Source organism: Eisenbergiella porci (assembly GCF_009696275.1).
GTDB classification, from domain to species: domain Bacteria; phylum Bacillota; class Clostridia; order Lachnospirales; family Lachnospiraceae; genus Eisenbergiella; species Eisenbergiella porci.
In genome coordinates this window covers 1-55,880 of record NZ_VUMI01000031.1, presented here as the reverse complement: position 1 = coordinate 55,880, position 55,880 = coordinate 1, and the positions used below count along the sequence as shown (strand labels likewise).

The window sequence follows — 55,880 nt, the reverse complement described above, 5'->3', positions numbered from 1 at the left end:
GGTATCTGCAATCGCAGGTGCCTCTTTCTGTCTTTAATGACCGGCGCAATTTGGAGGATTCTCAGGCCGCAGGGTGGTTCCGCCATATTCGTATTTCACGGGAAGAAGTGTTAAGCTGGGAATCGTGGAATGATCTTGCATCAGAACAATTTCCACACATTTTTCCGCCAGCTGCTGAATGGGCTGGCAGATAGAGGAAACGAACAGTTCGCCATCCTCAGAGGATACAAGATGAAAAGGAATCTCAAGAAACTGATTGCACTGGGACTGACCGCAGCGGTAGTCCTGTCCACCGCGGCCTGCGGGGGAAAAGAAAGCAGCGGGAGCGTACAGGCGGATACCTCGCAGACAAACTTCAAGATTTTTGCAGGCATCAGCCCGCTGTCGCCGGATAACAGTGAAAAGCCCCTGGTGAAGCAGATGAATGAAGCGGTAGGTGTGGAAATTGAGTGGAACTGCGTTTCCGGCGACACGCTGACAGAGAAGAAAAACCTGCTCCTGAATGCGGGAAATGATCTCCCGGATGCGCTGATGTCTGCCAACCTTTCCGACAGTGAGCTTATCACCTATGGCGGTAACGGGATGCTGATTCCCCTGGAAAGCTATATCAATGAGGAAACCATGCCGAACCTGATGAAAATCGTGGAAAAGCGTCCGGAGCTGCTTGCAGTGTGCACCATGCCGGACGGCCATATTTATGGACTTCCCACAATTTCCGAGATGGGATTTGAGCATACGGACGGCGAAACCTACTATATCGGCGCCATCCCCCAGTTTACGGCGATTAACAAGGACTGGCTGGAGGCTGTGAATATGGAAATGCCCACTACGGTGGATGAACTCCATGACGTGCTCAAGGCATTTAAGGACAATGACGTAAACGGCAACGGGGACCCTTCGGATGAAATCCCGCTGTCCTTCATCTTCCCTGAGAAAAACGGTTCCTGGTGCGCCGGAATCGGAACCCTGCTGGCGCCCTTTGGCTGTACGGACTATCAGCTGGATCACAGGGCAATCAAGGATGGAAAGGTATATTACCAGGCGGCTTCCGAAGAATATAGGAACGCCATTGCCTATTATCATTCCTGGTTTGAAGAAGGGCTGATTGACATCGAAGTATTTTCCCAGGATTCCAGTCAGTATATCGCCAAAGGAAACGGCGAGGATCCCAGGCTCGGCGTGTTCGTATGGTGGGAAATCCCTGAGGTTGTGGGCGCGGAGCGTGCGCAGAGCTATGAATATCTGCCGATTCTCAACGGACCTGACGGCACCCATGGAGTGAATCTGAATGAAATGGGAACCACGGGACGCGATAAGTTCTCCATAACCAGAGCCTGCAAAAATCCGGAGCTGCTGCTGAAATGGGTGGATCAGATGTATGACCCCATCATCAGCATGCAGGCAATTTACGGACCGATTGGCACCTACTGGACGGAAGAACCCGATGAAAACGGCTGCTACTCTATGAGAGAATTAAAAGATGGCGAGACTGCCGGCGAACTGAAATCCAAATCTGAGCTGCAGGGACCTACGGAGCAGCTGGCTGAGGATTACGGTACCTATTACTATCTGGAAGACCGCGCTCAGGAAAGACTGGATGATCTGAAGAATTTCTGGTTTAACTATGTGGACAGCACGGAATATTATCCTACGGTAACCTATACGGCGGAAGAGATTGAAACTATCAACGACAAACTCAGCGATATCAAATCCCTGACGGAGGAAAAGACGGCGCATTGGCTCAGAGACGGCGGTATAGAGACAGAATGGGATCAGTATCTGTCCGATCTGGAAAATATGGGACTCAACGATGTTATTGCCTGCTGGCAGGCGGCCTATGACCGTTATCAGGAAGCCCTGGCAAAATAAACTGGGCAGCAAGCCGTTAGTACAAACAGACAGAAATTAAATGCAGGGCAGGCAGGTCAGCTGCCTGCCCTGTTGTTTTAACCGGAAAAAGTTGCTTTAAGGTTAAAGATAAGATTTAGACTGCTCTGTAAAGATTAAAAAGGAGAAGCCATGATTCAATTGACATTTAAGAAAGACAGGAACGGCCAATTCCTCTGCTGTGAGGAAGAAAATGTCATCCGATTTCTGTTAAATGACGGCAGAAAATATGAGAACCGGGCATGCATTCTTCAGGAGGATGGCTTTGTCTTCGACGGCTATTCCACCTGGTTTGAAGGAACGCAGGAAAAATGGGATTTTACCGGGGATTTCACCAGCAGCTTCTTTTTTGCCCCACAGGAATATTCTGACGAGGGCGATGGAATTTGTTCTTATTTTAATGCAACGGAGAAAAAAGGGTTTTACATCCGGCTGCTTAAGCATGGGAAAATAGAAGTGGGCTTTGGAGACGGCAGGAACCTGTATTCCTTTACTTCCCTTGGAGAAAGGGCACAGAAGAACCGGTGGAGCATATTGACGGTGGTGTTTCGTCAGGAGGCGGGATGGTGCGATTTATATCTGAACGGACGGTTGTCCAACCGGAAACAGTTTCGCAGGCATACGCCGTTAGGCTGGCCGGAAGCACCGGCATTTCTTGGGAGGTATGAGGACGGAGCAGGGGATCCGGAAAAGGTGCGGACGGGGATTTTCTGCGGACTTATGAAATGTGTACTGCTGCAGGAGGGCTGTCTTTCCGATACGCAGGTAAAGGCGCTGCATGCACAATATCCCTGCGGTGAAGAACTTGCCCCGCTGATTCCGGACAGGAGCTGCTACCTGGATGACAGGCAGCGTCCGCAGTACCATCTGATTGCGCCGGGGAAATGGATGAACGAGCCTCATGCGCCGTTCTGGTTTCAGGGGAAATATCATATTTTCTACCAGGCCAACCCACACGCCCCTCTTTGGAACCACCTGCAGTGGGGACATCTGATCAGCGATGACATGGTTCACTGGAAGGATTTGCCCCTGGCGCTGGAAACGGAAGAGAATGCGCCGGACCCGGACGGCTGTTGGTCAGGCAGTGCGCTGACGGATAAAGACGGACAGCCGCGTATTTATTACACAGCAGGAAATAATGAAAAATTTCCCAACCAGTCAGTAGCCATGGCCATGGCAGCGGCCGGGGACGGACGGCTGAAAAAATGGAACAAATATGGAGTGGTAAGGGAGCAGGCAGAAGGCTGGCGGGGGGAATTCAGAGATCCCTTTGTCTGGCTGGAGAAGGATACCTATTTTATGTTGGTAGGGACAGGAGATGAGAATAATGGCGGCGGTAATGCGGTGCTGTATTCCTCGCCGGACGGACTAGAATGGGAATCCCACGGATTCCTGCTGGACTATGATTATGAAAAAAATATGGAAACCGGCCATGTGTGGGAACTGCCGGTGTTGCTGCCGTTGCGGGATGAAACTGGGGAAATCAGCTGCCATATTTTGCTGCTCTGTGCCTGCCAGATAGAAAATGAGGCGGTGGAAACCTATTTTTTCCTGGGCCATTGGGACTGTGAAGGAAAAACCTTCCGGAAATTCCATGACAGGGCCATGCTTCTTGACCTGGGGAACGGAACCTTTACAGGTCCCAGCGGTTTCGTTACGCCGGATCAAAGAAGCGTGGTGTTTACCATTGCCCAGGGCAAGCGCGGGCCGGAGGAAGAATTTAATTCCGGCTGGGCGCATAATGGCGGTCTGCCGGTGGAACTGTCCGTGGCGGAAGGAGAACTGCGGCTGCAGCCTGTCAGGGAAATCTACGGGCTGAAAAAGAAAAGACTGCTCAGGCTGGAAGCTGTCTCCGCCCGGGAAGCGAACAGACAGCTTGAAAAAATCATGGGCAACCGGCTCTGGCTGCGGCTTTGTGTGGAGGGAGACTATGTTGCGGCGGAAATCTGCGGCATAACAGAGGGCTGCGTTGAAGAAGAAAGCAGTAGCTTAACAGAAAACTGCACCGCGGCCGCTTCCTGCCGGAAATACGAAGCGGAGAAAAAGGGGAAGATTTTCTATAACAGGGATACGGGACTTTTTGCTGCACAGGAAGAAAACGGCAGGCCGCTTGGCAAGTGCAGGGGGCGGGAGGATCTGGTGGATATAAAAGGAGAAAGCATCTGCATGGAATTTTTCCTGGATCATTCCATGCTGGAGGTATATTTGAATCAGCGGAAATCTATGACACTGCGCAATTATATTCAGGGAAATACACGCGCATTCCGGATAGATGAGAACATGGGAAGAATTACAGAATTTGAACTGTGGGAAATGGATGCGGTTTATGAAGGATAAAAAGGAGAAGAGGATGGAAGAAAAGCTTTTTTACAGCGCGCCGGGAGCGCGTACCGGGGATGTTATCCCCAAATACATTGATGGGATTTATGAAGGGGTGGAAAAACCCGGAGGGGCTTGATGTGGTACATGGATGGCACCGGATGGAAAGCAGGGATCTCATCCATATGAGCGAAGAGACACCTCTTTACATTCAGGAAGGTACGGGGGACTGATTTTCAAAGATGGACAGTGGCATCTTTTTGCCTGTATTTTCCCGAAAGGAAAACAGTTCGTAACCCATTATATCAGCAGGGACGGCAGTCTGGATCACTGGGATTATGTAAAAGAGGATACCTTTGGCCCTGACGGTGTGATTTATCAGGGACCGGACTGGAGGGATCCCCGTATTGTGTACCGGGAGGAACTGGGGGAATACTGGATGTTCCTGGCGGCCAGGGCCAATGAAGGGCACAGCCAGACCGGCTGCGTGGGACTGTGTGTTTCCAGGGATCTGAAGCATTGGGAATACCGTAAGCCGGTGTATTATCCAAGGCGGCACAGGCAAAAAAGGAGCTTTTCACGCACCGGATTCCCAACTGTTTCCTTCCCATAACCGAGGGCTGGAAGGAAGAAAGCGGCCGTTTGACCGCGTTGCAGGAGGTCTCCCAGCAGATGCTGCTGATGCAGCAACTGCCGGAACGATGCCTGATAAATGTACAGATGAAAGTACAGGGAGCACAGCAGGCTGGGGTTATCCTGCATGCAGATGAGGATATGAAGGAAGGGTATTATCTTTATGTGGAGCCGGAAAGGAAACGTCTTGTATACCGTTCCTGGCTGAGAATGTCGGAGGGCGGCGGAAAAACCTTCCCTTATGATGTGGAAATGGAGACACCTATAAGGGATACCGGAGACGGTAGTTATCATATGGAAATTGTAACGGAGGGCAGCATCGGCGTTGTCTATGTAAATGATGAAGCGGCCCTGAGCTTTCGCATGTATGATTTTAAAGACAGAAGACTGTCATTGTTTTCTTTTGGAAAAACAGTATTTGAATCGGTTTCCATGTCTGTCATGGAAAGATACCCGGAAAATAAGGAGGAGATAAGGTGTGAGTGAAACCAGGCAGAAGGCAGAAAATGACAAACTGATGCAGGCCCGTATATATGAACAGGAAAAATGGAAACAGTCAAATCCGGAAATGAGGCCGGTATTTCATGTGACGCCTCCTGTGGGCTGGATGAATGATCCCAACGGCTTTTCACTTTATCAGGGAGAATATCATCTTTTTTTCCAGTACCATCCCTACAGTACGGTCTGGGGTCCCATGCATTGGGGGCACTGCAAAACAACGGATTTTATCAGATGGGAACAGCTTCCATGCGCGCTGGCGCCGGACAGGGACTATGACGGGCAGGGCTGTTTTTCCGGCTCTGCGGTGGAGCAGGACGGGAAACATATCCTGATGTATACCAGTGTGCAGGAAAGGGAACTGGAAGACGGTACGCGGCAGATCAGGCAGACTCAGAGTATTGCGGCGGGGGACGGCGTCAATTATGTCAAGGCGGCGCAAAATCCGGTGATAGGGGCCGGGGCGCTCCCGGAGGGAAGCTCTTTGGAGGATTTCAGGGATCCGCGGATCTGGAAGGAAAAGGATACCTTTTATGCGGTAATCGGCAGCAGGAGTGCCGACGGAAGCGGCCAGATCGCCCTCTTTTCCTCTGTGGACGCATTGCAGTGGCAGTTTGAGAGAATACTGGACCGCAGCGATAACCGTTACGGAAGTATGTGGGAATGTCCTGATTTTTTCCGGCTGGATCAGAAACAGGTCCTGATCGTATCCCCGCAGCTGATGCAGGCGGAGGGACTGGAATTCCATAATGGAAACAATTCCATTTACTTTGTGGGGGAATATGGGGAGGAAAGCAGGGAATTCCTTCGGGGGAAAGGCCATGCAATTGATTACGGCCTGGATTTTTATGCGCCGCAGACCGTGGAAACCAAGGATGGACGCAGAGTGATGATTGGCTGGCTGCAAAGCTGGGACAATTACCTGACGCCGGAGACTGCGGACTGGTCCGGGGTGATGACGGTTCCAAGAGAGCTTTCCCTGAAAGGGGAAGACTGGTGCAGACCCCGGTGAGGGAGCTGGACCAGTATCATACACAGGAAATTGTACATCAGAATATCAGGCTGGAAGAGAAAGATGGTACGGTGACACCGGAAGGAGTGAAGGGACGCGTTTTCGATATGACGGTAGAACTGGAAGACCATGGCTTTGGACGCTTTGAAATTGCCCTGGCTGCGGATGAGAAAAACAGAACCTCCCTGATTTATGACCGGGAAATGAAAACGCTGACCACAGACAGAACCTATTCCGGCCTGGTACACGATTGTCTGTGTACCAGGAGCATGTATGTACAGCCGCATGGGGGAAAGCTGTCCCTACGCATTCTTATGGATAAATTTACGCTGGAGATATTTGTAAACGGCGGTGAGCAGGCGATGAGCACCCTGATTTATACGCGGCTGCAGGCTGACGGTATTTGTTTCTCCTGTGACGGTTCGGCAGTTTTTTCCGTAAAAAAGTTCGGCCTGGATCCGGGTTGCTGATAGCGGCGGACAACGGGAAGATTCCCCGCATATACCGCGCATACAGGCTATTTGGCTGTGATGCATGAGTGACAAAAAAGAATGAGGATATTCGGAGAATGGCAGACACGGTCAAAGGAGTCTGCCATTCTGGCCAAATTAACACAGTTTCTTGTACTTAAAGGCAGGAAATAATTGTGCCCCTTGTGATTTGAAAAGGTCTATGTTATATTTACTGGAAGATAAGTCTAAATATAGCACAACATGAACAAGGACCGGAGCCTGGATTAGACTGCAATGCTGTACCGGAGCAGACAGAAGGAACGGATCTTAACTGAGGGTATCCTACGAAGGAGTATTGCACCATGAACGTTTCCAGGAGAAAAAATTCCAAATTAATGCTGGCTGGGATTACGGGGATCTGCGCATTGGAGGTCCTGCTTACCGTAGCCGGCATTTTGTCTGTACGGCGGATGCAGAATACGGCAACCATGATTTATGAGCATCCCTACACGGTGTCCAATGAAGCTCGGGCCATGCGGTCAAGGCTTTTGGACATGAAGGGCTTCATTACCACCCTGCTGTTCCTGATGGAACCGTCAAAATATGACGCCATCCTTATGAATGTGCAGATACCGCTGATGAATGGCTATCAGGCCACGGAGCTAATCCGCCGGGCGGAATGTCCCAGGAGCGCTACGATCCCCATCATTGCAATGACGGCGGATGCGTTACATGAGGATATGGTCAAGGCTGCCGCATCGGGAATGAATGCCCATATGGCCAAGCCGATAGACCCGGAGCAGCTTTACCATCTGCTTAAGAAAAAGATTTTGAAAGAGTAGGAACGGCCGTATATTTGATAAAAATAAGCCCTCCGGAGAGTTTCCGGAGGGCCTTTTTATGAGTAGGGCAATGCCGTTCCCTATTCCTGTGGGCCGGCAGTATGATGCATGGAAAGGGGTTTTACATTGAAGTTGGAGCGATACTCCGTCTCCTGCCAGAAGATATCCTCCGCTACCAGACATTCCGGGTTTAATGTAACGCCGTTAAGCATCAGCTCCTTGAACTTTTTGTAGCCGGCGCGGTCAATGAGGTGGCCGCCGTGGAGATATTCGGGCTTGTAGTTCATTACCCAGGCGGAGAACTTCTGTCAGTTTCCAAGAACGCCTAATACCACATCCTCAGTGGCCCAGTTGAGGAACATTTTTCCTGTACGGGGTGTCTGACGGCCGGTGCGTCCTCCCAGGATCACGCGGTAGAACTTGGTTTCCTGACGTGTCCAGGCGCTTGCAGGACAGGCGCGGACGCATTCGCCGCAGCCCAAAAATATAACTTTTGAAATAAAGTCAGGTGTTAAGGTTATTTTGTGCTATAATCATTTCATATAAAATGCACCGCTGCATAGGACGGAAAAATACAGGACAGAGGAGGAAAGGCAGTATGGCAGAGAACGTTTTTCTGGAGAACAAAAGAAAGCTCAGCCTGACTGAATACATGAATTATAATACCAACGACAGGGGAAATCTGGGGGATCAGCTTCCGGTGGCCGTATACAGGCTTATGGAATATTCCATACGCGAACAGCTGGGGGAACAGCTGGGGGAAGAGGAGCAGGTGCGTATTTTCCGAAAGGCCGGCTTTAAGGCCGGCGCCTATTTCGCGGAGAACATACTGGATATATCCCTGCCGCTCAACGCATTCATAGCGTCGCTGCAGTCCAAGATGGAAGAGATGAAAATCGGCGTCCTGCGGATAGAAAAATTCGATGAAGAAACAGGAAGGATCATGCTTACCGTATCGGAGGACGCGGACTGCTCCGGCCTTCCGCTGCTGGGGAAAACGGTATGTAATTATGATGAAGGCTTTATCGCCGGTATTTTATCCTCTTATACGGGAAAAGAGTATTCTGCCGTGGAGGTTGATTGTTGGGCGACAGGGGATCGTGTATGCCGGTTCCGTGTGGAACCGGAAGAGAAGAGGTAGGAGATGGAAAAGGATAATTGTGAGCTGCTGTTTGAATACCTGAGAAGTATTCTGTATGATCAGCAGATCCGTCCGCTTGATGTCAAGGAGCTGGACGAGCCTTATCAAAAGCTTGGGAAGGGGCTTGCATTCCTGCAGCAGGCGGTGGAGGAAATGCTCGCGTATACGGAAGACCTTTCCCGGGGCAATCTGTCCGGGGCTTATCCGTCCAGGGACAATTTCCTGTGCGTTAATCTGAAAAATCTCCATGCCAACCTGAATCATCTGACCTGGCAGGCAAAGCAGGTGGCGAGCGGGGATTACTCTCAGCATGTTTCCTATCTGGGAGAATTTTCGGAGGCCTTCAATACCATGACGGCCCAGCTGAAGGAGCGGGAGACACAGCTGAAGGAGGAAGCGCAGAAGGTCCAGAAGCGGGCGCAGGTTATTGAGGAATATAATGATCTGCTTGTGGAGATGACGCGCAGAAGGAAAGAATGGATTGTGGTGGTGGATGCACAAAACAGGGATATTGTTTACTGCAACAAGAGAAAGGATGAAAAGCAGATCGATCCTGAGTTCTGTGAAAAATGCCGGCACAGGCTTTCCTTCAGAAATGATATTTTGAACTGGCAGGACAGCGAACAGTATAAGGTATGGGAAGCGGGAGATGAGGAGCAGGGATATTACCGCATCACCACCTTCCATATAGAATGGCGGGGGCAGAATGCCTATGCCCATATTGTGGCGGATATTACCGATGAAAAGCAGGCGGCCAACCGCCTGAACAGCAAAGCGTATTTGGACCCGGGCACCGGCATCCATAACAGGCTGTTTTTTGATGAATATATGGAAAGCGTGCTGGAGGAGGGCAGGGAAGTGACTCTCTGCTATCTGGATCTGGACGGTCTGAAATACGTAAATGACCATTACGGACATAACCAGGGGGATAATTATATCCGCAGCTTTGTTTCCCTTATGAAAAGTTCGGTCCGTTCCACGGATATTTTCGCCAGGATCGGCGGGGATGAATTCTGTGTGGTGATACCGGAGGTGGAGAAGGAAACGGCGGAGAAGAAGTTTGCGGAGCTTCTGGAGCTTTTTGTGGCGGAAAACAAAGAGGAGTATCCGGTGAGCTTCAGCTACGGCGTAGTGGAAATCAGGAGAACTGGTAAACGGCTGACGCTGGAGGAGATTATCAAAACGGCGGATGCGCAGATGTATGAATGCAAAAGGCGGAACAAGAAGCGGTATCCCAGAGGCTGAGAAGCCGCCCTTCCGCCAGTGGATATATTTTTCTATTCCCAAGATCTTTTTAATACGTAAGAATAATAAAAAAAGAAAGTAAAAACAGAAAAAACTTATGAAACGGAAAGTAGACACTTCATTTTACAGAAAATTTTTAACTATCTATGTAGCTCTTGTACTGCAGAATGTGGTAACTCTGAGCGTTAACCTGGCCGACAATATGATGCTTGGCTCCTACAGCGAAACGGCGTTGTCCGGCGTGGCGGCGGTGAACCAGATCCAGTTTATTTATCAGCAGCTGCTTATGGCCCTGGGAGACGGGCTTGTTATTTTCTGCAGCCAGTACTGGGGAAAGCGGCAGACGGAACCAATGAAAAAGATCTCGGCAACGGCCATGCATGCGGGCCTGCTGATCGCGATACTGCTGTTTGCACTTGTCAGTATTTTCCCGCGCCAGGCGGTGGGGATTTTTACGACAGAGGAGAGCATCATCCGTGAGGGCGTAAGCTATCTTTCCATTATCCGCTTTACCTATCTCTTTTTTGCTGTCACCCAGATTCTGCTGGCCACGCTGCGCAGTGTGGAGGTGGTGAAAATCGCCTTCTACCTTTCGGTGATGACGTTTTTTGTCAACTGCGGAATCAATTACGTGCTGATATACGGCCATTTCGGTGCGCCGGAAATGGGGGCCGCGGGTGCGGCGATAGGGACGCTGGCGGCGCGTATGACGGAGCTTGTGGTACTGATTATCTACATTATCAAAAAGGAAAAGCAACTGCATCTGAGCATTCGCAGCTATCTGCAGCATGACCGTGTCCTTTCCGGGGATTACTTCAGAGAGACGGCGCCCATGCTGGTGGTGCAGGGGCTGTGGGGCGTGAATACCGCGCTGCAGACCGTCATCCTGGGCCATATGACTGCGGCGGCCATTGCGGCAAACAGCGTTGCCTCCACTATTTTTATGATGGTCAAGTCCATGGCTGTGGGTGCGGCCTCCACCGCTTCCATCATCATCGGGAATACGATAGGTACGGGGGATATCGCTCTGGTAAAAAAATATTCCGGAAGGCTGCAGCGTATTTTTGTGGTTATCGGCCTGGTGTCAGGGCTTCTTCTGTTCCTTATCCGGGTGCCCATTCTGCAGCTGTATGATCTGTCCGCTTCCACCAAGGAGATGGCCAATACCTTCCTTATAATACTGAGCGTTGTGGTCATAGGCATGTCCTACCAGATGCCGACCAACAATGGCATTATCCGCGGAGGAGGGAATGCTATGTTTGTTGTGAAGATGGATCTTATCAGCATATGGGGAATCGTGATACCGCTGTCATTTGTCATGGCCTTTGTGGTGAAGGCTTCGCCGGCGACAGTGGTCTGCTGCCTGAATGCGGATCAGATCTTCAAATGCATTCCGGCGTTTCTGGAATCCCATTATGGGAACTGGATTCGGAAGCTGACAAGGGAATAGCGGGGATCCAGCAGGGCCGGAAACCATTATAAACATTATTAATAAGGAAAAGAGAGGGATTATTTCATGAAAGAAACAGAATATGCAAGGGCAATGAAGGATCAGGCCTGGGTGAAAAACAGCGATATAGCCGCGCAGGCCTGTGCGCCGGGTGTGGAGCGTAAGGTGCTTGCGTTCACGGACGGGCTGATGTGCGTGGAGAATCATTTTATGGAAGGGGCCAGGGGCGCTGTGCATCACCATCCCCATACCCAGATAACCTATGTGGTATCCGGGCAGTTTGAGTTTCAGATAGCAGGTGAGAAAAAAATTGTGAATCCGGGTGACAGCATGCTGAAAAAGGATGGTGTGGAGCATGGGTGCGTCTGTCTGAAGGAGGGAATTCTGTTGGATATTTTCACTCCGATGCGGGAGGAGTTTTTGTAATAAAGTGTCGTTGACAACGGCTGAGCGGTGTGATATGCTGGTTGACAATATATAAGAACCGGTTAACTGTCAGGAAGGGAGAGTTGATATGGCATTTTATTACGAGGAACCATCCAGAACGTTCAGTGAATACCTTTTAGTTCCGGGGTATTCATCCACCAGGTGCATTCCGTCTGAGGTCAGTCTGAAGACCCCGCTGGTCAGATTCGCCAGGGGCGAGGAACCTGCGTTGTCCATCCAGATACCCATGGTGTCCGCGATCATGCAGTCTGTTTCGGATGACAGGCTGGCGGTTGCGCTGGCGCAGGAGGGCGGCCTGTCCTTTATTTATGGTTCACAGTCCATTGAGGATCAGTCGGAGATGATCCGGAGGGTGAAGCGCTATCGTGCCGGCTTTGTGGTGAGCGACTCCAACGTATCACCGGATATGACGCTTCAGGATGTGCTTCGGATCACTGAACAGACCGGCCATTCCACCATTGCCGTTACGGAAGACGGCAAAGCGGGCGGCAGGCTGCTGGGCATTGTGACGAATAAGGATTATCGTGTCAGCCGCATGGAGCCGGATATGAAGGTAAGCGAATTTATGACGAAGTTCGAAGACCTGATTTATGCGGACGAGGATACAACGCTCAAGGAAGCCAACGATATCATCTGGGATCATAAGATCAACTGTCTCCCTCTGGTGAATAAGAAGCAGGAACTGGTTTATCTGGTATTCCGCAAGGACTATGACAGGCATAAGAAGAACGAGCATGAATCCATCGATGCCTCCAAGCGTTATCTGGTGGGCGCGGGCATCAATACCAGGGACTATGCGGAAAGGGTTCCGGCGCTTCTGGAAGCCGGCGCGGATGTGCTCTGTATCGACAGCTCGGAAGGCTTTACGGAATGGCAGAAGATCACCCTGGATTATATTAAGAAGAATTACGGGGACAAGGTGAAGGTGGGTGCAGGCAATGTGGTGGACGCCGAAGGCTTCCGTTTCCTGGCTGACGCCGGAGCCGACTTTGTAAAAATCGGAATCGGCGGCGGGGCCATCTGCATTACCCGTGAACAGAAGGGTATCGGCAGAGGCCAGGCGACAGCCGTAATTGAAGTGGCGAAGGCGAGGGACGAGTATTATAAGGAAACCGGTATTTACGTTCCCATCTGCTCCGACGGCGGCATTGTACATGATTATCACGTTACGCTGGCGCTGGCGATGGGCGCGGATTTCGTCATGCTGGGCAGATATTTTGCAAGATTTGATGAAAGCCCCACCAAGAAGGTAAATATCAACGGCAGCTACATGAAGGAATACTGGGGGGAAGGAAGCGCCCGGGCCAGGAACTGGCAGCGCTATGATATGGGCGGAGACAAGAAGCTAACCTTTGAAGAAGGCGTGGATTCCTTCGTGCCCTATGCCGGAAGCCTGAAGGATAATGTAAATCTTACGCTGAGCAAGGTGCGTTCCACCATGTGCAACTGCGGCGCTCTGACCATCCCCGAGCTTCAGGCAAAGGCCAAAATCACCCTTGTTTCCTCCACAAGCATTGTGGAAGGCGGAGCCCATGATGTTATGCTGAGGGATAAACGTTAATATTGGGTAACTGTGGGTGTAACGAATAGTTACCGTGTTTGATAAAAAAGAAGAGGAGCCGCCGGCGCCTCTTCTTTTTTATCGATTGCGGTATTTTGGACAGAGCCGGCGGAAGGGAAAGGTTTTTTAATCGTTGTCATTCTTTCATGCTATGATATAATTAACTGAGCATAAGAGTTGGGAAAAACATGGCATAATTATTAAAGCGGCCAGAAAAGCAGCAGGGCCGGGAGCTTTCGGCACAGGCGCAGCTGCCCATGGGACTGATTAAAAGATTTCGGATCAACGGGGAAGGATGAAAGCAGGAGAGCAGATATGAGCGGACAGAAGATAAGGATAGTGAAAAAGAATGATGAATTTTCCATGGAATATCAGGTGGGCGATATTTTTGAAATAGACAGTACCTGGTATGGCGGAGTGAATGTGACCAGCAGGACGGGCATTCCCCTTTCCCTGGATAAGGAAGAGTATGAGCCATGGGAGGAGGAAGCCGCCGGGGAACGTGAGGTTGACCGGTATTCCTATGAGCTGGGCGTAATGGATGTTTTCTGTGAGATGACGGCGGCGGGAGCGAAGAAGCTGGCCATGAGCCATCCCTGTGACACCAGGCAGGAACGCAACAGCTATCTGCCGGAAGTAAAGAAGCTTTGTGAAAAATACGGGGTAAAATATTACCCGGAAGACGAGGCCTTTATCACGGAGTTATTCCCTGCGCAGGCCAACCGGGGCAAATATAATTTCCTTTTTTACTATACTGACGATGTGCTGGAGGAATATCTGCGGCTGAAGGAGGAACAGCGGAGGCTGCAGGAAACCGGCGGGTATACAAAGCAGAAAAGCTATGAGACAGCCTGTGCATTCGGGCGGCTGCTTTCCTATTCTCTGGAGGGGATAGAGCGGCTGATTCAAAAGGCGGCGGAAGCGGACAGGAAGGAATAGGAGAGGCGGGTGAAAAGACTTGCTGTATGAAAAAATAAGAACCCGCCTGGCCCGGGGCGCATGTATCCTCCTGACAGTGTTTCTGTGCTGTCCGCTTTCCCTGTTCGCTGCGGGAACGGAAAAAGAAAATCGGCACAGCCGGCGCAGGAATACCAGGCGTACAGGCAGCGGTTTGATGCGATTGACAAGCTGGGGGATATTCCGGCGCAGGGGTTTAGGATCATCGATACCCAGGCGTTTCCGGTAACGCTGGAGCCTTATGGGGAAGTGATTTTCATTCCGGCGCTGGATACGGAATATAACCGGTTTGCCCTGTTCCTGACGGACGGGGAGGACCGGGTGGTATACAAAACCGACAGACTGGAAACCAACAACCGGAACCGGGGCATGCTGGAGCAGCCCAATAAAGGCATGGCGGCGGTTTCCTTCCAGGATTTGAACGGGGACGGCTACACGGATATTGTGCTGATCACCTCCTGCATCAATGAAAACAGCTCCCGCCCGGAGAAAACCTATAAGGTAGGGGATGTTTTGTTCGGAAGCAGGGACGGCTTCTACCAGGACTGGCGGATTTCCGATAAAATCAACCGCTTCAGCATGAATAAAAGCATCCGGTTCATCACCTCCTTTGTGCGGGACGGCAATTCCACGGAATTCCTGTATACGGCCATGACGCAAAAGGCGCAGCTGGATCATGGCTTCCGGATTATAGAAGAACAGTGCTACTGGCGGAATTTTGAAAAGATGGGCAGGCTTCAGGTGGTGCCGGGAACTTATACCATGGCGGATTATAATGTATTTATGATTTATCTGGTAAATGAGCAGGGTTACATCGTCTGGAGCTTCCAGCCCATGGGGGAATACGATAATCTGTATGCGCTCAAGGGCCTTGTCTGCAAGGATGTGGACGGGGACGGCCTGAAGGACATCATCGTGCTGGGCCGCTACAGCTATGAAAGCGAACAGGCGGAGGCGGTGATTGGAACGGAGTTTGAGATCTATTACCAGAGAACGGGAGGTTTTTCCGCCGATACGGAGTATAAGAAGCTGTACCGGATTGGGGAAAACGTCACGACGGAGGAGCTGGTGCTAAGGGCGCGCGCCTATTGGGGCTGGTCCGTGTAAACAGGGGCCGGAAGGGGCCAGAGCCTGCCGGGAAACAATTGTTTGGGAAAGGAGCATCATTGTACCGATGATAAAAATACTGATAGTGGATGACGAAAAGCCCATCTGCGATTTGATAGATCTGAATCTTTCCGCCTCAGGCTACCAGTGCCGGACTGTCCAGGACGGGATTCAGCGGATTTTATTTTGTCAATTATGTGTTTGAGACCGCTCTGGACAGGGAGGTGGGGCAGGCGCTGGATGAAAACAGCATCCTCCGGTTCGCCTTTGAGACGGCCGCGCTTAACGTGCCCGCAAAATACGATGTGCTTCAGGATCATACCATAGAGCAGGTCGCCTCCAACATGGAGACCGGCAGCCATGACAGCAGCCGTCTGCTGCGCCTGTCCGACGAGGAAAAAAACGTGCTCTATATCAGCAGCGGCTTTGAAGCGGACAACGGCCTGCTGGACCAGACGGATGAAAATACCAAAACCTACCGGGTGATCAGGCAGGAGGACAGCTATTATATCCAGACCGGGATAACGGTGAATGCGCTGGACAGGATCCTGTATCTGGAAACGCTGAAGGATGTGTCCGAGGTTTTCCGGGAAAGGCATCTGGGCTTTTCCGTGTACCGCCGGGTGACGATACTGATGCTGGTATTCGGGACGGTGCTGATGCTGGTGATTTCCTCCTGGCTGACCAAGCCCATCCGCCTGCTTACCAGGGCGACGAAGCGCATGGCGGCGGGAGATTACGGCTACCGGGCAAGGCAGATCAGCAATGACGAGTTGGGACAGCTGACCACGGATTTTAACCATATGGCAAATGTGCTGGAGGAAAATAGCAACAAGCTGGAGGAGGAAATCCAGGCCAGGGAGGATTTCGTGGCTGCCTTTGCCCATGAGCTGAAGACTCCGCTGACGGCTATCATAGGCTATGCGGACATGCTGCGTTCCCGTAAGCTGGATGAGGAAAAAAGCTTCCTGTCCGCCAATTATATATATACGGAAGGAAAGCGGCTGGAGGCCATGTCCCTGCGGCTTCTGGATATCATTGTCACCAAGAAGGAGGAAGTGCAGTTCCAGCTGGTGCCTGCCGCTTCCCTTTTCGAATATCTGAAGGATATGTTTGCATCCCATACTGAGATGGAATTTCATTTTCAGTATGAGTCTTGCATGGTGAGGGCCGAGGCAAACCTGATCAAGTCGGTGCTGGTGAATCTGCTGGATAACGCCTGCAAGGCCTCGGAGCCGGGAAGCCCCATTGAGGTGAGGGGGAAGCTCACGGAGAGAGGCTACCGTTTTGAGGTAAAGGACGTGGGTGTGGGGATCCCCAGGGAAGAACAGAAAAATATCACCAAAGCCTTCTACATGGTGGATAAGTCACGCTCCAGAAGCAAGAACGGGGCCGGCCTGGGCCTGGCCCTGTGTGCGGAAATCCTTCTCCTTCATGGGAGCAAGCTGGAAATCGAAAGTGAACCGGGGAAAGGCTCCTGCATCAGCTTTGTCCTCCCGGATAAAGGAGGAAGCCTCTGCCTACGACGCGGTGCTGTATTCCGCCATTGACGTGCCGGAGCCGCGGCTCCGGTAATGCCTGTACAATAATTTACTTTACCCGGAAGGCCTTCGGCGAACGAAAATATACAAGAACAAGCGCCGCCGCAATATATATCACCGTAAAGCCGAGCACGCCCAGCGTAAACAGGCTTCCGGTCACTTTGATTTCCAGGCAGAGGAAATAGAGAGCATACATGATGATATTGATGACGGAAAAAAACGGGTTTTTTATCTGCAGGTATTAATCATGGGCATTTTCATCCTTTAATAATTCTATCAGCCTGGCTTCAAAGTCAGGGCTATCCAGCAGGGAATGGTCGAGACGGCTGAGCCGCCCGTCACTGAGCACTACGATTTCGTCACACAAATCTGTGGCAAGCTGCAGGATATGGGTGGAAAAAATAAGAATATGATCCGGCCGGATTTCACGGAGAAGCTGTTTGATTTCCAGGGCCACCACCACGTCGAAGGAGGTAAGCGGCTCGTCCAGCAAAATCACAGGCGGGCGGGCTATGAGAAGCATGAGCATCTGCACTTTGTTTTTCATTCCGTGGGAATACCCCTTGATCAGCTTGTGCCTGTCGTGGACATCGATTTTTACCATATCAAAATAGTCATCAATTGTCTTTCCCACAGGAACATTTCCTTCATGAAGATCCATAAAAAAACGTATGAATTCATAGCCGGTAAGAAAATCCGGCAGAATAGGCGTGGAATATACATACCCCACCTGATCCTGCGTAAGCGGCCGCGGCGCGCCGTCGCCGTCAAAAAGCAGCGCGCGTCCTCCGTCCGCGGGCACCTCATCTGTCAGGCAGTTAAAAAGAGTGGTTTTGCCAGCTCCGTTTTTGCCCAGGAGGCCGTATATTTTCCTTTTTTAAAGGCAAAGGTGCAGTCCCTGAGCACCTGCTTGTCGCCATAGGCTTTTCTTATGTTTTCCAGTTGCAGATCCATGCTTTTTCTCCTTTTCATCTCGCAGGACACAAAAAAGCATGGCCCGTATTCCCGGAGGAACGCAGACTATGCCTGTGTGTTCCTGTTTTTAACAGGCTGCCGTTTAAAAAACAGGTATGTGTATATATGTTTGGGGCAGCGTCACTGTGGGCGTCGTCCATGGGAAAATTCCTTTCTTTTATAAAACACTGAGGATTAATGTTGTCCCTATTATAGGGGAGTGGGTGAAGGAGAGCAAGAGACAGGGCGGTTTCTTTACATAAATTTTACATGGGAGAACCGTTGTTATGGCTTTCATTGCCAGCCTGCAGGCGCAGGGGAATGCAAGCTGGCAATGAAAGCAGAAAGACGCCGGACTTACTATATGTACCGGAAGCGATTACGGAAAAAGCATTGCTTTTGCCCCTTTATAATGAAGCAGCAGGTGTTCCAGGGGTGTTCGTCCGGCAGGAATGATGGCGCTGTCGCTTTCCAGGGTATAGGAGCCCTCATAGGAGGAGGCATCGATAATATCCCTGACGTTTGCCCAGTTTACCATTCCTTCTCCGGGAGCGAGGTGATCATCGTTGATACCCATGTTGTCGTGAAGGTGAAGCGCAAACAATCGGGATTCTTGTGCCGTTTTTCAGAAGGGGTGAACAGTAACCAGAAGGGGCGAAGGAAGGTGATCTTTTTAGTAGTTGTTGATAAAGGCGGAGCAGGCATGGTAGAATGAAGAAAACAATTATTTTACTATACATATTTGGGCGTAACAAGGGAGGGGTGTGCATGAAAAGATTAAATTATGGGATATTGCTTGCAATCAGTATTTTGGTTGCTATATGGTTTTAATGGACGGGAATGGGGAAGGAATTACTGAATTGGATATCAGATAAATTTATGGAAGAAAGAGGCGATAAATCTCTGCTTGACGCCGCAGTGAGAAAATTCAAAAGAGGCCGGGAACGTTGAATGGATTCGGAAAATCCCGGATAAAGATATAAAATATTCTGAACAGGCATGGAATCGGGGAGAAAAATTTGTATAAGGACACTAAATGGGCGAAAGAAATTCTGGCGCAGCAGGATGAAAATGGTCTGTGGGGAAATTTCCATACATTAAGTAAGCCGTCCAAAGCGCCAATCACAACGGAACAGGCGCTGCGCAGACTGTATGTTTTAGGCTTTGATATCAATGATGAGGCGATTGCCAGAACCGTTACATATATGAGCGATTGCCTGAAAGGCAGGAAACAAATGCCGGACAGGCGGGAAAAAATGCATAACTGGGATATTTTTACGGAGCTGATGCTCGCTGTCTGGATCAGGAAATTCACATTGGCAGATAGGAGCGCGAACCGTGTTGCCGGGAAATGGGCCGATATTATAACCCGGGCGTTCTCTTCCGGGAGCTTCAGCCATGAGGACTGTGCTTTGGCATATACGGAGATTTTCGGAGAACCGCCGCGAGGCGGACGGCTGGTGGATTTTGTGACTTTTTATCAGCTTTCCCTCCTTCCCGGCATGCTGAATGAAAGAACGGAGCGCCTGATGATGGATTATGTGCTTCATTATGACAAAGGAATTTATTATGTTTTTAGCAGACCATCGGGAGATTCCCGGATCTGTAATGTCCCGGAAACGTTTGCATCCAGAGAGGCGGGAAAATATCTGGCGGCGCTGGAACTGCTTGCGGAATACAGGAACAGCATCGACATGCTGCATTTTGCATCAAAATGGCTGTATGCAAATCAAAGGGAAGAAGGAAATTGGGTTATGGGAAGCGAGGTAAAAGACGGGATATATTTTCCGCTTTCCGACAATTGGAAAAAGAAAGAAAACAGGATTGCCGACTGTACCTGGCGTATAAGGAGGCTGCTTGATAAGCTTGAAGACAGAAATTAAGAATCAGAAATCAGAGGTTGGAACAGGGAGGACAGGCAATGAAAGAAATAAACGGCTTTCAGGATTTTGTAGACGATCTGAGGTTAGCGGGCTTTACAATCGGCGGTGAAAACGGAGAAGGGGTTTTTACATTAAGCGATTACTTTAGTGATAAAATACACTGGCATACGGAGGACGATGATACGGATCCATGGGAATGGAGGATACGGGTCCTGGATGAGTATCGCGATATTGCCTATGGAAAGCTCTTTTTTAAGAAAAGCGGTTATATAACGAAAGAATGGTATCCCTATTTCCTGGCAGCCAGGAGGGGAAGGGCGGACCTTTATGAGGAATATGAGGAAGGCAATGTTACCCTGATGGCGAAACGGATTTATGATGTGCTCAGTGAGGAAAAGGAGCTTCCGGTGCATCTTCTGAAGCAGTACGGCGGTTTTTCCAGAGAGGACAAAAGCGGATTTGATAATGCGCTGACTGAGCTGCAGATGAAATTTTACGTTTCACTCTGCGGCAGGACAAGAAAGAAATCCCGGAAGGGTGAGGAATACGGATGGTCTTCAACGGTTTTCTGCCTGACGGAGGATTTGTTCGGGAAAGAGGTATTTGACGCGGCCGCGGAGATTTCCGGTGAAGAAGCCTTCCGAAAGATTGAAAAACAGATTTATAAACTGAATCCCCAGGCGCCGGAGAGGAAAGTGAAGAAGTATATTCTCGGATAAAACGGCAGATATGTCGTCGTCTGCACGCAGAATGTATACAGAAAAATACGAAAATACACATAGACATTATCTCCTTCCTGTGATAGTATTTATCTGTAATCAGAGACAGCAGGATAATGGCTCCGGAGGCCTGTAATGCACAAAGAAGCTGAAAGAAAAACACTTTCAAAAGCTGAAAGAAATGCACTTTCAGCTGTAGGTTTGTTATGCGGATTAGAGCGCAGATAAGGAGTAAAAATGGACAAGAAATTACTGATAAACGTATTGTCAGGATTATTAGATGAAAAATTGCAGCCCGTACATAATCGGCTCGACAGGATGGAGGGCCGGCTTGATGGTATGGATAGCCGTTTCGACGGTATGGATAGCCGTTTCGACGGTATGGATAGCCGTCTTGACAGGATGGATAGCCGTCTCGACGGTATGGATAGTCGTTTTGACAAGATGGATAGCCGTCTCGACGGTATGGATAGCCGTTTTGACAAGATGGATAGCCGTCTCGACGGTATGGATAGCCGTTTTGACAAGATGGATAGCCGTCTCGACGGTATGGATAGCCGTTTTGACAAGATGGATAGCCGTTTTGACAAGATGGATAGCCGTCTCGACGGTATGGATAGCCGTTTTGACAAGATGGATAGCCGTCTCGACAGGATTGATAGCCGCCTCGACAGAGTGGAAAGTGAAATCGGAGCCCTGAAGGAAGGCCAGCAGAAGCTGCGTCAGGAGTTAAAACGTGTATCCGATAAAGTAAATGAAACATATGAGCTTGCCCTTGAAAACTGGGGGCAGGTGCAGGAATCAAAAGCAAGGCTGACTGCTTTGGAGTCCTGAATTATATAAGAAGCCAAAAGGTGATGCCCTCACACAGAGGAAAGCATCACCTTTTTCATGCCAGGTTTGAGGCCCGGACTACAGCCGTTCCGCCTCCCGTCTGTTCCACCGGGCGAAAAGCATGGTAGCCGCAGCGGTCACAACAAACACGATCCACAGCATCCCGCGCAGATGCTCCAGCAGGAAGCCATACATGATCTGCCCCAGTGGCTGCGCACAGGTGGAAAGAGCAATAATCCATGAGATTACCTTGCCGATCAGCCCGGGTGGCGTCGTGATCTGGATATAAGACATTACCTGAATCGTATAAAGGGATGCCATCGCCATGATAAGAATCCCCGACACAGCCAGAATCAGATAAGCCAGATATACCGGAAGCCCCTTATAAAGAGCCGCGCCCATGGGAAGAAGCAGCATTCCGCAGCAAAACAGCAGCTTCCAGGTGCTTCTGACATTCAGCCGTTTGCTTAAAAGCCCTGCGCCAAGCCCGCCCAGCAGTCCCCCTCCCGCCATGAGGGCTTCCAGAAAACCATACATTTCCGAAGCATTGTTCCGGGGGAAAACGAGTACCTGTGTAACAATAACAGGCAGGCTGACAATCATAAGAGCCGATAGGAAAAGGTTTACCGCCGCGCAGCAAAATGTCAGCTTTCCGATTTCTTTTTTTTCACGTCCGATAAAAATAAGGCTGCTCTTCATATCTGCGATAGTTTCATGAAGCAGCGTATCCGTGCGCACCCTTTTAGCGAACGGAATATGGATAAAAATTTCCATGACCGCAGACAGGAAAAAACAGCCCATGCAGACATAAAGTATGGGGGTTATGCCCCAGAGGCCGTAAGCAATGCCGCCCAGGGCAGGCCCCAGCAGTCCGGAAAGGGAGGACACCATATTGATAATGGCATTGGCAGGCATGACGGCTTCCTCCGATACCAGCAAAGGAATGCTGGCCTGCACGGAAGGCTGATAAGCGCCGGAAATCCCATACAGGAGAAAAAGCATAATCAGAATTAGCGAAACCAGGCTGCCCCTCCCGCTTAACACCAGGAAAAGAAGAACCAGGCCTGCCGTAAAGAAATCCAGCACAACCATGATGTTCCTTTTATTCATCCGATCCGCAATCAGGCCGCCGATGGGAGACATGACAACAAGAGGGAGGAACGCTACGCCGGATACCACACCCAGAAGCGCCGCCGATCCGGTAACGGAAAGCAGGTGCAGCGGAAGGGCAAACCGGATAACCGCATTTCCGAACAGGGAAATGATCTGACCGATTACAACGAGATAAAAATCCTTGGAAAATCCTTTTTTCATATTAACCTCCAGACGAAACTGTCGGCGCATAAAATCAGATGCGCCGGTAAATATATTCATGCTGCCAAAACTCTGGCGGCAGCGGCCGGAATTTACAGCAGCGGCCGGTTTCAAAAACAAGCTGTACATCAGCCGCTTTACGTCAGGTTCACAGAACCTCCATAAGAGAAACCTTACGGGAAAGGCTCCGGTAAACAATAAAATACAGCGCTCCCATGATCGCGGCAAAACCTGCCAGGCTCATCCATTTGATAAGCTTTTGTTACATCTGAAAATTTTATCATAGAATCCTCCTTTAAACTTTGATACCGACCGTTGGTATGAATAATCGCCAAAAATAAGCTGCCCATGAAGAGCAGTTATTTTTCTGAACATAAGACAAATTCTCAAAGAACGGCTGCCGCCGTATTATCTGCGACCCTGATGCTCCTGATAAATCTGTGCGTACTTTTCCAAAGGAATGAACATTTCATCATCAATAATATCCAGTCCCAGGAGACGGAGCATATGCTGGAAAAATCTCATTCTGTTTATCAGCTGTAACGTGTCACAATGATAAACAAGCGGATTCAGCCAGAGATTTCCCATCAGTATAAGCACCTCAGACAACTCCTTCGGATAATCCGTACAAATTGAACCATCCGCGATACCCTCCTCTAAAATAGGCTGTATCATGGCCGGAGCCTCCTGCTGCACGGAATTCCGGATAAACAGCGACAGAAGCTGCGGATTATCCAGCATATCCGGGGCCGCGGCAAACAGCTCCTCCTGCGCCGAGGAATAAATAGACGCCTGAAATACCATCCGGAGCTTCTCAAGCCCCGTCAGATCCTTACGCCGGACAATCTCATTCATTTTTTCCGTAGCCCCCGCATAAAGCTTATCGGCCACCGCATTCATTATCTCATCCTTAGATTTAAAATGATGATAAATAGCTCCCTTGCTCAGTCCGCCCAGATTATTAATAATGTCCTGGATGGAAGTACGTTCATACCCCTTCTCCACAAACAGCCTGGCCGCCGTATCCACAATCAGATTACGCGTTTCCTCCGGATACTTATTCCTCGCCATGAGAACCCTCCTTCACACTATGTACAATAAACATACCATCGGTATGTCTGATTATACATACCGGCAGTATGTATGTCAACTTATTTTTCAAAAAAATAAAAAACGCGGCAAAACTTTTCATGTTCTACCGCGCATCAATCTTTCTTAAAAGTTATTATATCCGGCACATCACAGTCCATCAACGTACACAACCTGTCAATGGTAACAGTACTGCATGGCTTCCCCTTCCTCAATGACTCGTAAGTTCCCTTGGAAAGTCCGTGCATAATTAACCAATAGGAAGAAATATTTTTCTTTTTCATAGTATCAAAAAATGGTTCATAACTAATCATACGCCACTACCTCTGACGTAATTATATTTCCCGTTTTTTTTCTTGAAAATACCCATCAAAATGGGTATAATATAAAAAGGGTATAAAATCAACCAAAAAGCGGTCATCCTGTCTATATAAGGATGGCCGCTTTTTTGATGCCATATCATATAGTTTTATGTTAATTCGCAAAGCCTGGGAGGAAGAAAGCGCCAAAGCACTGATTGCTGGCATTCTAAATCGTGCCTGAAATTTATACACTTTTCCCCTTTAATATGGTAAGATAAAATATGCGTGGAAAACCGCTTGTAATGTAAGGAGGTTAGGCAACTGAAGCTGCCCTTCCTTTGAGGAAGCATTGCCTTCGGCCGGCTCTGCATGCCCCCGTCCCTTTCTTCCCGGACACTGTCAGCGGTACACATTATATATTTTCATCTATCCCAAATGGAGTTAATAACATGGACAATACAACGAATTTTCAGCCTTACCGCTGTGTTCTCACAGGAGGCACCGCTGAAATAACAGAAAAGAAGTCACGCTTCATAGCCACAGTACGCAGAACCGAATCGGAAGAAGAAGCCGTCAGCTTTATAGAAGAGATGAAAAAGAAATACTGGGACGCTTCCCATAACTGCTCGGCGTTTGTCATCGGCCGGCGCGGGCAGCTGACCAGATGCTCGGATGACGGAGAACCTTCAGGAACGGCAGGCCGTCCCATGCTGGAGGTACTGCTGGGGGAAGGCATCTGCGATGCAGCGGTGGTGGTAACCCGGTATTTCGGAGGAACCCTGCTGGGCACCGGCGGGCTGGTGAGGGCATATGGCGCGGCGGTGAAGGCCGGGCTGGAGGCGAGCCGGACGGCGACGATGCGCTATGGAAGCCGGATACGCATTGGAACGGATTATTCGGATATCGGCCGGATACAGTACCTTCTGGGACAGAAGGGCTATCCCCAGGAAAATGCGGAATATACGGAACGGGTGGCGCTGGAAACGGTGGTGCCTGCCCCGGAGGAGGAACGGCTTATAAAGGAACTGACGGAGGCAACCGGCGCGCGGGCGGAGCTGGAAGTGGTTGACAGGTACTATTTTGTTGACAAAGATTAAGCGGGAAGTTATAGTGTAAAAGTATTAAATAAGTAAAAGAGGCACTAATTGCCTGACAGACCGGCGTTTTTACGCGCGGACACAAAAATAATTTTCCGGAAGGTGGTGGTTTTAATGAAGAGCAAAAAGGCAAGCAGCGGTGATGTTCCTGTCCCCGGGCGAAGTTGGAAGCAAAACAAAATAACGTGTAAGGCGGATGTGATGCTTTCCGGGGATGCTGCCGGATGCACCCCGCCGGGGATGAAGCCATGCCTGAAAGCTGTCATGACACCGCCGGAAGGAGATTGTCATGGAAGAAAGCAAGGAAGTAAGGGAGCTGCTTGACAGCAAGCAGTATACAAGGCTCCGCCAGATGCTGGCAGAGCTGAACGACGCTGATATCGCAGTCCTGCTGGAGGAGCTGGAAGAGCAGGATATGCTGAAAGTTTTCCGTATTCTGCCCAAGGATCTGGCGGCTGATGTCTTTTCCTATATGGATGTGGACAATCAGCAGTTTATCATCACCTCCCTGTCAGAAAGGGATGCCGCGGGAATCGTGGATAACCTGATGGCGGATGATGCGGCCGATCTTATGGAAGAGATGCCGGCCAATGTAGTAAAGAAAATCCTGGCAAACGCCAGCCCGGAGACACGGAGGGATATCAATCACCTTCTCCGATATCCTGAGGATTCTGCCGGAAGCATAATGACGGTGGAATATGTGGATCTTAAGGAAAATCTGACTGTGGACGAAGCCATAGCCAGGATCCGGAAAATCGGCGTGGACAGTGAGACTATAAATATCTGTTATGTGCTGGATAGCAGAAGAAAGCTGGTGGGAACGGTGGCTCTGCGCTACCTGCTGCTGAGCCAGCCGGATGAAATCATTGCGGATATCATGCATGAAAACGTAATCTCCATCAATACCCTGATGGACCAGGAGGAGGTTGCCAGACAGTTCCAGAAATACGATTTTACGGCCATGCCTGTCGTGGATAATGAAAACAGGCTGGTGGGCATTATTACGGTAGACGATATCGTGGATATCCTCCAGGAAGAAGCGACGGAGGATATCGAGAAGATGGCGGCTATCGTGCCCAGTGACAAACCATATATGAAGACAGGCGTGCTGGAAACCTGGAAAAAAAGGATTCCCTGGCTGCTTATGCTGATGGTGTCCGCCACCTTTACCGGGCGTATCATCGCCGGCTATGAGACGGCACTCAGCGCCTGTATGGTGCTTTCCACTTTTATCCCCATGCTGATGGATACGGGCGGAAATGCAGGAAGCCAGGCAAGCGTATCCATCATCCGTGGTATTTCCCTGGATGAAATACAGTTTGCGGATCTGCCCGGGGTTATCTGGAAGGAAGCCAGGGTGTCCCTGCTGTGCGGCGCGACTTTGTCGGCGGCCAATTTTGTAAAGCTGATGCTTTTTGACAGGGTGGGAGTCATGGTCGCCCTTGTTATCTGCCTGACCCTCATCGTAGCTGTATTTGTAGCAAAGATTGTGGGCTGTACGCTTCCCATGTTTGCCAAAAAGGTGGGCTTTGACCCGGCCGTTATGGCAAGCCCTTTTATTACAACAATTGTGGATGCGCTGTCATTGATCATTTATTTCCAGATTGCGACCAGGCTGCTGCATTTTTAGTGCGCCTGCCGGAAACGGAATCAGGAAGCCGAGGAGAATAATATGAAGCTGATATCATGGAATGTAAATGGCCTGAGAGCCTGTATGGGCAAGGGCTTTATGGAATTTTTTGAGGAAGCGGACGCAGATATTTTCTGTATCCAGGAGAGCAAGCTTCAGGAAGGACAGATCTCCTTGGAGCTGCCGGGCTATCATCAGTACTGGAATTATGCGGTAAAGAAGGGCTATTCCGGGACAGCTGTCTTCACAAAAAAAGAGCCGCTTTCCGTTTCCTATGGAATCGGGATAGAGGAGCATGATCAGGAGGGCAGGGTGATTACCCTGGAATTCCCTGATTTTTATATGGTTACCGTGTATACGCCCAATTCCCAGGAAGAGTTGGCAAGGCTGCCCTACCGTATGACCTGGGAAGAAGAATTCCTGAAATATCTGAAGAAGCTGGAAGAAAGTAAACCGGTGATATTCTGCGGAGATTTGAATGTGGCCCATAAGGAAATCGATCTGAAGAACCCGAAGACCAACAGGAAAAACGCGGGCTTTTCGGACGAGGAGAGGGAGAAGTTTTCCGTGCTGCTGGAAAACGGCTTTATTGATACCTTCCGGTATTTTTACCCGGAGGCTGAGGGTGCCTATTCCTGGTGGTCCTACCGTTTCCATGCGAGAGAGAAGAACGCCGGATGGCGCATTGACTATTTCCTGGTATCCTCTCAGTTAAAGGAAAGGCTGGAGGATGCGGTGATCTATAAGGACGTAATGGGTTCCGACCATTGCCCGGTGGGCCTGTTCCTGAAAGAGGAATGAGCGGTCCCGGTAACTGTAACGGAACGGAATAAGGGACAGTTGCCGTCCTCTGTTTTAAAAGCACGCATGATGTGCGGATGGGAGTATATATGAAAAAAATCAGTTTGGCAAAGAGAAAGGCGGCAGGTGCATTTCTGCTTGCGGCGCTCATGATATCCGGCCTTGTTTTTACGGCCTGCGGGAAAAAGACGGAGACTGTGACGCAGCCTGCGGAGGAAGCGGCGGCAGCGCCGGAAACGGCGGGTGCCGAAGCGACGCAGACAGGATCTGCGCAGGAAGGCACTGAGAAAACAGGAAGTACACAAGAGACAGGAAGCACAGAGGAAAGCGGGACCTTTGATATGGCATCGGAGGAAATCCCCATGGCAGTATCCGGAACCTATGACGGAATTGTTGTGGATGCGGCCATGAACAGCCTGGTTATTGATACGGCGGAAGGGATGATGTATGCGGTAAGCCTTCCCGAAACAGAAGATGTGGTGGAAACCAGTGACGGCATCCTTCTTGGGCAGGCGGTGACGGTCACCTGCGAGGACGGCGTTGCTTCCGGCATAAAGGACTGTGCCATGAAGCCTGCAGCGGATCGGGAAGCGCTGGCTTTTGCAGCGGATATCCTGTTTGCCTGTAAATACAGGGATATCAATTCCCTTTCCTCTCTGGCCGGATATCCTCTTTATGTGAATCTGGGAGATGAGGATCAGACGATTGAAAACGGAGGAGATCTTCTGAAGCTTCCTGTATCGGAGGTATTGTCGGACGAACGGGTGAAGGCCGTGCTTTCCACTAATCTTTTTGAAGTAAAGGAGCTTTCCGGCGGAAAATATGTGCTGGGAGCTGAGGAAGGCCGCCCTAACATTATTTTCCAGAAGGATGAAGGGCGGGACAGCGGATTTGCCATTACCGGAATTAATTAAAGGATAAAGGTAACTGGTTAACAAGTTACGCATATAAAATAAGCCCCGCCCCAGGATACCCTGGGGCGGGGCTGTTTTCAGCCGCTGTTCAGGCATATTCTCCGCAGACGGTCTGTCCGGAAATTTTCCTGAGAAGGCCTGCAAGCGTCATATCCGGATCCAGTGCGGAAAGAAAACTTCCGTCCGGCAGGGAAACCTTTCCGTTTGCCTCCACCTCAAGCAAGCAGGTCCGTCCGGAGATGATCTGATCCACCCGTCTGAAATCCGAGTGCAGCTCCACGGGGAAAACAGGGAATTCGGGATGATAGCGTATGTCATAAACCGCATCCGCCACCCGTCTGCGATCCTCCGGCATGCAGTCGTCTCTGGCAATAAAAAACAGAAGAGGCGATTCACAGTCCTTCACCTGCCGGGTAATTTCCTCCGGATCGTTGGTGTAATAGTAGTAATGGTTGGCTACGATACAGCCGCGCTGCTTTAACAGGCGGATATTTTCACGGTAACAGGAGGCGATTTCCGCGGAAACCAGCAGATTGCGGCATCCTGAAAGCAAATCAACATCCCCGTCCTCCAGTTCCCTGTCGGGCAGAAGCAGCAGGAAGGCGCTGTTGTCAAAGCTATGGAACAGTTCCGTCAGTTCCGTCCAGTCCTCCGGCATTTCCTCCAGATAAATAAAATAGGTATAGATGCCGATAGAACGCCCCTCATCTATCAGTCCCCCGATCTGTTTCAGACCGAGCGGGCCGTCCGGGAGATAATGCATGAAAACCGTCCATGGAACGTCATAGCCGTGCTCCTTTTCATAGGAACGGATCAGGCTGGCGCCGTAGGTCCAGCTGGTATAACCGATATTTACCCCAAATTTTTTTAAAGTTTCATGGTTGGTCTCCCGGGTGAGACGGGAGAGGATGGTATAGTAGGGGCTGTTGTCATCCTGAAGCAGGGTCTGGGACAGGTCAAAAAAATTCTTCTGGAACCGTCCTCTGGAGAACTGCCTTCCCAGATCGGCAAGCTTGCGTACGCTGCGCTTAGGATCCTCCTGCATTTCCCGGATTCCCCGGTCTACGGCAGCCTCTATCATAAATCGCGTAATTTTTTCCGGTTTCAGTGGTATCACTTCCTAATCGTTTTTTCGGCAGAATAGCTTCTCCCGACTAATTGTATCATACTTGTACGTCTTTGTCATGAAAAGGGACGTTTTTGGCAGGTTGTCCAAAAATTGGACAATTTTTTTATTTGTCCCAAATAAGGACACAGGGAATTAAGTGTCCAATGACAGGCAAAAGACCTGCGGATAAAATAAAATTAATTAGTTGGCAGCCTGCGAAAGATACGTTGGACTAAGCCGCAGAATGGAGGATTTTATTATGGAATTAGCACATGCAGCAGAACGGAAGGCATTCAGTATCGCCATTGACGGCGCTTTAAAACATGTTAAAAAGGACAGGGAAAAGAGCTTTTTACAGCTGATTGATTTGGCCGAGAATTTCATGGGCGGAGATAAATTCGAAAAAGAGGACTATGACAGGGCGAGGGAGCTGGTCAGGGATTCGGAGGGAAAGTGGATGCAGTATGCGGACCGCATCCTGAAGGAGATTGATCCCCATGTTGTTAAAATGACGGCATTGGACCTTGGCTTTGAAGCCTTTTTCTATGGAACCAAGAGAATTAACCAGATGAGAAAAAAACATAACTGCAACATCCCCTGGCTGCTTCTTGTGGATCCCACCAGTGCCTGTAACCTGCACTGTACCGGCTGCTGGGCGGCGGAATACGGAAACAGGCTGAATTTAAGCTATGATGAGCTGGACAGCATCATTACCCAGGGCAAGGAGCTGGGCGTCTATCTGTATATGTACACCGGCGGCGAGCCTTTGGTGCGCAAGGATGATATCATTAAGCTGTGCGAGAAGCATAATGACTGTGAATTTCATGCATTTACCAATGGTACGCTGGTGGATGACGCCTTCTGCGAGGAGATGAGGAGAGTGGGGAATCTGTCCCTTTCCATCAGCCTGGAGGGCTTTGAAAACGCCAACGACGGCAGAAGAGGGGACGGTTGCTTTGACAGGGTTATGGAAGCCATGGACCGTCTGAAGGCGCACGGCCTGATTTTCGGCACCTCCATCTGCTATACCAGAAATAATGTGGAGGCGGTGACAAGCGACGAATTCCTGGATATGATTATTGAAAAGGGCTGCCGTTATGCCTGGTATTTCCATTATATGCCCGTAGGCAACGATGCGGCGCCGGAGCTGATGCCTACGATGGAACAGCGCACTTATATGTTCCACAGGGTCCGTGAGATCCGTGCCATGGAGGGCGGAAAGCAGCTGTTTGCCTTTGACTTCCAGAATGACGGACAGTTTGTGGGCGGCTGTATTGCCGGCGGCAGGAATTACTGCCATATCAATCCCAACGGCGATGTGGAGCCTTGCGTTTTCATCCATTATTCAGGCGCGAATATCAGGGAGGTATCCCTGCTGGATGCCTTAAAGCAGCCGTTGTTTATGGCATACAGAGAGGGACAGCCCTTTAACGATAACCTGCTTCGTCCCTGCCCGATGCTGGAAAATCCGGAAAAGCTGCAGGAAATGATAGCAAGGACCGGCGCGAAATCCACAGATTTGCAATGCCCGGAAAGCGCTGCCCATCTGTGCGGAAAATGCGAGGCCTATGCAAAGGAGTGGCAGCCGGTGGCGGAGGAGCTTTGGTCAGCGGAAATGGAAAAGAAGCAGGAAAAAGAAGAGAAAAAGGCGGAAAGAAAAGCGGAAAAGCAACGGACGGAGAGCGCCCATACAGGGATGCACCATCAGGCGAAAGGATGACAGGCTTTGAAAACCCTGAAAAAATACTGGAAATGGCTGCTTGTGCTGGCACTCGTCATACTGGTTTGTCTGGCGAACAGGCAGTCACTGCCTGAAATACTGCGGGAGGTAGGAAAGACGCCGCCGATGGTTATCGGCGCGGCATGCCTGCTTTCCGCAGGCTACTTTCTGGCGGAGGGCGCGATTATCCATTACATGACAAAACGGTACCGGCCGGAATTTACCTGCAGGGAAGGGATTTCCTGCGCCCTTTACTGCGCTTTTTACCGGGTGGCCACATTGGGGAGCGGTTCCGGCGTGGCGGAAATTTACTATCTGAATACCAGAGGAATTGAAGCGGGCACAGCCACCGGGATGAGCCTTGTGCAGTATATTCTGCACAAGGTCGCAGTGGCGCTCTATGGAATCACCGGCTTTATTATCCTATGCATCCAGGGAGACGCTGTGGTACGAAGCTACCGGCCGCAGATGGTTCTGGGATGCATCCTGACAGCCCTGATAACCGCGGTTCTCATTACGGCGGCCTCAGGAAAGAAAATCACCGCCCGTATTTTCCGGCTTCTGGATAAAAAACTGAAGCCGGGAAGCAAAGCGGAGCAGAAGGCGCATACCTTTCGAAAGCAGGCGGAGCTTTGCCAGCAGGAGGGAGGCGTTTTGCTGCATGATAAAAAAGCTCTTTTAATTGTCTGCCTGCTGGATGCGGTGAAGCTCAGCTGCTGGTATATGGTTCCCTGGCTCCTGTTTGCCGGGACAACCTCCTTAAGCCTTCCGGATACCATGCTGCTTACCGCCCTGATACAGACGCTGGCGGCTGTGATACCGTGCCCTTCCGGAATCGGCGCTGTAGAGTATGTGTTTTCTCTGTTTTTTGGCACCTATGTAAGCGGCGTGAGCGCGGTTTCAGCCTCTCTTGTGTACCGCTTCGCCACCTTCCTGTTTCCCTGTATCCCCGGCGCCGCGCTGGCATGGCGGCATTTCCGGTGGAATAAAAAAAGAAGGATGGATCGCATCCGCAATAACAATGAAAGGGCCGGCAGTCAGAGATGACAGCCAGCCCTTTTATTGTTAATTTTCGGTATCTATGGCGGAGGCATCGTCCCCCAGCTCCTGAAAAACTTCCCGGGCGAAGATGAGCAGAATTTTTTTCAGATGTCCCACAAATTCCTCAGCGGTGGTCTCATTTTCTACGGAAAGCCAGCGGACGAGGGCGGATACAAAACCGTCGCAGAGAAAATCAAGGAAGAACTTCTGATCCTCGCCGTTTACGATACTGTCTGAAAGAAACAGCGGAATCAGGGGCTTTATCACTTCAAAAAAATAATCCTGGAAGGAGTTCTGGCCCTTAATGGCAAAGGCGCAGCGGTAAAACTCCTTTTCACTGTAAAAATAGCGGCAGATATCCTCCAGCAGCAGCCAGCCGTTGTCATACTGCTCCAAATGGATGCTGGAAACAAATTCTGTATAAAAGATCCAGTTCACCAGATCGTATTTATCCTTAAAATGATAGTAAAAGCTTTTGCGGTTCATGCCGCAGCCTTCACATATGTCATTTACATTGATTTTGCTGAAGGGCTTCTGCGTCATCAGCAATTTCAGGGATGATGCAAGCGCATTTTTTGTGATATTGGAATCAGCCATTCTTCTCTCCTGACGCGGGACATTTTATTACCGTACCGTAACTGTTCAGTACCCCTCACAGTTACTGCTAAAATCCATCCTAAATCGCCTTTGGCGATGGATTTTAGCACTCCTGAATCACTTTCTTACGGTCAGCGCAGTAAATGCACTGACCTGCTGAACAGTTACACCGTACCTATTCATTATAAGCAAAATTTCTCCATGGGGCAAGCAAAGCCGGGAAATTTTGGAGGCCTTCGTGTTTCGTGCCGGCATTGTCCTGCGCCCCCGGCGGGTTTGCACCGCCATCCTTCCCGGGGGGACGAAAGTTCCATGCAGGGCGGGGGGCTTCGGGTATTTCACTGATGCTACTCAGTTTTGGGTTGTTTCTAAAAGTGTCCGAAGTAAGCTTTGGCAGTCCTGATACGGCAGAAACTCGTCGCAGGCTCCTCAGACAGCTGCCGTATTGTAATGTAAAGTGAGTTTATCAGAATGGGAGATGTTGTTTGACAAATATTCGGGCAGCAATTAGACTGGATTGGGAGTTGGAGAAGGGCTGGTTATGAGGCAGACGGACTGTTTTGGGTGACGGGAATGGGTGCATATTCCTGATGTGTGTGGATAAATTAAAAGTAATAGAAAACTGTCCGGCAGGTGGGGATATCTGCCGGGCAGTTGCGTTAAATTGGCTTCTTGGATATTTATGGGTGCTCAGGATTCTTACAGTTATGAATTCCTGTTCATGTTTGCTCTTTTTCTTTTGGTGGGGTCCAGGATTTTCTTGCGGATACGCAGGTTCTTGGGGGTTACCTCAAGCAGCTCGTCCGTCTCGATGAAATCCAGGGCCTGTTCCAGGCTGAGGATTTTGGGCGGGGTGAGGCGCAGCGCTTCGTCCGCGCTGGAGGAACGGGTGTTGGTGAGCTGTTTTTTCTTGCACACATTGACCTCGATATCCTCGCCTCTGCCGTTCTGGCCGATGACCATGCCTGCGTATACCTTTTCGCCGGGTCCGATGAAAAGCGTTCCCCGTTCCTGGGCATTGAAAAGGCCGTAGGTGATGGATTCGCCTGTTTCAAAGGCGATCAGGGAGCCTTGTTTTCTGTACTGGATTTCTCCCTTATAGGGGCCGTAGCCTGCGAAAGCGGTGTTCATGATGCCGTTGCCTTTGGTATCCGTCATGAACTCACCACGGTAGCCGATCAGCCCTCTGGAGGGGATGTTGAATTCCAGACGGGTATAGCCGCCGTTGGCCGCGCCCATGTTGATAAGCTCGCCCTTTCTCTGGCTCAGCTTTTCGATAACGCTTCCGGAAAAAGCTTCGGGAACGTCGATGTAAGCGATTTCCATAGGCTCCAGCTTCTTGCCGTGTTCGTCCGTCTTGTAGAGTACCTCCGCCTTGCTCACTGCAAATTCATAGCCTTCGCGGCGCATATTCTCAATCAGGACGGACAGATGCAGCTCGCCGCGGCCGGAAACCTTGAAGCTTTCCGTAGTGTCGGTTTCCTCCACATGCAGGGAAACGTCCGTGTTCAATTCGCGGAACAGCCTGTCCCTTATGTGGCGGCTGGTAACGAATTTCCCTTCCTGGCCGGCGAAGGGAGAGTCATTTACAATAAAATGCATGGCAATGGTAGGTTCGGAAATTTTCTGGAACGGGATCGGCTGCGGATTCTCGGGAGAGCACAGGGTATCCCCGATATGGATATCCGTGATACCGGAAATCGCCACAATGGATCCGATGGAAGCGGTTTTTACAGGGATCTTGCTCAGTCCGTCGAATTCATAGAGCTTGCTCACCTTCACACGCTTCTGCTTTTCAGGTTCGTGATGGTTGACAATAACCACCTCCTGGCCTTCGGAAATGGTACCGTTGTCCACCTTGCCCACGCCGATGCGGCCCACATATTCGTTATAATCAATGGTGCTGATAAGCAGCTGCGTTCCTGCTTCGGGATCGCCCTCCGGCGCGGGAATATAATCCACAATGGTGTCAAACAGCGGCTTCATGTCCTTGTTTTTTACGGTCAGGTTCAGCGTGGCGCTTCCTGTCTTGGCGGAAGCGAATACAAAAGGACAGTCCAGCTGTTCGTCATTGGCATCCAGATCCATGAAAAGCTCAAGGACCTCATCTACAACAGCTATCGGCCTGGCTTCCGGACGGTCGATCTTATTTACGCATACAATAACAGGCAGCTGCAGCTCCAGCGCCTTGCGGAGAACGAACTTCGTCTGGGGCATCGGCCCCTCGAAGGCATCTACCACCAGGATAACACCGTTTACCATCTTCAGTACACGCTCCACCTCGCCGCCGAAATCGGCATGCCCGGGAGTATCTATGATATTAATCTTGGTTCCCTTATACATAACAGCGGTATTTTTGGAAAGAATCGTGATTCCTCTTTCGCGCTCAATATCATTGGAATCCATGACCCTGTCGGCCACGTCCTGATTTTCCCTGAATACGCCGCTCTGCTTGAGCAGCTCGTCTACAAGTGTCGTTTTACCATGATCAACGTGGGCGATGATCGCAACATTCCTCACGTCTTCTCTTTTCTGATTCATACAAAATTCCTTCCTTGGACATAACATGATTACAGTTCATTATCTGCATAAAAGGCAGTACGCATACCTGAATTTTTCCCCGGATTCTGACGCGTCGGCGTTATGGAAGCCGAAGAGCTGCGCCCAAAGACCGGCACAATGCCGTTCCGTCTAAATCCGGGGAAGAATTCCGACATGAGGAACTACCTTATTATTATGCAAAATGCTTCAAACTAAAATAGTATAGCACCGATAAAATCAACTTGCAACACCAAACCTGCAAAAACCCCCGATATCTGTCGATTTTACGGAAATCGGGGCGACCCATGGCGGTTCTAGGATGGGCTTGCGTGCCATAAAATAGTAATACATGACAGGAAAAAATTCTTACATGCGGTTCCGGTCAAACCGGGGCCCAAGAAGGGAGAACAAAAAATGACAGATAAGGTAATTGAAAACAACCAGGTAATCATTATGGGGAAAATCGTGAGCGACTTTGAATTCAGCCACGAGATTTTCGGAGAGGGCTTCTACATGGTGGACGTTGAGGTCGCAAGACTCAGCGATTCTTATGACATCATCCCCCTGATGGTTTCCGAAAGGCTTCTCGATGTGGAAGAGGATTATAAAGGGGCCTATGTGTGTGTGTCCGGGCAATTCCGTTCCTATAACCGCCACGAAGAGAGAAAGAACCGACTGATTTTGTCCGTATTCGCAAGAGAGATTGAATTTGTGGAGGAACTGGAGGAAAGCTCCAAAACCAATCAGATTTACCTGGACGGCTATATCTGCAAGGAACCGGTTTACAGAAAGACTCCTCTGGGACGGGAAATTGCCGACGTGCTCCTGGCCGTAAACCGGCCGTACGGAAAATCTGATTACATCCCCTGTATCTGCTGGGGACGCAACGCCCGTTTCGCCGGCGGCTTCAACGTGGGAGAGCGCTGCGAAATCTGGGGCAGAATCCAGAGCCGTGAATATATGAAAAAAATCGGCGAGGACCAGCTGGAAAAAAGGATTGCCTATGAGGTGTCCGTCAGCAAGCTGGAGCTGGTTGAAGAATAATGGAAAATTATGAATAAACTGTACGGCTGCAATAAAAGTTGCATCGGCCTGATGCATATGGTATGATAAAAAATGGAAAAAAAAGACAGTCCGCCGGGAAGGTCTGTTTGGCTGTCGCTGCCTGAGGGCGGGCGAACGGAAGAAGACGGCGGCTGCGACCGCGTAAATACCGTAGAGGGGCGTACATATGGAAGAAGGAAAAGTATATATTTATGGGGGAACAGGACACGGCAAGTCGCCGGCAGCCATAGGCTGTGGGTTGATAGCGGCGGCCAAGGGCGCGCAGGTAGTGATTATCCAGTTCCTGAAGGGCAAGGGCCTGACGGAGAATGATTATCAGCGCAGGCTGGAGCCGGAGATCAAGCTGTTCCGTTTTGAAAAATCCGATGAAGATTTTGTAACTCTTCCCAAAGAAAAGCAGGAGGAAGAGGCCAGGAATATCAGAAACGGCCTGAATTATGCCAAAAAGGTGCTCAATACCGGAGAATGCGATATGCTGATACTGGATGAGGTGTTGGGCCTGATTGATAATAAAATCATTACCGTGGAGGATTTGAAAAATGTCCTTGAATCCAGGGATGGTGAGACGGATATTATCATGACCGGGATTTCCCTGGATAAGGATGTATGCGCCCTGGCAGACTATGTTTCCGAGATACGCACAATCAAGTGACGGATCGGCAGCGGCTGTATGCCTCTGCGGAAGACCACGTTGCAGGGTTGCCTGCGTTATAACAAGGAAGCGGCGGCAGCGGGGCTGGATAAAAAAATAAAGATTGGTTCCGCGGGGACTTTCCCTGCGGCGGCCGGAGAAGCGTGCGGGGCATGCTTCTCCGTTTTTTTGGAGAAAGGAACACACATAATCATCACATCTGCGCGTTGACAGGAACCTGTGCGCGTGCTATGATTATTTCCAGATAGAGGTTGCGTGATTCAAGAGTAGCTTTTCCGATGTGACAGGCACAGTTGAGGAAGAGGGAAAGGGGAGAACGCCGAAAGAGAAAGGCTCCTGCGGCCGGAATCTTGGGCATAGGGTGAACAACCATATGACTGTCATCTATAACAGATGGGGCGCTATCATAAAAAGGAAATTTATCTCCGGCCGCCTCTGGATTTTTACATAAGCAGGATGGCCGGAGAATTTTTTGTTGCTGCCGGCTGCACAAATCTGCAGCTGTGTGTCAGTTACCGTTTCTGCCGTATCCGGCAGCATTATATTCATGGTAACTTTCATCAGGCGGGCCGGAAGACGCCGCCACATAAGAAACGCAGTACAGTGCGTAAACAAGGAGGAGCATATGGCAATTTTTACAGGAGCAGGCGTAGCGATTATCACCCCTTTTCATGAGGACGGAAGTGTCAATTACGAGAAGTTCGCTGAGCATATCGAGGCCCAGATTGCGGGCGGCACGGATGCCATCATTGTATGCGGGACTACAGGCGAGGCTTCCACGCTGACCCATGAGGAGCATCTGGAGGTAATCCGTTTCTGTGTGGAGCAGACGGCCGGAAGAATCCCGGTTATTGCAGGAACAGGATCCAACTGTACGCAGACAGCGGTCTATCTTTCCCAGGAAGCGGAAAAGGCTGGAGTTGACGGTGTTCTGGTGGTAACTCCCTATTACAACAAGGCTACCCAGAAGGGGCTTTATGAGCATTTTAAAATCGTGGCGGAGGCCATCCATGTTCCCATGATTCTTTATAATATCCCGGGAAGAACCGGCGGCGTCAATATCCTTCCGGAAACGGTGGTAAGGCTGTGCAGGGAGGTTCCCAATATTGTCGGCGTAAAGGATGCTACCGGCAATATCAGCCAGGTGGCCCAGCTGATGAGCATGGCGGGGGAGGATGTGGATCTTTACTCCGGCAACGACGATCAGGTAGTGCCGCTGCTTTCCCTTGGAGGAAAAGGCGTGATTTCCGTTCTTTCCAACGTGGCGCCCAGACAGACCCATGATATGTGCGCCAGATTTTTTGCAGGAGACGTGGCGGGCAGCCGGGAAATCCAGCTGAAGGCAATTCCGCTCTGCAAGGCATTATTCTGCGAGGTGAACCCGATCCCTGTTAAGAAGGCCATGAACCTGATGGGACTGGAGGCAGGTCCCTTAAGAAGGCCGCTGACGGAAATGGAAGAGGAAAATGCGGTGAAGCTGGAGAAGGCCATGAAGGATTTCGGCATCCTGTAATCCGTATTTCGTTTGGAAGAAAGGCGCGCCCCCGGCGCGGATGGTAATGATATGGTAAAAATACTGATGCACGGCTGCAACGGCCACATGGGACAGGTGATTACCCGTCTGGTGGAAGCGGAAGCCGATATGGAAATAATTGCGGGAGTGGACGTATCCGACCACATTTCCAATGCTTATCCGGTTTATAAAAGCCTGGAGGATTACAGGCAGGCCTGCGGGCAGGACGGTTCCCTGCTGGCGGATGTGGCCATTGATTTTTCTTCGGCAGCCGCTGTGGATAAGCTGCTGGATTACTGTGAAGCGCAGCTGATGCCCAGTGTGCTGTGCACTACGGGACTTTCCCCGGAGCAGCTGGAGCGGGTGAAGGCCCTTTCCCGTAAGACGGCGGTTTTGAAATCTGCCAATATGTCTCTGGGAATCAACCTGCTGCTTAAGCTTCTGAAGGAAGCGGCGGGCGTGCTGGCCCCGGCTGGCTTTGACATCGAAATTGTGGAAAAGCACCACAACCAGAAGGTGGATGCTCCCAGCGGCACCGCGCTGGCGCTGGCGGATTCCATCAATGAAGAATTTAATAATGAATACACCTATGTTTATGACAGAAGCACCAGAAGGCAGAAAAGAGACAAAAAAGAAATTGGACTTTCTGCGGTGCGCGGTGGTACAATAGTAGGAGATCATGACGTGATTTTCGCAGGGGAGGATGAGGTCATCACCTTTTCCCATACGGCATACTCCAAGAATGTATTTGCCAAGGGCGCCGTACAGGCGGCCAAATTCCTGAAGGGCAAGCCTGCGGGACTGTATGATATGAGTGATGTAATCGAAGGCGTGTAATGCGGACTTTGACCCCCGCGGCAGTCGCCAAATAGCCATGCAGGCATGGCTGCTTGGCTCGTTGCCCGCGGAAATAAAGGGAATCTGAGGATTCCCTTTTTTGTTAAGTTCAGAAGCGCCTGAGATCGGAAAGGGGTAAACAGCAAGTATGCAGGATTTGGAATTAACTTACCTGAAAAGTCTGTCCAAGCAGTTTCCCACCATTGCGGATGCTGCCACGGAAATAATTAACCTGCAGGCCATATTGAGCCTGCCGAAGGGAACGGAGCATTTTCTGACGGATATCCACGGGGAATATGAGCAGTTCAACCATGTGCTCAAGAACGGCTCCGGAAGCGTAAAGCGTAAAATCGACGAAGAATTCGGGAACACCTTAAGCAGCAGGGATAAGCGCAGCCTGGCGACACTGATTTATTATCCAAAGGAGAAGCTGGAGCTGATCATGCAGGAGGAGGACAGCCAGGAAAACCTGGAGGACTGGTTTAAAATCACCCTTCACAGGCTGGTGCAGATGACCAAGCGCGTAGCCTCCAAATATACCCGCTCCAAGGTGAGGAAGGCCCTTCCCAAGGATTTTTCCTATGTTATTGAGGAACTGATCACGGAAAAGGAAGAGGTGCAGGATAAGGAAGCGTATTATAACGAAATCATCCATACGATTATCCGCATTGGCAGGGCGCCGGAATTCATTATTGCCCTGTGTAATCTCGTACAGCGGCTTGTGATAGACCATCTGCATATTGTGGGGGATATTTTTGACAGGGGCAAGGGGCCTCACATTATTATGGATACCTTAAGCCAGTACCATTCGGTGGATATCCAGTGGGGCAACCATGACGTGGTATGGATGGGCGCGGCCAGCGGCCAGACCAGCTGTATCGCCAATATTATCCGGGTTTCCGCCCGGTATGGCAACCTGGATATCCTGGAGGAAGGCTATGGAATCAACCTGATCCCTCTTGCCACCTTTGCCATGAATACCTATGCGGACTCAGACTGCAGCGTTTTTTCCATCAAATACGGGGAAGATTACGACATGAAGGATATGGAGCTGGATATGAAGATGCACAAAGCCATTGCCATCATCCAGTTCAAGCTGGAGGGCCAGCTGATTCAGAAACGGCCGGAATTCGACATGGCCGACAGACTCCTTCTGGACAAAATAAATTATGAAAAAAATACGGTAACCATTAACGGTACGGAATATGCCATGAAGGACATGGATTTCCCCACCATTGACCCGGCCGACCCTTACCGGCTGACGGAGGAAGAAGAGCAGGTGGTGGAGAGGCTGCGCCATGCGTTTGTGCACTGCGAGAAGCTGCAGCGGCATGTACGTTTCCTTTTTTCCAAGGGAAGCCTTTACAAGGTATACAATTCCAACCTTCTTTACCACGGCTGCGTGCCCATGGATGAAGAGGGAAATTTCCTGAAGGTGAACGTCTACGGGAAGGAATACAGCGGTAAGGAGCTGTATGATATTCTGGATCACTATGCCAGAAAGGGCTATTACTCCCAGGATAAGGAGGAACGGGAAAAAGGGAAGGATATTATCTGGTATATCTGGACCGGCCCCAATTCCCCGGTCTTCGGAAAAGATAAAATGGCCACCTTCGAACGCTATTTTGTTGAGGATAAGAGCACCCATGTGGAGATAAAGAACAGCTATTACCGCCTGATGGACAACGAGGAGGTGCTTAACCGGATTCTGCGGGAATTCGGCCTGGACAAAAAATGCCACATCATCAACGGCCATGTCCCCGTAGAGCTGAAAAAGGGGGAAACGCCTATTAAATGCGGCGGAAAGCTTCTGATTATCGACGGCGGCTTTTCCAAGGCCTATCAGGGAAAAACAGGAATCGCAGGCTATACGCTGGTGGCAAATTCCCACGGCATGACGCTGGTGGCCCATGAACCCTTTGAATCGGCGGAGGCGGCCATTCGGAAGGAATCGGATATTTTTTCCGACTCCATTATTGTGGAAACGGCGCCCAGGCGGATCCGGGTTGCGGATACGGACATCGGCGCGGAGCTCAAGGAAAGCATCTGTTATCTGGAGGAGCTGCTTGCGGCCTACAGGGACGGTACGCTTATAGAAAAAGGCGTGTGATAAAAATAAAACTGTGCGGTATTTTCACAGTTACAGATATTTCATGTTACAGGCGGCCTGATATGTACAGGGCAGGCGGGGCCTGCCCTGTTTGTGGTCAAAGGTTTGCGGTCAAAGACAGGAGGAATCGGCAGGATTATTTATTGTTGGTAATATCCTTGACGCCGTTTGCCACCCCGTCAGCTGCATCCTTTACTGCATTTCCGGCATCATCAACAACATTGCCCACGGCATCGCCTGCGTCATCGATGGCATTTCCGGCGCCGTCAACGATATTGGAACCTTCGTTTGCAGTGCTTTTGCCGCCGGTGGTGCCGTTGTTGGTGCCGTTTATACCGGTAGTATCATTCAGGCCCGCGGTTTCGGTAGTGCCTTCCATGGTGCCTGTTTCATTCATACCTGTCGTATTTGTTTCATTTGCCGTTTCGTTTCCTGCAGCGCCGTTTCCTGTGGTGTTGTTCATACCTGCTGTTTCTTCCGTAGCAGAAGCAGACTCTGTTGTATTTCCTGCCATGTCATCCGCGTTGTTTTTCTTACTGCCGCAGGCTGTAACACTGGCAAGCATCAGCAGAATCAGAGCTGCAGGTATTATTCTGTTCAGCTTTTTCATTTTGCTCACTCCTTTTTTCTTTGTGATTGGGTGTGTCTGTAAAACAGAAGCGCACTTTTGAACAAAATATCTGTCCGTTTTTTATTATGTTCGGAAAAATTCTTTTTATTCGGAAAAGGGAATTGTCAAATGGGATAAATTCGTGTAAAATATACCTAATTTTGTAAAAAAAAGTGTAACTGTTCAGTACCCCTCACAGTTACTGCTAAAATCCATCCTAAATCGCCTTTGGCGATGGATTTTAGCACTCCTGAATCATTTTCTTACGGTCAGCGCAGTAAATGCGCTGACCTGCTGAACAGTTACAAAAAAGTTTTCTAATTCAGAGGCAGGGAGATAAAGAAATGGAATTCAGACCATGTATAGATGTGCACAATGGAAAAGTGAAGCAGCTGGTTGGCGGAAGTGTGGCGGATATCAGTGACAGCGCGCAGGAAAATTTCGTGTCTGAGAAGGATGCAGCCTGGTATGCCAGGCTTTTTGAGGAAAAAAAACTGAAAAACGGGCATGTAATTCTTCTCAACAAGAAGGGAAGCCCCTATTATGAAAGCTCCAGGGAACAGGTTCGTTCAGCGCTCCGGGCATTCCCGGGAGGGCTGCAGGCCGGTGGCGGCATAACTGCGGAGAACGCCCATGAGTATCTGGACGCGGGCGCTTCCCATGTCATTGTCACTTCTTATGTATTCCGTGACGGGACGATTTCCTATGAGAATCTGAACCGCCTACTGGAGAACGTGGGAAAGAAGAAACTGGTCCTGGATTTAAGCTGCCGGAAAAAGGATGGTTCCTATTATATCGTTACCGACCGGTGGCAGAAATATACGAAGGTGATCCTGAATGAGGATGTGCTTGACATGTTTGCCTCCTTCTGCGATGAATTCCTGATTCATGCGGTGGATGTGGAGGGCAAGGTATGCGGCATTGAAAAGGATCTGGTGGCGCTTCTGGGAAGATGGAACCGGATACCCATTACCTATGCCGGCGGAATCCGCTCCCTGGAGGATATCCGCAGCATTAAGGAGCTGGGCCGGAATAAGATACACGTTACGGTGGGAAGCGCACTGAACCTTTACGGCGGCAGCCTTGATTTTGACAGGGTACAGGCATATGCGGAAGAAGAGCTGTGAGATACTCCGGCGGCTTTTAACGGTTTCTGGCGCGTAAATGTGGCGGGCTGGCCGGAAGTGAAAAAATATGATTTTGTACAGAGATATAAAAGGAGCGTTCCGATGCGGCAGATGCCGGTTTCAGAACGCTCCTTTTTAAATTCAATGGTCGTTTCGGTACATGGGGAAGCGGAGCCATTGGTGGAATCCATTACAACTGTACAGCTTATTCTACAAATATATATTTGATCAAAAAAGGCACATTGTGATGGTTCGTGATAAGACAGGTCAACAGGATGCCTGATCTTATAATTTGGTTACGTTAACAGCCTGGGGTCCTTTTTCACCTTCGACAACATCGTATTCCACAGCTGCTCCCTCGTCCAGAGACTTAAAGCCGTCCATGTTCAGTCCGGAGTAGTGTACGAAAACATCATGTCCTGCTTCATCAGAGATGAAACCGTAACCCTTTTGGTTGTTAAACCACTTTACTGTACCTTTGTTCATTCTAGGATACCTCCGCAAAAAAATAAGAATTAGTATGTTGCCTTGCAACATAGTCAGAATATCACAAGAATATTCGAATGTAAAGTGCTTTTTTACGTTATACCACTTATTTTCTGAAAATATTTACCAGTAATTTTCCCGGCTTACGCTTCCTTATTCAGCCTTGAAAATACCAGTTCGTAGCCATCGTTTCCATAGTTCAGGGAGCGGTTCACGCGGCTGATGGTGGCTGTGGATGCGCCGGTTTTCTCTGCGATATCCAGATAGGTTTTGTGATCACGCAGCATGGCGGCAACCTCAAAACGCTGGGAAAGGGAAAGGAGTTCATTCACGGTGCACAGATCTTCAAAAAAGCTGTAGCATTCCTCCTTATTCTCCAGTCTCAGAACAGCTTCGAACAGATGGTCCACTGCGTCTGTTTTTATTTTCTTGTTCATTTCTTTACCTCCGTACGATTCCTGTGTCTATCCAGGGAAGACAAAATATAGTTTACTTCTGTCCCTCATATACTGCGATTTTAACATACTAAAGTTTTAAAGTAAAGAAAAATGTCTGCGCCAGGAAGATTATGCTTGTCATGTAGTTTTCGATACTATATAATAAAGAACAGATATATATTATCATATATCCGGTTCCATATTTACAGTTTGGGAATTCCGGGCCGCGGTGTCCGTGCATGAAAGGACGGAAGACAGGAGCAGAGAATGACGATTTCGACAGAAGATTTACTGAACAGCATTTTGAAAAGCCTTGACAGAATTGATTATGTAAAGCCGGAGGATATTCCCAATATTGATTTATATATGGATCAGGTAACCACGCTGATGGACAGCAAGCTGAAAAACAGTACCAGGAATCCGGACGGCGACAAAATCCTTACGAAGACGATGATCAATAACTATGCAAAGAACAATCTGCTTCCGCCCCCTGTGAAGAAGAAATATTCCAAGGAGCATGTTCTGATCCTGATTTTTATTTACTATTATAAAGGTGTGATGTCCATAAATGATATCCAGACCATTCTCCAGCCGATTACGGAACGGTATTTTAAGGGGCAGTCCGATCTTACGCTGGAGGATATTTACAATGAGGTGTTCAGTCTGGAAAGGGAAGAGGTCGAGGTATTGAAGAAGGATCTGGTGGAGAAATTCACCAAAGCCGGCCAGACCTTCAAGGAGACGGAGGAAGAAGAGCGGAAGTTCCTGCAGCTGTTCTCTTTTGTCTGCATGCTCAGTTTTGATGTATACGTGAAAAAGCTGCTGATTGAAAAGCTTCTTGACGCATACAGCGCCGAACCGGCTCCTAAGGGGAAAAAAGGACAGCCTAAAAATGCCAGGGAAACTGCGGAAAATGGGCCTTCAGGTAATAATGCCTGAAAATTTACAGGATTTTTGTCAAACATTCTCTTGCCAATTTCGAAAAATGTGGTAAAATAATACCCATGGAGACATAGCTCAGCCGGGAGAGCGTTCGCCTCACACGCGAAAGGTCACGAGTTCGAGCCTCGTTGCCTCCATTTTTTTCGGAAAATTAATTTGGGCTCGTAGCTTAGCTGGGAAAGCGCTGCGTTCGCAACGCAGAGACCGAGGGTTCGAATCCCTTCGGGTCCACTCAAAAAGTTTAAATCCGAACTCTCTTATGGGGGTTCGGATTTTTTTATCGTTATACGGCGCTTACATACCCATGCTTTCATAGTGCAAAATCCCTCTGTAGAAAACAAATCTGGCGCCGAGAAGGCTGAAAAGACTTATCAGGACCAGTGCCGCGCACAGGGACAGCATATGCTGCCCGGTAAGGATCATTACCGGGACCATGCCGATAAAAGCGTAGGGCACAACAAAGAGCAGGATAAATTGCAGGATTTTGGGATAGATCATGATCGGATACCGGGCATAGGAGCCGATTTCGGTTATCATATAAGGAATGCTGGTCCTGCCGCCCGCATCGTACCAGAAGACCAGGCTGTTTGTAAGCAGGTAGCTGGACATACAGATTATGGTGCCGCAGAGGACAAAGAAAAGGCACATCAGCATGGACGCAGGACGGAAAATCCCCAGCCGGATCAGGCTGTAATTCAGGCTGATGAATCCGAACAGGACCACGCCGATCCCGTGAAGCCCCATGCCGCTAAGGAAGAAACTGGTCCGATAGTACATCTGGCTCTGCAGGGACATTGCGGTCAGCTTCAGAAAGTTTCTCATAAGGCGTACGCCTCCTTTTCCCGGGAAAATATGTGGGAAACCACCGTATCGATATCCGGGGCCTGGATGGAAATATCTTCAATGTCAAAGGCCTGGGATACGGCATTCAGGACAGTTTCCGCCCCGTAGGCCTGCATGGGGTAATCGATGCGGGTGACGCGGCCTTTCCTGGAAATCCTGGCATCCGGAAGATATTTACGGATATCGGACTTCTGGACGCCGGTGACCCTGATGGAACGCTCATGGACATACTGCTGCTTCAAGGTATCCAGAAACAGTTGTAAAAAAGCTTTCCGCCGGAAAGGACTATTGCGTCGTCACAGATTTCATCAATATCATCCAAATCGTGACTGGTGAGGAATATGCTGACGCCATTTTCCTGATTCATCTGCCTCAGAAAACTGCGGATGGTATACTTGATATTAATATCCAGGCCGATAGTCGGCTTGTCCAGGTATAAAAGCCTGGGAGAATGCAGGATAGCCATACCGATATCCGCCTTCATACGCTGGCCCAGGGAGAGCTTTCTTGCGGGAGAAGATAAAATCGGGGCAAGCTCCAGCAGCTGCACAATCATGTCATAGTTCTTCTTGTATTCTCCGGGATCCAGCCGGTACAGGGTTTTTACGGCCTGATAGCTTTCCTCGACAGGCAGGTCTGTCCAAAGATTGGATTTCTGGCCGAAGACAACGCCTCCGAAGATATTCCCTGCCGCTTTCCCGAACGGTGTCTGGACATCCTTACACACTGGTTTGAAAAAGGACGTTCCCGTGGAATTCTGTTTCCTAATAAATTTACGGGTAATTACCTAACCGTCAGTGCGCTGGAACAAGTGATGCGGCGAGCAGTATCCGATGCTGAGCTTCCAAAAAACGCAACTCCACACTGTCTCCGTCACAGCTTTGCAACTCATCTGATGGAGCAGGGCGTAGAACGGCAAAATATCCAGGCGCTGCAAAACTTTTAACGACGCACGGTCTGTGATTGACTACCTTGGAAAGTATACCCATAGGATTGCCATCAGTAATCACCGCATCATCCGCATGGACGATGAAAACGTTACTTTTTCTGTAAAAGATTACCGAAACAAAGGACAATGGAAAGAATGACCATATCCGGTGTTGAATTCATACGGCGGTTTCTGATGCATGTACCGCCAAAACGTTTTGTCAGGATTCGGCATTACGGACTTCTTTGTTCCCGCAGCAAACACAAGAAACTTACTTTATGCCGGAATCTCCTTGGATGTCGGAAGTACCTCTCGAAGCTTCGAGGCAAGGAGATGCCGGAAATATTAAAACAGCTTTATAAGATAAACATTTGTGTGTGTAAATCCTGTGGCGGGCATCTTGGAAAACAACAGCTTCGTATACCACAAAGATGTTAAAATCTTGTTCTTTCATACGTTTTCTGAAGCCTCAAGGTTTGAGGTTTTATTGTCGTACCTATTTATCCGGAAACACTTAATTTCTGTAGCTTCTGCAAGGAAAATCCTGTATAATCATGGGTAAGAACAAAAGATTGAAAGTCCATAGGTAATGGCTCCCCGGACACTCACTTTGTTCAATTAGGTCAAATCGAAAATGGTGTAAACGAAAGGGCCGTTCACTGGAATGCCAAAACTGCTTTTTCGTTTATCCCATCATCGATTCTAACCTAAAGAATTTAGTGCAGCTCCGAATTGCGCCGACCCGTTAATTATGGTAAAATAAAAGCAAAATTCGGGGAAAGAAGGTATTAGGTTATGGACAGAGAAGTATTGGATTTTGTAGTGAAAAAAACACATGAATTAATGGACGCTGCATCCTGCAGCAGCGAGGCGAAAGCGGCGGCCCAGGTTTGGCTGGATGCGGTCGGGACTGACAGGGAGGCGGCGGAGACGGCGAAGTATATTGCTGAGCTGGAAGCGGATATCGTGACGGTTGACGGATTAATCAGTTTTGCGCAGTCCGAAGCAGGAGCCAGTGTTTTCGGGGCTGACAATGCAAAAAATATTGCGGCCCATGCCAGGGAAATTAAGGCGGCCGGGGCTAAATATTGTGACTGTCCGGCCTGTGCTGCCGTGGAGGCGATTCTTGAAAAGAAAGAGCTGATGCAGTAGACAGATGTGAAAAACCACAGCAGTCTGTGATTTGAAAAAAGAAATGTATTTTTGCAGGGCATCAATCAGAAATGAGGGGTGCCCATTCTGATGCATGTGAGGAAAGAGGAGCGTATGATTAACAGAGAAGACATGCTGGAGCTTACGAGGCGGATGACGCTTTCGCGGACTTCCATAACGAGGATTGCAGGGTGTTATGTGGACAGGGACGGAGAGTTTGAGGGAAGTTTTAATACGAATTTTTTGAAATTATCTTCACCGGAAAGAGCGAAAAAGCTGGAATTGGCCAAAACAATTCCTTTTTCGGCAACCAATGTAAATCTGAAGGATTATGAATTCCCGGATAGCGTGCAGAAACCGGGGAGTATGTGGCAGATGCTTATGGCAATGAAAGCGTGCGGGCTGAAGAATGACGCTCTGATGGATACTTTTTATGATATGGTTATGGAACATTATCATGCGGCTTCGGAGTATGCAATCCTTGTTTTCCATGACTGCTATGATATCCCGGCAAAGGCTTCCGACAAGGAGCGGCTTTGGGAATCGGAAGAGGTATTTGAATATCTGATATGCGCGGTTTGCCCGCTGGTGGGGGAATATGAACCGGGAAAGCCGGAGTGCGGTTTTTTATTCCCTGCTTATATTGACCGGTGCGGGGATTCGGGGCGGATTCATGTATTTCAGGAGGATGCGCGGCGGCCCCACGGGGAGATACTGGATATTTTGGGAATCGGGGACGGGCGAAGCCATACATCTTTGCATGAAAAATCCGGAAGAGGACTGCATGGATGAATATGGAAGAAGGAAATTTGAACATAGATAACAAATGATGAAGTGAAAAAAACTCCGGCACACGCACATTTCTGCTGAAATGACAATGCGCCGGAGGGTCAGAAGAAGATATTAGTAAATTGAATTATTTTTGTCTTCTTGCTGCCCGGATTCCGTTTGGGTATTATTGCTGTTTTCCGCCGCCCCGAGCGTAACGGATAATGTTTTTTCCGTATAAGTTCCGCCGGTGGCAGGGATTTTAACTGTGATTTCCACGGTTTCCCCGGCGGGATAGTACTGCAGAAGTTCGGTCAGCTCCTGAATCTGCGTGATAGTTTTGCCGTCAAAGCCGGTAATCACATAGCCTTTTTTGATCCCGGCTTTATCTGCGCCGCTTCCTGGCGTTACGCTGGCTACATAGACGCCGGAAGGAATGCCATAAATGCTGTTAACAGATTCATTTACGGTAAGGCCGGAAATGCCGATGCTGGATTTCTGATCCGCGCTTACCTTAGTGCGGGTGGTTTCGTTCATGAGGGTTTCAATAATATCGGAAACTCTTGACATGGGGATGGCATAACCCATGCCTTCTACCTCGGTGCTGGCCATTTTGGCGGAGTTGATGCCGATGACTTCACCCTTCATGTTAACAAGCGCGCCTCCGCTGTTGCCGGGATTGATGGCGGCATCTGTCTGGATATAGGTAGGCAGGGCGGAACCGTCAGCAGAGGTATTTACTACCTGGGTATTGGAGCCCATGGTACGGTTCGTAGCGCTTACGATACCTGTGGTGACTGATTGGCCGTAGCCCAGTGCGTTGCCGATGGCTACCACTTGTTCGCCCACTTTCAGGGAATCGGAATCACCGATGGATGCAACTGCAATTTGCGACATGGTATCCGCTGAAATGCTTTCAAGAGGAACCGCAATTACGGCCAGATCGTTTGCGGGATCCGTACCCTTAACGTTTGCTTCGTAAACCTGGTTGTCGATGAAGCCTGCGGAAAGCGTATCCGCGTTTTCAATGACATGGTTGTTGGTTACGATTAAAAGCTCGGTATCATTTTTACCGATGATAATGCCGGAACCCCGGCTTTCTGTTTCCTGAGGAATGGTCTGTCCTCCGTAACCGAACATGCTGAAGTAATTTTGTATCTCCTGAACGGATTTATTGGTGATGGAAACTATGGAGGGCATGACGGTTTCCGCAATATCCGATACATCAAGGCTGCCCTTTTCAGACGCTGCGCCGGGAATGGCGGCTGCCTTTAAAAGACTGGCGGAGGTGTTTTCTGTGGCAGCAGTATTATCTGAAGTCTCCGTAGGGCCGATGAGTGTGTTGACAGCCTGGAAGGAGCCTGCGGCAACACTGCCGAAGAGCGCGGCGCTTAAAGTTATGGCGCCGATTTTTTTTACAAGCTTCCCTGCTTTTCCGGTTTTTTTAGGGCCTGAAGGCCTGTTGCAAGCCGGGCCGCCGGTTTCCGGCATCTGGTAATAATCATACATCTGGTTTCTGTTTTCATAGTTATTATTCTGATATTCAAACATAATGGTCAACTCCTTTTCACCTTTTTTATGAAAGAATCTTTATTTCCTGTTTCATAGATGTAGTATAAAAAGAAATTGTGATGGAATTATTATGGAATTGTGATGAGAGTGCGAAAAAAATGTGGTAATTTTGTGTTTGCTGCCAGAACTGTTATCTTTGCTCATGCAGAAGAAAATGAACGCGGCAGGGTTTTATAACGGAACAGAGTGTCCGGGCGGCTTTTACCTTAAGGTATCTGCTTTGTAATCAGGCAATATACCGGAAAAGATTGCGCAGTCAGCCGTTGCATGCTAGAATGCAATTAGTATGTGAATAAAGATGAAACCTGTTGTATGGGGGGGCAAGGGAGGAGATGCTTTTTTGGCTGTATGCGGAAAAGCTTAAGTATGAGGCATGATATATAACGGAACAGCTGGGAAAATGGTGTGGGAGGTACACGATGAGAAAATTTGATGACCCAAAAACGCAGAATCTGGCAAATGAAATAGAACGGCAGTATGGAAATCTGAGGAAATTTTCACAGAGAATTGAAATACCCTACAGTTCACTGGTGTCAATGCTGAATAACGGGGCATATACCATGAGCTATGGTACAATGTTAAAAATATGCATGCTGCTGGAGCTTGATCCCATTGATTTTACGCCGCTTACGGGCAGCAGGAGCATGGGTGAACATCTTTTGGAGAAACAGATTATGGACGCCTTTTCCAGGTTCAACCAGGAGGGAAAAAGAAAGGTTATGGAGCTTCTGGAAATTTATGTACAGATAGAAAAGTATACAGTATCATTTTCCCGGGTTCCCGACGGCGGAAAGCAGGAACAGGAAGTATAGGGGGCGGGGATACAGGGACAGGCCGGCTGTTGGGGATTGATTCCCATTTGACAAAACCATTGGAGAAGCGGAAAGACCAGGGGGGAACAGCCTGGTGGACGTACGTGACGAATCCAGCTTGCTGAAGGAAATGGCGTCCGGTAATTTTAATGTGCACAGTAATTTTGAAAGCAGTTATGTAGGGGAACTGAAGCAGCTTCTGCTGTCCATGCATGAGATTAACGTCAGGATGAGCGGGACCTTGCTTCAAATCAGGCAGGCTTCCGCCGAAGTGGCGTCCGGTTCGGAGCAGGTGGCCTCCGGCGCCCAGAGCCTGGCCCGGGGCGCGCCGGAACAGGCTGTTTCCGTAGAAGAGGTTTCCAGTACGATTAGCGGGATATCGGTCCGGGTGGAAAAAAATGCCCGGAATGCAAAACAGGCTGATGTGGAGGCGCAGAATAGGCGCAGTTATTAAGTTATCTGGCGGAGCAGTTCAAACTGAAGGAATTGCAGGAGTGTGTCTGATATGAATATGCAATAGGCGCAGATGATTATCTGCGCCTGTTGTGCCTTTTATTTTAAAGAGGCGAATAATATTAACATTTAGAATGTTTTTATTGCAGGATATTATCTATTGGTATATTGAATGCCTGTATCTGCTGGCGTATAATTTTTTTCAATAGAATTTACGGTAACTACGAATGAGAAAAAATTTATACGTTTTGGAAATTTTACAATATTTTTGCCATGACAAAAATTTAGTTGAATTTTTCAGTAAAGATGAGATATTGATAGGATATTGTCCGATTATATACGTGCCAAGAGAGTTTTGGTATGTTATTGTGGAATCGGTGGCAGTGGATTTGTTTAAACTGCAGCTGACATGTGATTTTAATAATGGAAGCTGTAATATAAAAACTGACATGGATGGAAGACTGTATCCTTATGCCGGTTTGTTTCACTGATAAACATAGCTTTTCAGCCCAATTACTGTACGCGGCAAATTCTTTTCCGGTTTTCGGGGGGGGAGGCTGCCTATCCTGAGCTGAAATCATTTCAGAAATATATCTAAAATAGTAAAAATTGAACAATAGAAGAGGAACAGCTAATCTGGGGGAAATTTCAGGTTAGCTGTTTTTTCCTTAAGGAGATTCCTTCAGGCATCTTTTTTTGTGCGGCGTGAACACTTTCGCCTGCCCGCAAAGGAATGGAGGGACTGAGAAGAAGTTCGGGGAACTGTCCGGCTTCCTGAAGCCGGAAGGGTAGCAAACTGTATTTTGTCGGCGATAATGCAGTGTATACTTTTTCAATGGAAATAAGCAATCGTTGGATTTTATGTTATATGTGACCGTATCCGGCTGGGGAAATTATGAGATTAAAGAATGGAAGCGCTGCTTTATGTTTTTTATTGGGGGCTTTCCTCCTAATAGGAGGATGTGCTGAAAGTGCTGATGAAAATTATGCAATGGGGCAGACCGAGGATGCGTATACGATTAAGGGCACGTTATCCGGGACAGAAAATCAGGACGAAAGGGTTCTGGCGGAAATAACGGCAAAAATGATACCCGCATTCATATATCAGGTACTATGGAAAGCGATATGAAAATAACTTATCGCTCCTCTGAGGAAGAAATCGTTATAAAAAGGGAAAATAACAAGGATGTAATTGACCAGGAAATAGTTATTCCCAGGGGGAAAGGCTGGATCAGTATATCTGATGGGGAAGGTGAGAGACGGTACAGCTTTGATTTGAAAATTACTGCAAACCAGAGGATTGACTTTGTGCCGGTGAAGGAGAATCCGTATGAAGATAAAATGAATAGCCTGGGACTGAGGCTTTTGGGGCGGCTGCTCGACAGACAATCCTTTGACCCTGAACTTGTGGCGGACTGGCCGTATGAGGTGAGCAGGAAGAATCAGGACTTTACGGATGATGCTCTGGCCTTATATGTTAAAATCGGGGCGCCGGTGACCGCTGTTATAGAAGGTTATACTCAGAAAGGAAGCCTGGATATTAAGATCGAGGATGAAGAAGGCGATATCTATTTTGAGGAAAGCGATATGCTGACAGGCAGCTATTTTGTGGATCTTGATCTTGAGGGCAGCTATATAGTGACTATTAGTGCGAGACAATATCGTTGTATTTTATTTGTATTATATGCTTATGGAAGTGCATCATCAGTTCCGTGAAAAAGAGATGATGGAGTTAAAGGTAAAAGTTTATTCCGGCCAGTTGGAAACAATCACGCAGACGCAGAAAAAAATCAGGCGGCTGCGGCATGATATGGTCCATCATATTATGCAGCTGTATAGTATGGCTTCGCTTAATAAGAACGCGGAAATGTTGGAATATCTTGATAAAATGGAGCAGGCAATGATAAATCCCAGGGAGCATGTCAGTTCGGGGGATAAGGATATCGATGGTATTCTCAATTTTATGCTGGAGAAAGCGGTATCTATTCTTAAAAAAGTTGATGTTCAGGTCAAAATACCGGAGGATTTGCATACCTGTTCATTTGAGCTGGCGGTTATTCTTGGAAATATTATTGATAATGCGATTGAAGCAGCACGGCAGACGGAGGAATGGCTGTCCCTGCAAATTACCGCGGATAAAGGGATACTTTTTATTCGTGTATCCAATTCATATTGTGGCTGCATTAAGACCTCAGACAATAAACTTCTAACGTCAAAAGAGGATAAGGAAAACCATGGCCTGGGACTGGATAGCGTAAAGGATATGATTAAAAAGTATAATGGTGATATGAAGATAACCTGCGATAAAAATATATTTACAGTGGATATATTACTTTATCTTACGGTGGAAAGTGGCTGAATGATTTTATATTGCTGGTCAGAAAATACCTTTGTGGGAAGCGTTATTTTTTAGAACAGTTATGTTTATTTATGAAAGCATTGACGCTTCTTAGGGGCATTTTCATAAGTGACAAAAAATAATAAAAAAATCACAAAACATATTTTTGCAAAAAATAAAAAAACATATTGACAGATTTGGGATTTTTTTGTATACTAACATTCGTCGGTTGGAGCGAAAGCCCGGACGACATAAGAAAGCCTCGGGGTGTGGCTCAGGTGGTAGAGCGCTACTTTAGGGAAGTAGAGGCCGCAAGTTCAAGTCTTGTCACTCCGATGGAAAAAGCCTGGTATTTACTAGGCTTTTTTGTTTTCGTGTTGCATTTTGTGTTGCATAGTATCAAAGTATTTATTTACTTTATCATTCAGCTGCTTCTTTTGGTCTTCTAATGCATGTCTATATACATTTTTGAGTGTTCCATCGTTACCCCATCCTCCGCGTTCCATAATATATGCATCAGGCATACCAAGCGCATGAAGGATGGAGGCTCCATAATGTCGAAGGTCATGAAATCTGAAATGCGGAACATTAGCTTGAATCAGAACGTGATTGAAGCGCTGGGTGATCATATTTGGATTTAAATTTGTTACATTGCCGGACTTTCCTTTTAGTTTTGCTCCTACGAAGTCAGGATAATCAATGAATCTGTCACCGGCGTAAGACTTTGGCTGCTTAATAATATACTTCCCATGTTCATCCATCACCATGTTGCGGCATACATGTACCTGGTTTCCAGATATATCCTCGTGCCGCAAGGCACAAATTTCACCCCGCCGCATCGGTCCGAAAGCTGCCAAAAGGATTGGAACTTCCATTTCTGTTCCTTCAGCGGCCGCGATAACCTTCTTTATATCAGCATCAGTTGGAATATAAAGCTCAGGTCTGCGTTTCTGCGGTAAAACCGTGTTGAGAGCAAAGTCAGGCCGATATATACGCAATACAGCCGTGATAAGTGCATGATTGTCCCGTACACTTTTGGAAGAATGCCCCATACTGAAATTATTAACATGCTCCTGTATAATATCCTGTGTTATTTCTCTTATTTTTATTTTTTGAATATCATTATAATTTTTTACAGCTCTCTTGTATTCTCTGATACTGGCGGGAGACAATACAGGTGTTCTTTGTGTTATATAATGTTCTAATGCATCGCCAAAGGTTATATCTTCCCCAGCAGGCTTCTTTTTATTTATTTGGTATTCGGCAGCCATGAATTCTGCCTCTTTTCTTGTTGGCGCCGTGAATGACTTATAATGTCTTTTCCCGCTATCGTCAGTATAATCGTAGGCCTGTGCCCTCCAAGAGCCAGATGGTAGTTTTTTTGCTTTTGCCATGATTTCTTCTGTACCTCCTTATTTTTGCGTAAAAAAATAACACCTGTACAGGTGCCGGAGTTTTGTGGTAAAATATCCTTGTGATAGGGATGCTTTACCGGCCTCCAGGCCTGTATAGTATTCATTTGGTTTTGCCCTGGCGTTGGCGCGCCGGGGCGTTTTTTCTATATTTAAACTTTCGTTAGTTTATTGAAAAGGATATTGG

The 55,880-nt window shown here is 48.9% G+C and carries 58 protein-coding genes, 3 tRNA genes, 3 pseudogenes and 1 riboswitch; of the genes and pseudogenes, 45 read left to right on the top strand and 19 right to left on the bottom strand.

Going from position 1 to position 55,880, the window contains the following annotated elements; translation table 11 throughout:
• Positions 1 to 231 precede the first annotated feature (231 nt).
• From FYJ45_RS17940 to FYJ45_RS17915, 8 genes are all read left to right on the top strand, one after another.
• Entirely contained in the window at positions 232 to 1,869 is a 1,638-nt protein-coding gene (locus FYJ45_RS17940) for an extracellular solute-binding protein (RefSeq protein WP_195841873.1), read from the top strand.
• Positions 1,870 to 2,019: 150 nt separating this feature from the next.
• Complete coding sequence (locus tag FYJ45_RS17935; RefSeq protein WP_154466291.1) at positions 2,020 to 4,224, top strand: LamG-like jellyroll fold domain-containing protein; 2,205 nt, start codon at positions 2,020 to 2,022, stop codon at positions 4,222 to 4,224.
• Positions 4,214 to 4,345 carry a hypothetical protein gene (locus FYJ45_RS31470; protein ID WP_268890950.1) on the top strand — a complete coding sequence of 44 codons (132 nt, stop codon included), beginning with the start codon at positions 4,214 to 4,216 and terminating at the stop codon, positions 4,343 to 4,345. Before FYJ45_RS17935 ends, FYJ45_RS31470 begins: the two co-directional genes overlap by 11 nt.
• A 12-nt stretch (positions 4,346 to 4,357) precedes the next feature.
• Positions 4,358 to 4,819 carry a glycoside hydrolase family protein gene (locus FYJ45_RS17930; protein WP_154466289.1) on the top strand — a complete coding sequence of 154 codons (462 nt, stop codon included), beginning with the start codon at positions 4,358 to 4,360 and terminating at the stop codon, positions 4,817 to 4,819.
• Positions 4,820 to 4,848: 29 nt separating this feature from the next.
• Positions 4,849 to 5,325, top strand: coding sequence for a GH32 C-terminal domain-containing protein (locus FYJ45_RS17925; protein WP_154466287.1), 477 nt, complete (start codon positions 4,849 to 4,851; stop codon positions 5,323 to 5,325).
• Positions 5,318 to 6,349: a glycoside hydrolase family 32 protein gene (locus FYJ45_RS31845; RefSeq protein ID WP_320620694.1), complete on the top strand. Its 1,032-nt coding sequence runs from the start codon at positions 5,318 to 5,320 to the stop codon at positions 6,347 to 6,349. Before FYJ45_RS17925 ends, FYJ45_RS31845 begins: the two co-directional genes overlap by 8 nt.
• Entirely contained in the window at positions 6,334 to 6,819 is a 486-nt protein-coding gene (locus FYJ45_RS31840; RefSeq protein ID WP_320620695.1) for a GH32 C-terminal domain-containing protein, read from the top strand. Before FYJ45_RS31845 ends, FYJ45_RS31840 begins: the two co-directional genes overlap by 16 nt.
• A gap of 344 nt (positions 6,820 to 7,163) precedes the next feature.
• A complete protein-coding gene (locus FYJ45_RS17915) occupies positions 7,164 to 7,643 on the top strand; it encodes a response regulator (protein WP_154466285.1) in 480 nt (159 codons plus the stop codon).
• An 80-nt stretch (positions 7,644 to 7,723) separates the two neighbouring features.
• Here FYJ45_RS17915 and FYJ45_RS32765 read toward each other — a convergent pair.
• Positions 7,724 to 8,125: pseudogene (locus tag FYJ45_RS32765) on the bottom strand (sulfite reductase subunit C); the annotation flags it as partial.
• Between the two features lie 116 nt (positions 8,126 to 8,241).
• Here FYJ45_RS32765 and FYJ45_RS17905 point away from each other — a divergent pair.
• From FYJ45_RS17905 to FYJ45_RS17865, 9 genes and pseudogenes are all read left to right on the top strand, one after another.
• On the top strand, positions 8,242 to 8,784 hold the full coding sequence (locus FYJ45_RS17905; protein WP_154466283.1) for a V4R domain-containing protein: 543 nt from the start codon (positions 8,242 to 8,244) through the stop codon (positions 8,782 to 8,784).
• Positions 8,785 to 8,787: 3 nt separating this feature from the next.
• Entirely contained in the window at positions 8,788 to 10,029 is a 1,242-nt protein-coding gene (locus FYJ45_RS17900) for a sensor domain-containing diguanylate cyclase (protein ID WP_154466281.1), read from the top strand.
• 97 nt (positions 10,030 to 10,126) lie between these two features.
• Positions 10,127 to 11,479, top strand: coding sequence for an MATE family efflux transporter (locus FYJ45_RS17895; RefSeq protein ID WP_154466279.1), 1,353 nt, complete (start codon positions 10,127 to 10,129; stop codon positions 11,477 to 11,479).
• A gap of 93 nt (positions 11,480 to 11,572) precedes the next feature.
• Complete coding sequence (locus FYJ45_RS17890) at positions 11,573 to 11,905, top strand: cupin domain-containing protein (RefSeq protein WP_154466317.1); 333 nt, start codon at positions 11,573 to 11,575, stop codon at positions 11,903 to 11,905.
• 88 nt (positions 11,906 to 11,993) lie between these two features.
• A complete protein-coding gene (locus FYJ45_RS17885; protein ID WP_154466277.1) occupies positions 11,994 to 13,487 on the top strand; it encodes an IMP dehydrogenase in 1,494 nt (497 codons plus the stop codon).
• A gap of 315 nt (positions 13,488 to 13,802) precedes the next feature.
• Entirely contained in the window at positions 13,803 to 14,426 is a 624-nt protein-coding gene (locus FYJ45_RS17880) for a hypothetical protein (protein ID WP_154466275.1), read from the top strand.
• 60 nt (positions 14,427 to 14,486) lie between these two features.
• Entirely contained in the window at positions 14,487 to 15,551 is a 1,065-nt protein-coding gene (locus tag FYJ45_RS17875; protein ID WP_235930873.1) for a VCBS repeat-containing protein, read from the top strand.
• Positions 15,552 to 15,618: 67 nt separating this feature from the next.
• Positions 15,619 to 15,732, top strand: a pseudogene (locus FYJ45_RS32760) (DNA-binding response regulator); the annotation flags it as partial.
• The gene (locus FYJ45_RS17865; protein ID WP_276924774.1) at positions 15,677 to 17,101 is read left to right on the top strand and encodes a sensor histidine kinase; all 1,425 of its coding nucleotides are present in this window, start codon (positions 15,677 to 15,679) and stop codon (positions 17,099 to 17,101) included. The pseudogene FYJ45_RS32760 and the gene FYJ45_RS17865, both read left to right, overlap by 56 nt.
• A gap of 40 nt (positions 17,102 to 17,141) precedes the next feature.
• On the opposite strand, the gene FYJ45_RS17860 is transcribed toward FYJ45_RS17865, so the two are convergent.
• The 4 genes from FYJ45_RS17860 to FYJ45_RS17850 all read right to left on the bottom strand — a co-directional run bounded on the left by FYJ45_RS17860 (position 17,142) and on the right by FYJ45_RS17850 (position 18,650).
• Positions 17,142 to 17,288 carry a hypothetical protein gene (locus FYJ45_RS17860; RefSeq protein ID WP_154466271.1) on the bottom strand — a complete coding sequence of 49 codons (147 nt, stop codon included), beginning with the start codon at positions 17,286 to 17,288 and terminating at the stop codon, positions 17,142 to 17,144.
• A 45-nt stretch (positions 17,289 to 17,333) separates the two neighbouring features.
• Positions 17,334 to 17,906: an ATP-binding cassette domain-containing protein gene (locus tag FYJ45_RS17855; protein WP_321170258.1), complete on the bottom strand. Its 573-nt coding sequence runs from the start codon at positions 17,904 to 17,906 to the stop codon at positions 17,334 to 17,336.
• Positions 17,903 to 18,046: a hypothetical protein gene (locus FYJ45_RS31835; RefSeq protein ID WP_320620697.1), complete on the bottom strand. Its 144-nt coding sequence runs from the start codon at positions 18,044 to 18,046 to the stop codon at positions 17,903 to 17,905. The genes FYJ45_RS17855 and FYJ45_RS31835 overlap by 4 nt, the downstream gene beginning before the upstream one ends.
• A 379-nt stretch (positions 18,047 to 18,425) precedes the next feature.
• Positions 18,426 to 18,650 carry a hypothetical protein gene (locus tag FYJ45_RS17850; protein ID WP_276915039.1) on the bottom strand — a complete coding sequence of 75 codons (225 nt, stop codon included), beginning with the start codon at positions 18,648 to 18,650 and terminating at the stop codon, positions 18,426 to 18,428.
• A 415-nt stretch (positions 18,651 to 19,065) separates the two neighbouring features.
• On the opposite strand from FYJ45_RS17850, the gene FYJ45_RS17845 reads away from it, so the two are divergent.
• From FYJ45_RS17845 to FYJ45_RS17835, 3 genes are all read left to right on the top strand, one after another.
• Complete coding sequence (locus tag FYJ45_RS17845; protein WP_154466267.1) at positions 19,066 to 19,929, top strand: hypothetical protein; 864 nt, start codon at positions 19,066 to 19,068, stop codon at positions 19,927 to 19,929.
• A gap of 38 nt (positions 19,930 to 19,967) precedes the next feature.
• Positions 19,968 to 20,648, top strand: coding sequence for an AlkZ-related protein (locus FYJ45_RS17840; protein WP_154466265.1), 681 nt, complete (start codon positions 19,968 to 19,970; stop codon positions 20,646 to 20,648).
• A 237-nt stretch (positions 20,649 to 20,885) separates the two neighbouring features.
• Positions 20,886 to 21,482 carry a hypothetical protein gene (locus FYJ45_RS17835; RefSeq protein ID WP_154466263.1) on the top strand — a complete coding sequence of 199 codons (597 nt, stop codon included), beginning with the start codon at positions 20,886 to 20,888 and terminating at the stop codon, positions 21,480 to 21,482.
• Between the two features lie 78 nt (positions 21,483 to 21,560).
• On the opposite strand, the gene FYJ45_RS17830 is transcribed toward FYJ45_RS17835, so the two are convergent.
• The 3 genes from FYJ45_RS17830 to FYJ45_RS32755 form a co-directional block, all read right to left on the bottom strand.
• Positions 21,561 to 22,796 (bottom strand): MFS transporter, encoded by a 1,236-nt coding sequence (locus tag FYJ45_RS17830; RefSeq protein ID WP_154466261.1) that lies wholly within the window; start codon positions 22,794 to 22,796, stop codon positions 21,561 to 21,563.
• 408 nt (positions 22,797 to 23,204) lie between these two features.
• On the bottom strand, positions 23,205 to 23,867 hold the full coding sequence (locus FYJ45_RS17825; RefSeq protein ID WP_154466259.1) for a TetR/AcrR family transcriptional regulator: 663 nt from the start codon (positions 23,865 to 23,867) through the stop codon (positions 23,205 to 23,207).
• Between the two features lie 134 nt (positions 23,868 to 24,001).
• A complete protein-coding gene (locus FYJ45_RS32755; protein WP_268890951.1) occupies positions 24,002 to 24,169 on the bottom strand; it encodes a helix-turn-helix domain-containing protein in 168 nt (55 codons plus the stop codon).
• 467 nt (positions 24,170 to 24,636) lie between these two features.
• Here FYJ45_RS32755 and FYJ45_RS17815 point away from each other — a divergent pair, with 467 nt between their 5' ends.
• From FYJ45_RS17815 to FYJ45_RS17800, 4 genes are all read left to right on the top strand, one after another.
• Entirely contained in the window at positions 24,637 to 25,284 is a 648-nt protein-coding gene (locus FYJ45_RS17815; protein ID WP_154466257.1) for a YigZ family protein, read from the top strand.
• Positions 25,285 to 25,573: 289 nt separating this feature from the next.
• The gene (mgtE, locus tag FYJ45_RS17810; protein ID WP_154466255.1) at positions 25,574 to 26,914 is read left to right on the top strand and encodes a magnesium transporter; all 1,341 of its coding nucleotides are present in this window, start codon (positions 25,574 to 25,576) and stop codon (positions 26,912 to 26,914) included.
• A 42-nt stretch (positions 26,915 to 26,956) separates the two neighbouring features.
• Complete coding sequence (gene xth, locus FYJ45_RS17805; protein ID WP_154466253.1) at positions 26,957 to 27,715, top strand: exodeoxyribonuclease III; 759 nt, start codon at positions 26,957 to 26,959, stop codon at positions 27,713 to 27,715.
• Between the two features lie 89 nt (positions 27,716 to 27,804).
• Complete coding sequence (locus FYJ45_RS17800) at positions 27,805 to 28,629, top strand: hypothetical protein (RefSeq protein WP_154466251.1); 825 nt, start codon at positions 27,805 to 27,807, stop codon at positions 28,627 to 28,629.
• 88 nt (positions 28,630 to 28,717) lie between these two features.
• On the opposite strand, the gene FYJ45_RS17795 is transcribed toward FYJ45_RS17800, so the two are convergent.
• Positions 28,718 to 29,710 (bottom strand): hypothetical protein, encoded by a 993-nt coding sequence (locus FYJ45_RS17795; RefSeq protein WP_154466249.1) that lies wholly within the window; start codon positions 29,708 to 29,710, stop codon positions 28,718 to 28,720.
• 286 nt (positions 29,711 to 29,996) lie between these two features.
• Between FYJ45_RS17795 and FYJ45_RS17790 the strand changes: the two genes are divergently transcribed.
• Together FYJ45_RS17790 and FYJ45_RS17785 are read left to right on the top strand one after the other, a co-directional pair.
• Entirely contained in the window at positions 29,997 to 31,457 is a 1,461-nt protein-coding gene (locus FYJ45_RS17790) for a radical SAM protein (protein WP_235930872.1), read from the top strand.
• Positions 31,458 to 31,463: 6 nt separating this feature from the next.
• Positions 31,464 to 32,504: a lysylphosphatidylglycerol synthase transmembrane domain-containing protein gene (locus tag FYJ45_RS17785; protein WP_154466247.1), complete on the top strand. Its 1,041-nt coding sequence runs from the start codon at positions 31,464 to 31,466 to the stop codon at positions 32,502 to 32,504.
• Between the two features lie 18 nt (positions 32,505 to 32,522).
• Here the strand turns inward: FYJ45_RS17785 and FYJ45_RS17780 are convergent, their stop codons facing one another.
• Both FYJ45_RS17780 and typA read right to left on the bottom strand, forming a co-directional pair.
• Positions 32,523 to 33,095 (bottom strand): TetR/AcrR family transcriptional regulator C-terminal domain-containing protein, encoded by a 573-nt coding sequence (locus FYJ45_RS17780; protein WP_021635007.1) that lies wholly within the window; start codon positions 33,093 to 33,095, stop codon positions 32,523 to 32,525.
• A 705-nt stretch (positions 33,096 to 33,800) separates the two neighbouring features.
• Entirely contained in the window at positions 33,801 to 35,636 is a 1,836-nt protein-coding gene (gene typA / locus FYJ45_RS17775; RefSeq protein ID WP_021635005.1) for a translational GTPase TypA, read from the bottom strand.
• 414 nt (positions 35,637 to 36,050) lie between these two features.
• Between typA and FYJ45_RS17770 the strand changes: the two genes are divergently transcribed.
• The 5 genes from FYJ45_RS17770 (at position 36,051) to FYJ45_RS17750 (ending at position 41,813) form a co-directional block, all read left to right on the top strand.
• Positions 36,051 to 36,680, top strand: coding sequence for a single-stranded DNA-binding protein (locus tag FYJ45_RS17770; protein ID WP_021635004.1), 630 nt, complete (start codon positions 36,051 to 36,053; stop codon positions 36,678 to 36,680).
• A 187-nt stretch (positions 36,681 to 36,867) separates the two neighbouring features.
• Entirely contained in the window at positions 36,868 to 37,353 is a 486-nt protein-coding gene (locus FYJ45_RS17765) for a cob(I)yrinic acid a,c-diamide adenosyltransferase (protein ID WP_154466245.1), read from the top strand.
• 237 nt (positions 37,354 to 37,590) lie between these two features.
• A riboswitch (Lysine riboswitch) is annotated at positions 37,591 to 37,765 on the top strand.
• A 213-nt stretch (positions 37,766 to 37,978) separates the two neighbouring features.
• Positions 37,979 to 38,866 (top strand): 4-hydroxy-tetrahydrodipicolinate synthase, encoded by an 888-nt coding sequence (dapA, locus tag FYJ45_RS17760; protein ID WP_102288111.1) that lies wholly within the window; start codon positions 37,979 to 37,981, stop codon positions 38,864 to 38,866.
• A gap of 51 nt (positions 38,867 to 38,917) precedes the next feature.
• The gene (dapB, locus tag FYJ45_RS17755; protein ID WP_021634999.1) at positions 38,918 to 39,703 is read left to right on the top strand and encodes a 4-hydroxy-tetrahydrodipicolinate reductase; all 786 of its coding nucleotides are present in this window, start codon (positions 38,918 to 38,920) and stop codon (positions 39,701 to 39,703) included.
• Positions 39,704 to 39,851: 148 nt separating this feature from the next.
• Entirely contained in the window at positions 39,852 to 41,813 is a 1,962-nt protein-coding gene (locus FYJ45_RS17750) for a fructose-1,6-bisphosphatase (RefSeq protein ID WP_154466243.1), read from the top strand.
• 136 nt (positions 41,814 to 41,949) lie between these two features.
• On the opposite strand, the gene FYJ45_RS17745 is transcribed toward FYJ45_RS17750, so the two are convergent.
• Positions 41,950 to 42,423 (bottom strand): hypothetical protein, encoded by a 474-nt coding sequence (locus FYJ45_RS17745; protein ID WP_154466241.1) that lies wholly within the window; start codon positions 42,421 to 42,423, stop codon positions 41,950 to 41,952.
• Between the two features lie 344 nt (positions 42,424 to 42,767).
• On the opposite strand from FYJ45_RS17745, the gene hisA reads away from it, so the two are divergent.
• A complete protein-coding gene (gene hisA / locus FYJ45_RS17740; RefSeq protein WP_154466239.1) occupies positions 42,768 to 43,550 on the top strand; it encodes a phosphoribosylformimino-5-aminoimidazole carboxamide ribotide isomerase in 783 nt (260 codons plus the stop codon).
• A gap of 285 nt (positions 43,551 to 43,835) precedes the next feature.
• Here the strand turns inward: hisA and FYJ45_RS17735 are convergent, their stop codons facing one another.
• Together FYJ45_RS17735 and FYJ45_RS17730 are read right to left on the bottom strand one after the other, a co-directional pair.
• Entirely contained in the window at positions 43,836 to 44,036 is a 201-nt protein-coding gene (locus FYJ45_RS17735) for a cold-shock protein (protein WP_025491654.1), read from the bottom strand.
• Positions 44,037 to 44,179: 143 nt separating this feature from the next.
• Positions 44,180 to 44,473 (bottom strand): YerC/YecD family TrpR-related protein, encoded by a 294-nt coding sequence (locus FYJ45_RS17730; protein ID WP_021634992.1) that lies wholly within the window; start codon positions 44,471 to 44,473, stop codon positions 44,180 to 44,182.
• Between the two features lie 267 nt (positions 44,474 to 44,740).
• Here FYJ45_RS17730 and FYJ45_RS17725 point away from each other — a divergent pair, with 267 nt between their 5' ends.
• The 3 genes from FYJ45_RS17725 to FYJ45_RS17715 all read left to right on the top strand — a co-directional run bounded on the left by FYJ45_RS17725 (position 44,741) and on the right by FYJ45_RS17715 (position 45,646).
• Positions 44,741 to 45,412 (top strand): DUF1836 domain-containing protein, encoded by a 672-nt coding sequence (locus tag FYJ45_RS17725; protein WP_154466237.1) that lies wholly within the window; start codon positions 44,741 to 44,743, stop codon positions 45,410 to 45,412.
• Between the two features lie 67 nt (positions 45,413 to 45,479).
• Positions 45,480 to 45,552: transfer RNA gene (locus tag FYJ45_RS17720), tRNA-Val, on the top strand.
• 21 nt (positions 45,553 to 45,573) lie between these two features.
• Positions 45,574 to 45,646 (top strand) — tRNA-Ala (locus FYJ45_RS17715).
• Positions 45,647 to 45,709: 63 nt separating this feature from the next.
• On the opposite strand, the gene FYJ45_RS17710 is transcribed toward FYJ45_RS17715, so the two are convergent.
• Genes FYJ45_RS17710 through FYJ45_RS17700 form a run of 3 tightly spaced genes read right to left on the bottom strand, consistent with a single transcriptional unit; the run spans position 45,710 to position 46,985 of the window.
• A complete protein-coding gene (locus tag FYJ45_RS17710; RefSeq protein ID WP_154466235.1) occupies positions 45,710 to 46,237 on the bottom strand; it encodes an ABC-2 family transporter protein in 528 nt (175 codons plus the stop codon).
• Positions 46,234 to 46,500 carry a hypothetical protein gene (locus FYJ45_RS17705; protein ID WP_154466233.1) on the bottom strand — a complete coding sequence of 89 codons (267 nt, stop codon included), beginning with the start codon at positions 46,498 to 46,500 and terminating at the stop codon, positions 46,234 to 46,236. The genes FYJ45_RS17710 and FYJ45_RS17705 overlap by 4 nt, the downstream gene beginning before the upstream one ends.
• A complete protein-coding gene (locus tag FYJ45_RS17700; protein WP_154466231.1) occupies positions 46,497 to 46,985 on the bottom strand; it encodes an ATP-binding cassette domain-containing protein in 489 nt (162 codons plus the stop codon). Before FYJ45_RS17700 ends, FYJ45_RS17705 begins: the two co-directional genes overlap by 4 nt.
• Between FYJ45_RS17700 and FYJ45_RS17695 the strand changes: the two genes are divergently transcribed.
• The 4 genes and pseudogenes from FYJ45_RS17695 to FYJ45_RS17680 all read left to right on the top strand — a co-directional run bounded on the left by FYJ45_RS17695 (position 46,869) and on the right by FYJ45_RS17680 (position 49,130).
• A complete protein-coding gene (locus tag FYJ45_RS17695; RefSeq protein ID WP_330588737.1) occupies positions 46,869 to 47,204 on the top strand; it encodes a tyrosine-type recombinase/integrase in 336 nt (111 codons plus the stop codon). The two genes, FYJ45_RS17700 and FYJ45_RS17695, sit on opposite strands and share 117 nt — an antisense overlap.
• Positions 47,194 to 47,624, top strand: a pseudogene (locus FYJ45_RS17690) (IS91 family transposase); the annotation flags it as partial. The gene FYJ45_RS17695 and the pseudogene FYJ45_RS17690, both read left to right, overlap by 11 nt.
• 357 nt (positions 47,625 to 47,981) lie before the next feature.
• Positions 47,982 to 48,338 carry a hypothetical protein gene (locus FYJ45_RS17685; protein ID WP_021634983.1) on the top strand — a complete coding sequence of 119 codons (357 nt, stop codon included), beginning with the start codon at positions 47,982 to 47,984 and terminating at the stop codon, positions 48,336 to 48,338.
• 114 nt (positions 48,339 to 48,452) lie between these two features.
• Positions 48,453 to 49,130 carry a DUF4317 family protein gene (locus FYJ45_RS17680; protein WP_154466229.1) on the top strand — a complete coding sequence of 226 codons (678 nt, stop codon included), beginning with the start codon at positions 48,453 to 48,455 and terminating at the stop codon, positions 49,128 to 49,130.
• Positions 49,131 to 49,241: 111 nt separating this feature from the next.
• On the opposite strand, the gene FYJ45_RS17675 is transcribed toward FYJ45_RS17680, so the two are convergent.
• Positions 49,242 to 50,657 carry a S1C family serine protease gene (locus tag FYJ45_RS17675; protein ID WP_154466227.1) on the bottom strand — a complete coding sequence of 472 codons (1,416 nt, stop codon included), beginning with the start codon at positions 50,655 to 50,657 and terminating at the stop codon, positions 49,242 to 49,244.
• 440 nt (positions 50,658 to 51,097) lie between these two features.
• Between FYJ45_RS17675 and FYJ45_RS17670 the strand changes: the two genes are divergently transcribed.
• The 6 genes from FYJ45_RS17670 (at position 51,098) to FYJ45_RS17645 (ending at position 54,617) form a co-directional block, all read left to right on the top strand.
• Entirely contained in the window at positions 51,098 to 51,490 is a 393-nt protein-coding gene (locus tag FYJ45_RS17670) for a helix-turn-helix domain-containing protein (RefSeq protein ID WP_154466225.1), read from the top strand.
• Positions 51,491 to 51,584: 94 nt separating this feature from the next.
• Positions 51,585 to 51,944, top strand: a complete 360-nt coding sequence (locus FYJ45_RS17665; protein ID WP_154466223.1) for a methyl-accepting chemotaxis protein — start codon at positions 51,585 to 51,587, stop codon at positions 51,942 to 51,944.
• 894 nt (positions 51,945 to 52,838) lie between these two features.
• Positions 52,839 to 53,072: a hypothetical protein gene (locus FYJ45_RS17660; RefSeq protein ID WP_154466221.1), complete on the top strand. Its 234-nt coding sequence runs from the start codon at positions 52,839 to 52,841 to the stop codon at positions 53,070 to 53,072.
• A complete protein-coding gene (locus FYJ45_RS17655) occupies positions 53,069 to 53,659 on the top strand; it encodes a hypothetical protein (RefSeq protein ID WP_154466219.1) in 591 nt (196 codons plus the stop codon). The genes FYJ45_RS17660 and FYJ45_RS17655 overlap by 4 nt, the downstream gene beginning before the upstream one ends.
• A 7-nt stretch (positions 53,660 to 53,666) precedes the next feature.
• Positions 53,667 to 54,302, top strand: coding sequence for a sensor histidine kinase (locus FYJ45_RS17650; protein ID WP_207708434.1), 636 nt, complete (start codon positions 53,667 to 53,669; stop codon positions 54,300 to 54,302).
• Positions 54,303 to 54,544: 242 nt separating this feature from the next.
• Positions 54,545 to 54,617: transfer RNA gene (locus FYJ45_RS17645), tRNA-Pro, on the top strand.
• A 20-nt stretch (positions 54,618 to 54,637) separates the two neighbouring features.
• Here the strand turns inward: FYJ45_RS17645 and FYJ45_RS17640 are convergent.
• Positions 54,638 to 55,675: a site-specific integrase gene (locus FYJ45_RS17640; RefSeq protein WP_154466215.1), complete on the bottom strand. Its 1,038-nt coding sequence runs from the start codon at positions 55,673 to 55,675 to the stop codon at positions 54,638 to 54,640.
• Positions 55,676 to 55,880: the final 205 nt, after the last annotated feature.

Excerpts from the sequence above, each read along its gene's own strand:
- hisA (WP_154466239.1), top strand. The coding sequence starts at position 42,768 with ATGGAATTCAGACCATGTATAGATGTGCACAATGGAAAAGTGAAGCAG.
- mgtE (WP_154466255.1), top strand. The coding sequence starts at position 25,574 with ATGGAAGAAAGCAAGGAAGTAAGGGAGCTGCTTGACAGCAAGCAGTAT.
- FYJ45_RS17825 (WP_154466259.1), bottom strand. The coding sequence starts at position 23,867 with ATGGCGAGGAATAAGTATCCGGAGGAAACGCGTAATCTGATTGTGGAT.
- FYJ45_RS17840 (WP_154466265.1), top strand. The coding sequence starts at position 19,968 with ATGAAAGAAATAAACGGCTTTCAGGATTTTGTAGACGATCTGAGGTTA.
- FYJ45_RS32755 (WP_268890951.1), bottom strand. The coding sequence starts at position 24,169 with ATGAAAAAGAAAAATATTTCTTCCTATTGGTTAATTATGCACGGACTT.
- FYJ45_RS17660 (WP_154466221.1), top strand. The coding sequence starts at position 52,839 with ATGAGATTAAAGAATGGAAGCGCTGCTTTATGTTTTTTATTGGGGGCT.
- FYJ45_RS17940 (WP_195841873.1), top strand. The coding sequence starts at position 232 with ATGAAAAGGAATCTCAAGAAACTGATTGCACTGGGACTGACCGCAGCG.
- xth (WP_154466253.1), top strand. The coding sequence starts at position 26,957 with ATGAAGCTGATATCATGGAATGTAAATGGCCTGAGAGCCTGTATGGGC.
- FYJ45_RS17675 (WP_154466227.1), bottom strand. The coding sequence starts at position 50,657 with ATGTTTGAATATCAGAATAATAACTATGAAAACAGAAACCAGATGTAT.
- FYJ45_RS17730 (WP_021634992.1), bottom strand. The coding sequence starts at position 44,473 with ATGAACAAGAAAATAAAAACAGACGCAGTGGACCATCTGTTCGAAGCT.
- FYJ45_RS17790 (WP_235930872.1), top strand. The coding sequence starts at position 29,997 with ATGGAATTAGCACATGCAGCAGAACGGAAGGCATTCAGTATCGCCATT.
- FYJ45_RS17915 (WP_154466285.1), top strand. The coding sequence starts at position 7,164 with ATGAACGTTTCCAGGAGAAAAAATTCCAAATTAATGCTGGCTGGGATT.
- FYJ45_RS17735 (WP_025491654.1), bottom strand. The coding sequence starts at position 44,036 with ATGAACAAAGGTACAGTAAAGTGGTTTAACAACCAAAAGGGTTACGGT.
- FYJ45_RS17680 (WP_154466229.1), top strand. The coding sequence starts at position 48,453 with ATGATTAACAGAGAAGACATGCTGGAGCTTACGAGGCGGATGACGCTT.
- FYJ45_RS31835 (WP_320620697.1), bottom strand. The coding sequence starts at position 18,046 with ATGGATCTGCAACTGGAAAACATAAGAAAAGCCTATGGCGACAAGCAG.
- FYJ45_RS17670 (WP_154466225.1), top strand. The coding sequence starts at position 51,098 with ATGAGAAAATTTGATGACCCAAAAACGCAGAATCTGGCAAATGAAATA.
- FYJ45_RS17750 (WP_154466243.1), top strand. The coding sequence starts at position 39,852 with ATGCAGGATTTGGAATTAACTTACCTGAAAAGTCTGTCCAAGCAGTTT.
- FYJ45_RS17745 (WP_154466241.1), bottom strand. The coding sequence starts at position 42,423 with ATGAAAAAGCTGAACAGAATAATACCTGCAGCTCTGATTCTGCTGATG.
- FYJ45_RS17930 (WP_154466289.1), top strand. The coding sequence starts at position 4,358 with ATGGCACCGGATGGAAAGCAGGGATCTCATCCATATGAGCGAAGAGAC.
- FYJ45_RS17770 (WP_021635004.1), top strand. The coding sequence starts at position 36,051 with ATGACAGATAAGGTAATTGAAAACAACCAGGTAATCATTATGGGGAAA.
- FYJ45_RS17685 (WP_021634983.1), top strand. The coding sequence starts at position 47,982 with ATGGACAGAGAAGTATTGGATTTTGTAGTGAAAAAAACACATGAATTA.
- FYJ45_RS17655 (WP_154466219.1), top strand. The coding sequence starts at position 53,069 with ATGAAAATAACTTATCGCTCCTCTGAGGAAGAAATCGTTATAAAAAGG.
- FYJ45_RS17800 (WP_154466251.1), top strand. The coding sequence starts at position 27,805 with ATGAAAAAAATCAGTTTGGCAAAGAGAAAGGCGGCAGGTGCATTTCTG.
- FYJ45_RS17835 (WP_154466263.1), top strand. The coding sequence starts at position 20,886 with ATGGACAAGAAATTACTGATAAACGTATTGTCAGGATTATTAGATGAA.
- FYJ45_RS17885 (WP_154466277.1), top strand. The coding sequence starts at position 11,994 with ATGGCATTTTATTACGAGGAACCATCCAGAACGTTCAGTGAATACCTT.
- FYJ45_RS17795 (WP_154466249.1), bottom strand. The coding sequence starts at position 29,710 with ATGATAGAGGCTGCCGTAGACCGGGGAATCCGGGAAATGCAGGAGGAT.
- FYJ45_RS17895 (WP_154466279.1), top strand. The coding sequence starts at position 10,127 with ATGAAACGGAAAGTAGACACTTCATTTTACAGAAAATTTTTAACTATC.
- typA (WP_021635005.1), bottom strand. The coding sequence starts at position 35,636 with ATGAATCAGAAAAGAGAAGACGTGAGGAATGTTGCGATCATCGCCCAC.
- FYJ45_RS17780 (WP_021635007.1), bottom strand. The coding sequence starts at position 33,095 with ATGGCTGATTCCAATATCACAAAAAATGCGCTTGCATCATCCCTGAAA.
- FYJ45_RS17765 (WP_154466245.1), top strand. The coding sequence starts at position 36,868 with ATGGAAGAAGGAAAAGTATATATTTATGGGGGAACAGGACACGGCAAG.
- FYJ45_RS17640 (WP_154466215.1), bottom strand. The coding sequence starts at position 55,675 with ATGGCAAAAGCAAAAAAACTACCATCTGGCTCTTGGAGGGCACAGGCC.
- FYJ45_RS17650 (WP_207708434.1), top strand. The coding sequence starts at position 53,667 with ATGATGGAGTTAAAGGTAAAAGTTTATTCCGGCCAGTTGGAAACAATC.
- FYJ45_RS17880 (WP_154466275.1), top strand. The coding sequence starts at position 13,803 with ATGAGCGGACAGAAGATAAGGATAGTGAAAAAGAATGATGAATTTTCC.
- FYJ45_RS17905 (WP_154466283.1), top strand. The coding sequence starts at position 8,242 with ATGGCAGAGAACGTTTTTCTGGAGAACAAAAGAAAGCTCAGCCTGACT.
- FYJ45_RS31470 (WP_268890950.1), top strand. The coding sequence starts at position 4,214 with ATGAAGGATAAAAAGGAGAAGAGGATGGAAGAAAAGCTTTTTTACAGC.
- FYJ45_RS17900 (WP_154466281.1), top strand. The coding sequence starts at position 8,788 with ATGGAAAAGGATAATTGTGAGCTGCTGTTTGAATACCTGAGAAGTATT.
- FYJ45_RS17860 (WP_154466271.1), bottom strand. The coding sequence starts at position 17,288 with ATGTATGCTCTCTATTTCCTCTGCCTGGAAATCAAAGTGACCGGAAGC.
- FYJ45_RS17890 (WP_154466317.1), top strand. The coding sequence starts at position 11,573 with ATGAAGGATCAGGCCTGGGTGAAAAACAGCGATATAGCCGCGCAGGCC.
- dapB (WP_021634999.1), top strand. The coding sequence starts at position 38,918 with ATGGTAAAAATACTGATGCACGGCTGCAACGGCCACATGGGACAGGTG.
- dapA (WP_102288111.1), top strand. The coding sequence starts at position 37,979 with ATGGCAATTTTTACAGGAGCAGGCGTAGCGATTATCACCCCTTTTCAT.
- FYJ45_RS17875 (WP_235930873.1), top strand. The coding sequence starts at position 14,487 with ATGTATCCTCCTGACAGTGTTTCTGTGCTGTCCGCTTTCCCTGTTCGC.
- FYJ45_RS17935 (WP_154466291.1), top strand. The coding sequence starts at position 2,020 with ATGATTCAATTGACATTTAAGAAAGACAGGAACGGCCAATTCCTCTGC.
- FYJ45_RS17710 (WP_154466235.1), bottom strand. The coding sequence starts at position 46,237 with ATGAGAAACTTTCTGAAGCTGACCGCAATGTCCCTGCAGAGCCAGATG.
- FYJ45_RS17725 (WP_154466237.1), top strand. The coding sequence starts at position 44,741 with ATGACGATTTCGACAGAAGATTTACTGAACAGCATTTTGAAAAGCCTT.
- FYJ45_RS17815 (WP_154466257.1), top strand. The coding sequence starts at position 24,637 with ATGGACAATACAACGAATTTTCAGCCTTACCGCTGTGTTCTCACAGGA.
- FYJ45_RS17830 (WP_154466261.1), bottom strand. The coding sequence starts at position 22,796 with ATGAAAAAAGGATTTTCCAAGGATTTTTATCTCGTTGTAATCGGTCAG.